General features: G+C 54.9%; 53 protein-coding genes, 1 tRNA gene and 4 pseudogenes. 25 read left to right on the top strand and 33 right to left on the bottom strand.

All coding sequences use genetic code 11. The annotated features are described in order from the left end of the window. Window positions 1-18: 18 nt before the first annotated feature. Window positions 19-177: a DUF3309 family protein gene (locus BM022_RS08135; RefSeq protein ID WP_091138374.1), complete on the top strand. Its 159-nt coding sequence runs from the start codon at window positions 19-21 to the stop codon at window positions 175-177. 298 nt (window positions 178-475) lie between these two features. Here BM022_RS08135 and BM022_RS08130 read toward each other — a convergent pair whose 3' ends face one another. Then, window positions 476-1,633 carry a sensor histidine kinase gene (locus BM022_RS08130; RefSeq protein WP_091138372.1) on the bottom strand — a complete coding sequence of 386 codons (1,158 nt, stop codon included), beginning with the start codon at window positions 1,631-1,633 and terminating at the stop codon, window positions 476-478. 663 nt (window positions 1,634-2,296) lie between these two features. Between BM022_RS08130 and BM022_RS08125 the strand changes: the two genes are divergently transcribed. The 3 genes from BM022_RS08125 (at window position 2,297) to BM022_RS08115 (ending at window position 4,253) form a co-directional block, all read left to right on the top strand. Continuing rightward, window positions 2,297-3,007 (top strand): MIP/aquaporin family protein, encoded by a 711-nt coding sequence (locus tag BM022_RS08125; protein ID WP_256209056.1) that lies wholly within the window; start codon window positions 2,297-2,299, stop codon window positions 3,005-3,007. 38 nt (window positions 3,008-3,045) lie between these two features. Then, on the top strand, window positions 3,046-3,324 hold the full coding sequence (locus tag BM022_RS08120) for a hypothetical protein (protein WP_143079553.1): 279 nt from the start codon (window positions 3,046-3,048) through the stop codon (window positions 3,322-3,324). 449 nt (window positions 3,325-3,773) lie between these two features. Next, window positions 3,774-4,253 carry a DUF2127 domain-containing protein gene (locus BM022_RS08115; protein ID WP_143079552.1) on the top strand — a complete coding sequence of 160 codons (480 nt, stop codon included), beginning with the start codon at window positions 3,774-3,776 and terminating at the stop codon, window positions 4,251-4,253. A 269-nt stretch (window positions 4,254-4,522) separates the two neighbouring features. On the opposite strand, the gene BM022_RS08110 is transcribed toward BM022_RS08115, so the two are convergent. The 4 genes and pseudogenes from BM022_RS08110 to BM022_RS15490 form a co-directional block, all read right to left on the bottom strand. Further along, entirely contained in the window at window positions 4,523-5,710 is a 1,188-nt protein-coding gene (locus tag BM022_RS08110; RefSeq protein ID WP_091138367.1) for an efflux RND transporter periplasmic adaptor subunit, read from the bottom strand. Beyond that, window positions 5,700-8,884: pseudogene (locus BM022_RS08105) on the bottom strand (efflux RND transporter permease subunit). Before BM022_RS08105 ends, BM022_RS08110 begins: the two are co-directional and overlap by 11 nt. A gap of 471 nt (window positions 8,885-9,355) precedes the next feature. Then, window positions 9,356-9,631 carry a Cif family virulence factor gene (locus BM022_RS08100; RefSeq protein WP_218146858.1) on the bottom strand — a complete coding sequence of 92 codons (276 nt, stop codon included), beginning with the start codon at window positions 9,629-9,631 and terminating at the stop codon, window positions 9,356-9,358. A 119-nt stretch (window positions 9,632-9,750) separates the two neighbouring features. Next, window positions 9,751-10,107 carry a hypothetical protein gene (locus BM022_RS15490; protein WP_218146857.1) on the bottom strand — a complete coding sequence of 119 codons (357 nt, stop codon included), beginning with the start codon at window positions 10,105-10,107 and terminating at the stop codon, window positions 9,751-9,753. Between the two features lie 326 nt (window positions 10,108-10,433). Between BM022_RS15490 and BM022_RS08090 the strand changes: the two genes are divergently transcribed. Continuing rightward, window positions 10,434-11,414, top strand: coding sequence for a serine protease (locus BM022_RS08090; protein ID WP_091138366.1), 981 nt, complete (start codon window positions 10,434-10,436; stop codon window positions 11,412-11,414). A 133-nt stretch (window positions 11,415-11,547) separates the two neighbouring features. Further along, window positions 11,548-12,150 (top strand): hypothetical protein, encoded by a 603-nt coding sequence (locus tag BM022_RS08085; protein ID WP_091138364.1) that lies wholly within the window; start codon window positions 11,548-11,550, stop codon window positions 12,148-12,150. A 206-nt stretch (window positions 12,151-12,356) separates the two neighbouring features. On the opposite strand, the pseudogene BM022_RS16385 reads toward BM022_RS08085, so the two are convergent. Next, window positions 12,357-12,814, bottom strand: a pseudogene (locus tag BM022_RS16385) (recombinase family protein). Between the two features lie 315 nt (window positions 12,815-13,129). Between BM022_RS16385 and BM022_RS15985 the strand changes: the two are divergent. Both BM022_RS15985 and BM022_RS08065 read left to right on the top strand, forming a co-directional pair. Further along, entirely contained in the window at window positions 13,130-13,342 is a 213-nt protein-coding gene (locus BM022_RS15985; protein ID WP_256209055.1) for a hypothetical protein, read from the top strand. A gap of 798 nt (window positions 13,343-14,140) precedes the next feature. Then, on the top strand, window positions 14,141-14,743 hold the full coding sequence (locus tag BM022_RS08065) for a hypothetical protein (RefSeq protein WP_256209054.1): 603 nt from the start codon (window positions 14,141-14,143) through the stop codon (window positions 14,741-14,743). A gap of 81 nt (window positions 14,744-14,824) precedes the next feature. Here the strand turns inward: BM022_RS08065 and BM022_RS08060 are convergent, their stop codons facing one another. The 3 genes and pseudogenes from BM022_RS08060 to BM022_RS08055 form a co-directional block, all read right to left on the bottom strand. Beyond that, on the bottom strand, window positions 14,825-16,441 hold the full coding sequence (locus BM022_RS08060; protein WP_218146859.1) for a dihydroxyacetone kinase subunit DhaK: 1,617 nt from the start codon (window positions 16,439-16,441) through the stop codon (window positions 14,825-14,827). A gap of 99 nt (window positions 16,442-16,540) precedes the next feature. After that, window positions 16,541-16,732 (bottom strand): annotated as a pseudogene (locus BM022_RS15755) (recombinase family protein); the annotation flags it as partial. A 162-nt stretch (window positions 16,733-16,894) separates the two neighbouring features. Beyond that, window positions 16,895-17,296, bottom strand: a complete 402-nt coding sequence (locus BM022_RS08055; RefSeq protein ID WP_091138355.1) for a WD40 repeat domain-containing protein — start codon at window positions 17,294-17,296, stop codon at window positions 16,895-16,897. A gap of 77 nt (window positions 17,297-17,373) precedes the next feature. Here BM022_RS08055 and BM022_RS08050 point away from each other — a divergent pair. Further along, a pseudogene (locus tag BM022_RS08050) lies at window positions 17,374-17,543 on the top strand (integrase core domain-containing protein); the annotation flags it as partial. 173 nt (window positions 17,544-17,716) lie between these two features. Then, window positions 17,717-17,998, top strand: a complete 282-nt coding sequence (locus tag BM022_RS08045) for a DUF768 domain-containing protein (RefSeq protein WP_091138354.1) — start codon at window positions 17,717-17,719, stop codon at window positions 17,996-17,998. Between the two features lie 550 nt (window positions 17,999-18,548). On the opposite strand, the gene BM022_RS16380 is transcribed toward BM022_RS08045, so the two are convergent. The 4 genes from BM022_RS16380 to BM022_RS08030 all read right to left on the bottom strand — a co-directional run bounded on the left by BM022_RS16380 (window position 18,549) and on the right by BM022_RS08030 (window position 19,694). Next, window positions 18,549-18,632 (bottom strand): hypothetical protein, encoded by an 84-nt coding sequence (locus tag BM022_RS16380; RefSeq protein WP_371264309.1) that lies wholly within the window; start codon window positions 18,630-18,632, stop codon window positions 18,549-18,551. 23 nt (window positions 18,633-18,655) lie between these two features. After that, window positions 18,656-18,832 (bottom strand): type II toxin-antitoxin system RelE/ParE family toxin, encoded by a 177-nt coding sequence (locus tag BM022_RS15750; RefSeq protein ID WP_218146856.1) that lies wholly within the window; start codon window positions 18,830-18,832, stop codon window positions 18,656-18,658. Further along, window positions 18,829-19,110 carry a type II toxin-antitoxin system ParD family antitoxin gene (locus BM022_RS08035; RefSeq protein ID WP_091138352.1) on the bottom strand — a complete coding sequence of 94 codons (282 nt, stop codon included), beginning with the start codon at window positions 19,108-19,110 and terminating at the stop codon, window positions 18,829-18,831. The genes BM022_RS15750 and BM022_RS08035 overlap by 4 nt, the downstream gene beginning before the upstream one ends. Window positions 19,111-19,618: 508 nt before the next feature. Then, window positions 19,619-19,694 (bottom strand) — tRNA-Arg (locus BM022_RS08030). Window positions 19,695-19,724: 30 nt separating this feature from the next. On the opposite strand from BM022_RS08030, the gene BM022_RS08025 reads away from it, so the two are divergent. The 3 genes from BM022_RS08025 (at window position 19,725) to BM022_RS08015 (ending at window position 22,106) form a co-directional block, all read left to right on the top strand. Then, the gene (locus tag BM022_RS08025) at window positions 19,725-20,975 is read left to right on the top strand and encodes an MFS transporter (RefSeq protein ID WP_091138350.1); all 1,251 of its coding nucleotides are present in this window, start codon (window positions 19,725-19,727) and stop codon (window positions 20,973-20,975) included. Between the two features lie 144 nt (window positions 20,976-21,119). After that, window positions 21,120-21,662: a peroxiredoxin gene (locus tag BM022_RS08020; protein ID WP_177191658.1), complete on the top strand. Its 543-nt coding sequence runs from the start codon at window positions 21,120-21,122 to the stop codon at window positions 21,660-21,662. Window positions 21,663-21,710: 48 nt separating this feature from the next. Then, window positions 21,711-22,106 carry a TraR/DksA family transcriptional regulator gene (locus BM022_RS08015; RefSeq protein WP_091138349.1) on the top strand — a complete coding sequence of 132 codons (396 nt, stop codon included), beginning with the start codon at window positions 21,711-21,713 and terminating at the stop codon, window positions 22,104-22,106. A gap of 45 nt (window positions 22,107-22,151) precedes the next feature. Here BM022_RS08015 and BM022_RS08010 read toward each other — a convergent pair whose 3' ends face one another. From BM022_RS08010 to BM022_RS07980, 7 genes are all read right to left on the bottom strand, one after another. Further along, window positions 22,152-22,763, bottom strand: a complete 612-nt coding sequence (locus BM022_RS08010; RefSeq protein ID WP_091138347.1) for a Smr/MutS family protein — start codon at window positions 22,761-22,763, stop codon at window positions 22,152-22,154. Beyond that, entirely contained in the window at window positions 22,720-23,745 is a 1,026-nt protein-coding gene (gene trxB, locus BM022_RS08005; RefSeq protein WP_091138345.1) for a thioredoxin-disulfide reductase, read from the bottom strand. Before trxB ends, BM022_RS08010 begins: the two co-directional genes overlap by 44 nt. Window positions 23,746-23,792: 47 nt before the next feature. Further along, on the bottom strand, window positions 23,793-26,705 hold the full coding sequence (gene alaS, locus BM022_RS08000; RefSeq protein ID WP_091138467.1) for an alanine--tRNA ligase: 2,913 nt from the start codon (window positions 26,703-26,705) through the stop codon (window positions 23,793-23,795). 69 nt (window positions 26,706-26,774) lie between these two features. Beyond that, the gene (locus BM022_RS07995) at window positions 26,775-27,161 is read right to left on the bottom strand and encodes a hypothetical protein (RefSeq protein WP_256209053.1); all 387 of its coding nucleotides are present in this window, start codon (window positions 27,159-27,161) and stop codon (window positions 26,775-26,777) included. Further along, window positions 27,158-27,664: a recombination regulator RecX gene (gene recX / locus BM022_RS07990; protein ID WP_091138344.1), complete on the bottom strand. Its 507-nt coding sequence runs from the start codon at window positions 27,662-27,664 to the stop codon at window positions 27,158-27,160. Before recX ends, BM022_RS07995 begins: the two co-directional genes overlap by 4 nt. Beyond that, a complete protein-coding gene (gene recA, locus BM022_RS07985) occupies window positions 27,664-28,683 on the bottom strand; it encodes a recombinase RecA (protein WP_091138342.1) in 1,020 nt (339 codons plus the stop codon). Before recA ends, recX begins: the two co-directional genes overlap by 1 nt. Before the next feature lie 96 nt (window positions 28,684-28,779). Then, complete coding sequence (locus BM022_RS07980) at window positions 28,780-30,144, bottom strand: tetratricopeptide repeat-containing S1 family peptidase (protein ID WP_091138341.1); 1,365 nt, start codon at window positions 30,142-30,144, stop codon at window positions 28,780-28,782. Between the two features lie 116 nt (window positions 30,145-30,260). Here BM022_RS07980 and BM022_RS07975 point away from each other — a divergent pair, with 116 nt between their 5' ends. Next, window positions 30,261-30,896 carry a YqhA family protein gene (locus BM022_RS07975; RefSeq protein WP_091138339.1) on the top strand — a complete coding sequence of 212 codons (636 nt, stop codon included), beginning with the start codon at window positions 30,261-30,263 and terminating at the stop codon, window positions 30,894-30,896. 11 nt (window positions 30,897-30,907) lie between these two features. On the opposite strand, the gene BM022_RS07970 is transcribed toward BM022_RS07975, so the two are convergent. From BM022_RS07970 to BM022_RS07940, 7 genes are all read right to left on the bottom strand, one after another. Continuing rightward, the gene (locus BM022_RS07970) at window positions 30,908-31,417 is read right to left on the bottom strand and encodes a CinA family protein (RefSeq protein ID WP_091138338.1); all 510 of its coding nucleotides are present in this window, start codon (window positions 31,415-31,417) and stop codon (window positions 30,908-30,910) included. Window positions 31,418-31,527: 110 nt separating this feature from the next. Then, window positions 31,528-32,196, bottom strand: a complete 669-nt coding sequence (locus tag BM022_RS07965) for a phosphatidylglycerophosphatase A family protein (RefSeq protein WP_091138336.1) — start codon at window positions 32,194-32,196, stop codon at window positions 31,528-31,530. Then, the gene (gene thiL / locus BM022_RS07960) at window positions 32,177-33,148 is read right to left on the bottom strand and encodes a thiamine-phosphate kinase (RefSeq protein ID WP_091138334.1); all 972 of its coding nucleotides are present in this window, start codon (window positions 33,146-33,148) and stop codon (window positions 32,177-32,179) included. The genes BM022_RS07965 and thiL overlap by 20 nt, the downstream gene beginning before the upstream one ends. Window positions 33,149-33,219: 71 nt before the next feature. Further along, window positions 33,220-33,693 carry a transcription antitermination factor NusB gene (gene nusB / locus BM022_RS07955; RefSeq protein WP_091138332.1) on the bottom strand — a complete coding sequence of 158 codons (474 nt, stop codon included), beginning with the start codon at window positions 33,691-33,693 and terminating at the stop codon, window positions 33,220-33,222. Window positions 33,694-33,702: 9 nt separating this feature from the next. Then, entirely contained in the window at window positions 33,703-34,185 is a 483-nt protein-coding gene (gene ribH, locus BM022_RS07950) for a 6,7-dimethyl-8-ribityllumazine synthase (RefSeq protein WP_091138331.1), read from the bottom strand. A 93-nt stretch (window positions 34,186-34,278) separates the two neighbouring features. Beyond that, window positions 34,279-35,397 (bottom strand): bifunctional 3,4-dihydroxy-2-butanone-4-phosphate synthase/GTP cyclohydrolase II, encoded by a 1,119-nt coding sequence (gene ribBA, locus BM022_RS07945; protein ID WP_091138329.1) that lies wholly within the window; start codon window positions 35,395-35,397, stop codon window positions 34,279-34,281. 8 nt (window positions 35,398-35,405) lie between these two features. Next, on the bottom strand, window positions 35,406-36,008 hold the full coding sequence (locus BM022_RS07940) for a riboflavin synthase (protein WP_091138328.1): 603 nt from the start codon (window positions 36,006-36,008) through the stop codon (window positions 35,406-35,408). Between the two features lie 370 nt (window positions 36,009-36,378). Between BM022_RS07940 and BM022_RS07935 the strand changes: the two genes are divergently transcribed. Together BM022_RS07935 and BM022_RS07930 are read left to right on the top strand one after the other, a co-directional pair. Next, window positions 36,379-37,653 (top strand): ATP-binding protein, encoded by a 1,275-nt coding sequence (locus BM022_RS07935; RefSeq protein ID WP_091138326.1) that lies wholly within the window; start codon window positions 36,379-36,381, stop codon window positions 37,651-37,653. Then, on the top strand, window positions 37,650-38,210 hold the full coding sequence (locus tag BM022_RS07930; protein WP_091138325.1) for a response regulator transcription factor: 561 nt from the start codon (window positions 37,650-37,652) through the stop codon (window positions 38,208-38,210). Before BM022_RS07935 ends, BM022_RS07930 begins: the two co-directional genes overlap by 4 nt. A gap of 19 nt (window positions 38,211-38,229) precedes the next feature. Here BM022_RS07930 and ribD read toward each other — a convergent pair whose 3' ends face one another. From ribD to dnaA, 6 genes are all read right to left on the bottom strand, one after another. Continuing rightward, complete coding sequence (gene ribD / locus BM022_RS07925) at window positions 38,230-39,318, bottom strand: bifunctional diaminohydroxyphosphoribosylaminopyrimidine deaminase/5-amino-6-(5-phosphoribosylamino)uracil reductase RibD (protein ID WP_091138323.1); 1,089 nt, start codon at window positions 39,316-39,318, stop codon at window positions 38,230-38,232. Window positions 39,319-39,445: 127 nt separating this feature from the next. Further along, the gene (nrdR, locus tag BM022_RS07920) at window positions 39,446-39,925 is read right to left on the bottom strand and encodes a transcriptional regulator NrdR (protein WP_091138321.1); all 480 of its coding nucleotides are present in this window, start codon (window positions 39,923-39,925) and stop codon (window positions 39,446-39,448) included. A gap of 107 nt (window positions 39,926-40,032) precedes the next feature. Next, window positions 40,033-41,283, bottom strand: coding sequence for a serine hydroxymethyltransferase (gene glyA, locus BM022_RS07915; protein ID WP_091138320.1), 1,251 nt, complete (start codon window positions 41,281-41,283; stop codon window positions 40,033-40,035). 180 nt (window positions 41,284-41,463) lie between these two features. After that, window positions 41,464-43,890, bottom strand: coding sequence for a DNA topoisomerase (ATP-hydrolyzing) subunit B (gyrB, locus tag BM022_RS07910; protein WP_091138318.1), 2,427 nt, complete (start codon window positions 43,888-43,890; stop codon window positions 41,464-41,466). A gap of 125 nt (window positions 43,891-44,015) precedes the next feature. Continuing rightward, window positions 44,016-45,125, bottom strand: a complete 1,110-nt coding sequence (gene dnaN, locus BM022_RS07905) for a DNA polymerase III subunit beta (protein WP_091138317.1) — start codon at window positions 45,123-45,125, stop codon at window positions 44,016-44,018. Window positions 45,126-45,325: 200 nt separating this feature from the next. Further along, window positions 45,326-46,729 carry a chromosomal replication initiator protein DnaA gene (gene dnaA / locus BM022_RS07900; RefSeq protein ID WP_091138315.1) on the bottom strand — a complete coding sequence of 468 codons (1,404 nt, stop codon included), beginning with the start codon at window positions 46,727-46,729 and terminating at the stop codon, window positions 45,326-45,328. Window positions 46,730-46,898: 169 nt separating this feature from the next. Here dnaA and rpmH point away from each other — a divergent pair, with 169 nt between their 5' ends. The 9 genes from rpmH (at window position 46,899) to BM022_RS07855 (ending at window position 55,406) form a co-directional block, all read left to right on the top strand. After that, window positions 46,899-47,033: a 50S ribosomal protein L34 gene (gene rpmH / locus BM022_RS07895; RefSeq protein WP_091138313.1), complete on the top strand. Its 135-nt coding sequence runs from the start codon at window positions 46,899-46,901 to the stop codon at window positions 47,031-47,033. Between the two features lie 14 nt (window positions 47,034-47,047). Continuing rightward, the gene (rnpA, locus tag BM022_RS07890) at window positions 47,048-47,407 is read left to right on the top strand and encodes a ribonuclease P protein component (protein ID WP_256209052.1); all 360 of its coding nucleotides are present in this window, start codon (window positions 47,048-47,050) and stop codon (window positions 47,405-47,407) included. After that, window positions 47,395-47,604: a membrane protein insertion efficiency factor YidD gene (gene yidD / locus BM022_RS07885; protein ID WP_218146855.1), complete on the top strand. Its 210-nt coding sequence runs from the start codon at window positions 47,395-47,397 to the stop codon at window positions 47,602-47,604. Before rnpA ends, yidD begins: the two co-directional genes overlap by 13 nt. 71 nt (window positions 47,605-47,675) lie before the next feature. Continuing rightward, window positions 47,676-49,373 (top strand): membrane protein insertase YidC, encoded by a 1,698-nt coding sequence (gene yidC, locus BM022_RS07880; protein ID WP_091138462.1) that lies wholly within the window; start codon window positions 47,676-47,678, stop codon window positions 49,371-49,373. A 79-nt stretch (window positions 49,374-49,452) separates the two neighbouring features. Continuing rightward, complete coding sequence (gene mnmE, locus BM022_RS07875; protein WP_091138309.1) at window positions 49,453-50,829, top strand: tRNA uridine-5-carboxymethylaminomethyl(34) synthesis GTPase MnmE; 1,377 nt, start codon at window positions 49,453-49,455, stop codon at window positions 50,827-50,829. A 277-nt stretch (window positions 50,830-51,106) separates the two neighbouring features. Beyond that, on the top strand, window positions 51,107-53,017 hold the full coding sequence (gene mnmG / locus BM022_RS07870) for a tRNA uridine-5-carboxymethylaminomethyl(34) synthesis enzyme MnmG (RefSeq protein WP_091138307.1): 1,911 nt from the start codon (window positions 51,107-51,109) through the stop codon (window positions 53,015-53,017). After that, on the top strand, window positions 53,014-53,655 hold the full coding sequence (rsmG, locus tag BM022_RS07865; protein ID WP_091138305.1) for a 16S rRNA (guanine(527)-N(7))-methyltransferase RsmG: 642 nt from the start codon (window positions 53,014-53,016) through the stop codon (window positions 53,653-53,655). The genes mnmG and rsmG overlap by 4 nt, the downstream gene beginning before the upstream one ends. An 80-nt stretch (window positions 53,656-53,735) precedes the next feature. Beyond that, complete coding sequence (locus BM022_RS07860) at window positions 53,736-54,548, top strand: ParA family protein (protein ID WP_091138304.1); 813 nt, start codon at window positions 53,736-53,738, stop codon at window positions 54,546-54,548. A gap of 18 nt (window positions 54,549-54,566) precedes the next feature. Continuing rightward, window positions 54,567-55,406, top strand: coding sequence for a ParB/RepB/Spo0J family partition protein (locus tag BM022_RS07855; protein WP_091138302.1), 840 nt, complete (start codon window positions 54,567-54,569; stop codon window positions 55,404-55,406). Window positions 55,407-55,557 lie beyond the last annotated feature (151 nt).

Raw genomic sequence — 55,557 nt, 5'->3', positions numbered from 1 at the left:
AAAACGAGGAGAAGCGAAATGACTATTGGAACCGTTCTTGTGATTCTGCTAGTGCTTGCGCTCGTGGGTGTGATTCCGACCTGGGGCTATAGCAGCGGCTGGGGTTATGGACCCAGCGGTGGCATCGGATTAGTGTTGCTTATCGTTTTGATCCTGATCTTGACGGGAACAGTATAGCTTGTAGATCTGACAGTTCACTTCAATGGTTCGTCAAGTTGGACACCGCTGACGCCATCGACTTAAAAGCAAGAGGCGTCGGCGGCGATAGAGGCGAGCGCTTTTATTTGCTCAAGCAAAGCGTCTTCCAGGAAACTGACCGGCAAGAGCTCTTGCTAACAGCTGATCAGCTTCGGAAGGCTCGCTGATTATCGTGAAACCGATGTCGCCGCAATGTCGGACGCAACGGGCAGCAGGGGCTAGAAAGTCTTTTGATTTGAATGGCGGTCATTACACCCCGAGCTTTGCTGTCCCCGGATCAATCTGGTTTTCCCCCTAGTGTCAAAGCACTTTGCAATGGCCTCGCGTCGAGCGGAATATCTATTACGAATGTCGTTCCCCGGCTTACTGCACTGTCGACTGCGACACTTCCGCCATGGCTTTCCGCCACACTGCGAACGTAAGGCAAGCCTATCCCCCAACCTTCTATGTTGCCTTCTTTTGAAGCGTCTGCTCTCCGAAACACCTGAAATATATTCTCCATCTGCTCGGGAGGAATAGGCTCTCCCTCGTTATGCACCGACAGCATCACGCGCTCGCCCAGCAAGGCGATCTTGACCGTTATAGGGGTATCAGGAGCACCATATTTCACTGCGTTGCCCATAACATTTTCCATTGCCCGTTGGGTGGCCGTTCGATCCCACCAGACTCGGGGTTTGTCGCCCGTGAGCTGAAAGCGCGGCCCATATCTGGCCGCGAACTGATCACACACTTCCTTCGCCACATCTTGTAGGTCGAATTCCTCCAGGCGCAGGCGCAGCCTTTCTCCGCTTTGGAACATGGCGGAATCGAGTAGCTCCTGAATCATTTCATCCATTCGCCTCAGGTTGTCGACAATTTGGTCCGCAAACTCCTTCATCTTTGCTAAATCTGAGGAGCGCTGGATAAGCTGAGCATATGCGTTTGCATTCGATAAAGGATTTCGCAGGTCATGCGTAAGGGCTGCGATGAATTTTTCGCGCAGCGCCGCCTGCGCAAGTGCGAAAGCAGTGACAGACTCACCTACCGATCCGTCCATAGAGGCATTGATCACAAAAATTTCGTCATCGTGAAGCTGGACACCATTCCACTTCAGAACATCGAAAATCGACCATCTCAATAGTTGATACTCTGAAATAACCGAACGAGCATTGTAGTTCGTCAGGCGCGCCCGCTCGCCGCCATGTTCGCTAGCTACAGTGTTACCTTCATTTCCCGTGGCTCTGGGGTAGGCGGGTGAGATAGCCTCTGCAAGGTTGTCGTATAGGGAGGGGAAGGTATTGATCAGGATAGGTTGAGGCAATTGCTCGGCTTCCGTGACCGTTTCACGTACTCTTTTTATCCATTCCGTCAGGACCTCGTCCCGAAGGGCGAGCATGCGTCTCCCATTTGGAGAAAGTTTATCGGGGTCGAGATTTTGATCGGTTGCCAGAGTCACAATATTCCCCCCGTTAATGATCCAAAATAAAGTTAGTCAATTGTAGCTCATGCTATACCGGGACTTCGCTCCTCGCCGTACAGAAAACGGTCTGGAGCGGGATCCTCAGGTAAGCCTCGACAGATTCAATATTGATATAAGCGGCAGTCAACGCCGACCGGGTAGGAAGCTAGTGTTTGGATATTTCATGGCCCCGCGGGGGGCGCTTCGCCCCGTGCAGGCAGGTCAGATTTCCTCAATGTAGCCGGTTCCCCGGCGTGCGCATGAGGAAGGGCACCTTGATAAAAGCAAGCAGAAAGGATCAGTATTTCCTATTCTTAAGGTGAGGCGCAACATTTAGCCGGACAAGTTCAAATGATGGAATATCGCTGGAGCACTGGTTCAAGGTTAATGCGGATGAACGTCCCAAACATTTCCAAGTCTTGCCGAGCCGCTTGGGCTCGGCGGAACCGCTTGCCCATCGCCGTGGGCGCCCTGGGCACACTGGACTCGACCGCAAGAGGATTCGCATGTGACCGGATGAGCAACGACGTGCTGTCTTGAAAGAACTTGTTTCCCCTAACAGCCGGGTTTGTGATTGCCAGGAAAACTTCATGGAAAACGGTATTTCATAAACGGGTCAAAGGGGTATTCGCGCTTAACGTACTTAACTTAAGGGTGATTATGATGGCTCCTGTTCTCGGTGAATTGATTGGAACCTTCCTGTTAGTCTTGTTGGGCAATGGTGTCGTAGCCAATGTGGTATTGAGTAAATCGAAGGGCAACAATAGCGGGTGGCTGACAATTGCAGCAGGTTGGGGCGTTGCGTTATTCGTTGCCGTTTACGCCGTCGCCGCGAGCAGTGGCGCGCATCTGAACCCCGCCGTAAGCATTGGGCTAGCTGCTGCCGGTAAATTTTCTTGGGCCGATGTACCGGTCTATGCTATCGGGCAATTTTTGGGCGCCATGCTGGGCGCACTCCTCGTATGGATCACATACCGTCAGCATTTCGATCAAACAGCGGATCCGGATGCGCAACTGGCCGCTTTTTGCACAGGCCCAGCGATAAGAAGCCCGGTTGACAATCTTGTTGCCGAAGCTGTTGGCACATTCGTACTCGTATTCGGGGTCATGAGCATTGCTTCGCCACAGGCTAGCCTTGGCGCGCTGGACGCCCTGCCCGTGGCCTTGTTGCTTTTTGCCATTGGCTTGTCGCTGGGCGGTCCCACCGGTTTTGCCGTGAACCCCGCGCGCGACCTGGGACCCCGCATTATGCATGCCATATTGCCAATATCAAATAAAAGGGATAGTGACTGGGGTTATGCGTACGTTCCCGTGATCGGCCCCACAATTGGCGGGCTTGTGGCTGCTTTTGTTTTTAGCCTTTTGAAGTAGGCAAACAAGAAAGTAGGGAGAAACTGGCAAGCATCGACATGAGCGACACAGGAGACCAAGAAACAGAGACGCCGGCCCGTGAGGAAGGTCCTGTAAGAGCTTTACCTACTACTACACAGGAGCGCCCCATGGAGATCTGGCCGAAGAATTATAATGCGCCAAGAGTGTTGATTCTGGATGATAACGTAAGCACAGAAAAAACGGTGCGTCTCTCGATAGAGGACGAAGATGACAACGTGTCAGAGACGGTCCTGATAGATAGAAATGAGGCAATACAGATTATTGACCATTTAGAGCAGGTATTTTCTATTACATAGTATTTGAAGTCGTTCAACCTATGAAGCGTTGAGTCCTCCCTAGACTTCGAAGCTAATAGCGTATGGCCTGTGGTGAAAATTGGGCATCCTTACGCTGCAACATTCATCGGGAGTAATTCATGAAAAAAGCAAAAACATTTACTTCATAGCGATAAAAAACCCGGCCAAGAGGGCACCGGGCCGGGTCGGGGTCGCAGGATTAGCAGCGCTCCCGCAATGAGATAGTAGCAGACTAATGGATTTATCCATATTTTAATTATGGGTAATGAGCGACAAGAATCACGCGTTCGGTGGGTTTGAAAAGAGATTGGCTTGCTAATAGACGCCCGGGTAGGGCGGCAGCCTAAGACGTTCTCCACTCAGATAAATCAAGGGCGAGATTAAGGGTTAGGTGCGGAACCTAACGGGGAAATTATTTTGCTCCTATGGAGATAGGATAATATTCCTGTATGCCATTCGGTATTTCCCAGGCTGCCGCTTCAAAAACATTGCGAACAGTCGCGCTCATTGAGGCTTCTAAAGGCAGGCTGGTATTACTGGTCGGGTTTGGCTTGCTTTCCTTGGCTCATCACGACGCTCAACGTATTGCCGAGCAGTGGGTAGCGCATTCCCACCTCAACCCCGGTTCCCGGTATCCTCGCATCTTCCTTGATCTGGCTGGGCAGATAACTAGTCCCCGGATACCCTTAATCGCGGCTGGGGTGGGGATATATGTCCTTGTTCGGTTTGTAGAAGCTTATGGTCTCTGGTATTACAAGAAGTGGGCCCAATGGGTTTCAGCGGTAAGCGGAGGGATTTATATACCCTTTGAGCTTCTCGAATTGCGTGAACACGTCACTTGGCTCGGCCTGACCGCATTGACATTAAACCTCCTCGTAGTTGTCCTCATGCTTTACTTTGCGCTCCACGGAAAGGGTATGGCGAAATAGAAGCGTGCGCAAACCAGCCTCCCCGTTTCGCCACCTTCGCGTCATGCTGTAGCACATACAGATTAAGGTCATGGCGTATCTGCGATAGACCGAGGTCATCCCGCGTTTCACCTGTTCGGCGTTAGCGTCAATTCCGTCGCAAGTCACCCGGGCGACGATACAGCCGTATTGATCCTTCACCCGGGGCTGAAATGTGGCAACTGCATGTAAAACTCAACCATCTCCCCGTGTGGGTTGCCGAGTCCCCACCCCCTCAGTAGTGGCCTTTGCTACTCGGACGAACCCTCCACGCCACCAGCCTTTTTCGGGGTACCAGCGATGCGCACGAGATCACCCTCGGCAATACCATCCGGCGGAGTTTCAATGACGCGATCGTCTGGGGCAAGCCCCGAACTCAATTCGATGAGCTTGCCGAGATCGCGCATGATCGTGACTACCTTCAGTATAACCCTGCTGTCCGGCCCCACCGTAGCAACACGGAGACCGGCCTTGTCGAACATCAGTGCGCTTGCAGGAACGCTTAACACCTCAAAGTTGTGAGGCAGATCGAAACTTATGTTAGCGAATGCGCCTGGCAGAAGTTCTCCGTTCGCGTTATCGACCAGAATCTGCATCAGTGTTGCGCCTGACGCGATATTGACCGCCTGCGCCGACGCAGCAACGGCTGCAGCATAAACTTTGCCTGGGCGTTCCGGCACCGTAATTCTCGCCTTGGCCCCAGGTGGGATACTTGGCACGTAGGTCTGCGGCACGTTTACATAGACGCGCAACGTGTCGGTCTTTGATACTTCGAAGAGTTCCTGGCCCACGCCGCTGCCGGCATTGATCAGCGCACCGATGTCAGTTCTCCGCGCAGTGACGAGACCATCGAATGGCGCAACGATGCGGGTAAAATTTTTCAATGCCTGCAAACGGTCGAGATTTGCCTGGGCAGAGTTCGCCAGCGCCTGCTTGGCCAGGAAGTCGCCCGTCTTCTCATCGGCTACCTGTTTCGACACATAATTCTGCTTTACCAGTAGCTGCCAGCGTGCTGCGGTTATTTCAGCAAGCGACGCGTTCGCCCGCGCGCTGGCAAGATCGGCCTTCCCCTGCAACAATTGCTGGTCAAGGTCCGGAGCCTCGATCTCGGCGAGCAATTGGCCAGCTTTGACAGGAGTGCCAATATCGACTTTCCAGCTCTTCAAATAACCGCTGACACGAGCATAAAGCGACGCGCGTGAATAGGCCTCAAGTCGGCCGGGTAGATCAAGGGTCGGGGTATCGCCCTGCTTGCCGGGTTTGATAATAACAACGGACGGAATTGCCTGCTCCTCGGTCCAATTCCGCAACTGCTCGCTGTCTGAGGCTCGCAGGGAAAGACCGGCAACGACGATGATTAAAACGATAACCGCGGCAACAATACCGGCGAGGCGTAATTGGCGTAGCGCCCCATTAGGAACTGAAGTGTCAGGGGGCATGTATTCCTCCGGCAACGGGGCCTGGAGCGGACTTCTTGCCGTTTCTGTCGTGTACGATACTGAAAACAACTGGGACGAAGATCAGTGTTGCGACAGTTGCGAAGACTAGGCCGCCGATAACCGCGCGGCCGAGCGGCGCGTTCTGCTCGCCGCCCTCACCCAGGCCCAGCGCCATTGGCACCATGCCGATGATCATCGCCAAGGCTGTCATCAAAACCGGCCGCGAACGTACGAATCCGGCGTCGAGTGCGGCGGCGGTCGCGTCGCCGATCGCGTCAAGACGTTCGCGCGCGAAGCTGATCATAAGTACGCTATTCGCGGTTGCCACACCCATGCACATGATCGCGCCGGTTAGCGCCGGCACAGAGATCGGCGTGTGTGTCACGAACAGCATCCAGACGATGCCGGCAAGCGCTGCCGGCAATGCGGTAATAATGACGAACGGATCGGCCCACGATTGAAAGTTCACTACAATCAGTAGGTAGATAAGCACAGTTGCCCCAAGCAGGCCGAACAATAAACCCGAAAATGCGCTCTCCATAGTGCGTACCTGGCCCAGCAATGAGACGGTCGACCCTTGCGGCACGTTACTCGCTGTATCGGCGAGAATGCGACGCAGTTCGACCGCTACCGCGCCGAGATCACGTCCTTGCGTCGTTGCATGGATTTGCACCAGTGGCTGGATGTCGTATTGGCTGACCAACGCATTGCCGCGGGTACGCGTGAAGTTGGCGACGGCGCCGAGCACCTGAGAATTGCCATCACTGCCCCCGACCGGCAAGTCGGCAAGTGCGGCGAGCGTATCGAGGCGGTATTGCGGCGTCTGTATTACGATTGGATATTGCACGCCGTTTTGCGGATTTAACCAGAAGGTGGGAGCGACCTGGCTGCTACCGGCAAGGTTGGCAACCAGGCTCGAGGTAATGTCGCGCATGGTAATGCCGACCTGTTGCGCGCGTGTACGATCGACGTCGACATCAAAGACCGGTTGCCTGCGCGATTGCTGGATACGCACGTCGGCGACGCCAGTGATCGCCCGTATTTTTGGCAGCAGCAAGTTGGCGTAATCAAAACTCGCGTCCAGATTGTTGCCGCGGATCTGCAGCTCGATAGGCGCTGGCGAACCGAAATTCAAGATCTGGCTGACGATATCGGCCGGCGGGAACGAAAACGTAACTCCGGGAAACTGGCGCGGAAGCTCTTCACGCAACTTGCGCACATAGCCATCCGTGGGCTGGTGCCCTCGCTTCAGCGCGATTTGAATGTCGCCATCCTGCGCACCCATTACTCCCGTGTTGTTGTAGGTCAGATTGATGCTGCTGGGCGGTAGACCGATGTTGTCGACTATTACTTCAACTTCGTGCGGTGGAATGATTTTACGAATTGCTTTCTGGATCTCGGCGAACTGGTTCGCTGTTTCTTCCACCCGTGTACCGACCTGGGTACGCGCGTGCATCAGGATCTGGCCGCTATCGACCGCTGGGAAAAAATTGCGGCCAAGAAATGGTAGCAGTAAAAATGAGGCGAGCACGAAAGCGAGAAAGCAGATGACGAATATGCGGCGGTGTGCCAGTGCGAGGGTCAGGTATTCGCGGTAGCGGCCACGGCCATACTCGAAACGTGCTTCAAAGCGCCGCTGAAAACGCACCAAGGAATTGCGCGGCGGCTGTTCCTGCTCGTCGTGAGGAGCATGCGAATGCAGCAGGTATTTCGCCATGGTCGGCACCAGGGTACGAGAGAGGAGGAACGACCATGCTATCGATAACATAACCGCCACTGCCATGGGTACAAAAAGGAAGCGCGCAACACCTTCTAGAAAGAACATCGGTACGAAAACTATGCAGATGCACAGCAGCGAGACGAACGCCGGGGTCGCGATTTGCGTGGCGCCGTCCATGATGGCGGTCTCGATATCCTTGCCCTCTTCTAAATGAAGGTTGATGCTCTCGATGGTCACTGTGGCATCATCGACAAGAATACCAACGGCTAGCGCAAGCCCACCAAGTGTCATGATATTGAGGGTTTCGCCGAGCGCAGCCAGGCAGATGATCGCACCGAGGATCGATAGCGGAATCGACACCGCGACAATAACGGTAGAGCGCCAGCTGCCGAGAAATAACAATATCATGACACTTGTCAGTACCGCGGCGATGGCGCCTTCCAATGCTACGCCCTTGATTGCTGCGCGTACGAACAAGGACTGGTCGTTGATAGGCACAACCTGGAGATTGGCCGGTAAAGCCGGTTTGATCTCGACCAGCTTCGACCGGATACCAGCGACGATCGCAAGTGTGGAAGTCACGCCATTCTTCAGTACCGTCATCACTACGGAGCGCGTACCGTCAACATGCACGATGTTGGTCTGGGGCGCATTCCCATCGCGTACCTGTGCTACGTCGCGGATATAAATCGTTGAGCCATTGATAACCTTGATCGGCAAATCACCGAGGTCCTGCACTACGGACGCGGCACTGTTCAACTGCAGCGTATATTCAAATGCGTCTATCTTCTGGGTGCCAATTGGGGTGATAAGGTTCTGTGCGGCAAGTGCGTTGCCAACATCTTGCGCCGTTAATCCGCGTGCCTGCAGTGCCGGCGGATCAAGGTCGATCAATATCTGGCGCGTTTTGCCGCCATACGGAAAAGGAATCGCTGCACCCGCCACAGTAATCAACCGGATACGGACCGAGTTGAGTGCGAGATCAGCCAGGGCTTGCTCGGACATACCCTTGCGGGATAGTGCGAGCTGAAGAATCGGAACTGTCGAGGCGTTATAGGTGAGAATCAGCGGGGGCGTCGTGCCTAATGGCATTTGCCTTAGAACTGTCTGCGAAATTGCAGTGACACTTGCGCGTTCGCAACCGCTATGTCTACGCCCGGCTGAAAGAAGACCTTGATGATACCGGAGCCTGTGTACGAATTTGCTTCGATATGCTCGATGTCATTGACGGTCGTGGTCAGGGAGCGTTGGAACAGGGTCGTAATTCGTCCTGACATTTGATCCGGCGGCAGACCAGTATATTGCCAGACCACCGCAATCACCGGGATGCGGATATCCGGAAAGATATCGGTTGGCGTGCGAAGCGCTACAAGCGGGCCGATGAGCAGGAGCAGAAGTGCTAGTACAACAAATGTATACGGGCGCCGAAGGGCAACGCGAACGATCTCGATCATGAGAAAAAGCGAGAAAATTAGTGCGATGCGTTAAAAATATGTAAGCAGTCCCCCAGAGTAATGGATGTCATCCCATGAATCCATAGTTTGCCGAGATACATGTTCCCGAACGCTGTGACTAATGATCGCCGGGATGGATTCGACTCCAGAAGCCAATTCGCTGCAGAGTTAAAAGTCAGGTGCCGAAGAAACCGCCATCCACGTCGCGGAAAGCGATAACTCCATTACGCGCACCCATCGCCTTGATCGCAGCCCCCGCCTCCCTGACGACATTGCTGGTTCGTCCAGTTACCTGCTATCCAACGTTTGGGATTGGCCAGCCGCAATACCGGCCGCTTGTGGCGATAAATGAATAATTCGACATCGAGCTCGTCGACGCTCCTCCACGCCCTCGATGCCCTTCAGTAACGGGTCGTCCGTTGATCGCGCCACTTACGCTCGGACACGCTGCCCAGGAGCAGGTGCCAAATATCATTTGCTTGATACGGGAGCGAGCATGTTGGCATCTCGCGCCAGCAGCCACTTTCCCCTCTGTTTCTTGAGAATGGATAGCGTATAGCCTGCGCGAGTCATGGATTGCGCGTCGCTGGGCGAGGTAACGATGACAGTAAGCTTTGTCCACATAAAGGCCCAGTCCCCAAGAACCTTGATCTCCCGTATTTCGCTTCTGCCGTCGAATTGCGGGGCGCCTTTGTTCCCCTGTCCCGATTGAGCACGCGCAGCAGCAGCGAAGTCGGCTTTGCGCATCACCTCCTGCCCCCGACATGAGAAAGATAACGTCATCTGCCATTAATGACAGGACCGTTTCGACATCCCCCGCCTTGCTTGCGGCCATCCAGGTGGAAACCAGCTGGCGGATTTCCTGTTCATCGCTCTGCATAAACGTCCGTTGTAGCGAGATTTAATATTCGAGCATCACTGATAGGAAGATCGCGGTGGATTTCAGGGCGTCGCGCCAGGGGCCCCTGGCCACTCGTGAGAACAGTCGGGTTTTGCCGGCCAGGCGCTGGCGGAGCCTGAAACTTTTCAGTAACGCGCAGGCGTCCAACAACGAGCTCGTCGATCTCCAATTTGCGGACTCGGGCGCGACCGATTGCCAGACGACCCACGACTACCGCAGCGATTGCAATTGCACCGAGGGCGATCGCGCCCACCGCCAAAGCGCCAATTGCCTGGGATAGGACTCTGATCGTCGAAATTTTCCGAGCCCGGGTAGTGTTCATTCCATTTCGGCTTAACGAAATCATGGATTCTGACCTCCTAAATATTGAGGAAGCGACCGTCCGTTTGATTCGCTTGCATAAGTGGTGATCGGTTCCTACAGACCCATGATCAAGATAAGGGCAGGAGAACCAGCGCTGCCGGGTGAGGAAGAAGTTTGAGGCATTGTGCGATGCACAGCAACCCGCAGAAATCTGCAGTAGTAGCCAATCGATATTTATTTAGAGATCGATTTGATATCGAGCGAAATAAATCAAAGAAAGCAGCGAGCCGAAAAAGCGGAGAGGTTGTCCAAGACGCATCATACTGAGAAGAGAAGGAATACAACTTGCACTCCGCATCGCATTTCGACCTGAAAATAAGCCAAGATATAAGCCAGAGATTAACGTTCATCGGTGCGGCCATGCTCTTTTGCCTCACTCTTCTACTTTCCCCACGAGTAGTAGTCGGTGCAGATAACGCTGAAAATCATACCGATCCATATGAAAGAGCGCTCCGAAATTGGCAGAGTAAAGCGCCGCTTAATACAAAAATATTAAAGGGAAGGAGTGCGGCCTTTGGAGACCGCCCGTGGCAGGTTGGGCTATTAAACGCGTCAATTCCAGATCCCATTTACGCCCACTTCTGTAGTGGAACGCTTATTACTGATCAGTGGGTGGTTACAGCCGCACATTGTGTGGCTGGCCGGCAAGGAACAGAATTAATTGTGTTGGTAGGTACTAATAGCCTGAATTTGGGAGGCCGAAAGAAACAAGTAATTTCAGTCGTCGTGCATGGGGCCTATGATCCGCATACCCGTGATAACGATCTTGCACTGCTGTTTCTCGATAGCCCTACCGCTATTTTTCCTCCCCAATTCCCTTCTATTGAAGTGGAGCAGCGACTAGTTGATGATCAGGAAAAAGTAAAAATTGGCGGATGGGGTAACACCTACGACTTTGGTGTCAAATCACTTGACCTAATGGAAACGGAAGCCCCGTTAGTACCCCTCCAACTCTGCTCGGAGCCTGATTCTCACGGTCAATCGCTTACAGCCACCATGCTATGTGCCGGATATGAAGACGGAAGAACAGACGCATGTGATGGGGACAGCGGAGGACCCGCGACGGTTCGTCAGTATGGCCAAGAGTTTTTAATCGGCGTTAAAAGCTGGGGAGATTGCGGAGCCCCAAAAAAATACGGGGTCTTCACCCGCATTACCCCGTATGTAGGATGGATAAGGGCGAATACACATTCGGGGTTAATTCGTACCCAGACCGAATACCTTTGGCCGGAGTCGTTGGTAGCACCTGCTCGCAGATTTCCTTAGCTTGCAGATTTGGAGAGGAATATGAAGGCTTCTTTCGCAAGACTCTCGGCTAAATGCAATCCACGTACTAAAATTCTCTAATAAGAGAATATCAGTCCATCTGGTGCGGCGTGCAAACCTTGTGGAGGTGCACATGAACAAGCATATTGATACAACGGCACAGACAAACGATCCCCGGTCTTATCTGAGCTTCCAGGATATTCTGGAAACGGTGAGCCATGAACCGGGACAAGGCCGCCTGCTTGATCAAATCGAAAAAATTCTGAGGGTCCAGCAGCGGGAACGCCTAGATGTCGTTCTGTCGCAAGTTGCGGAAGACCAACTCCTGCCAGTGCAGGTCCTGCTCGAGCGCGATCTGCCACAGAGGGGAAAAAGCAATCCGGCCTATAACCGCTTTGTGATTCCATCCTGGAGAAAACACGACGACATCTATTGGCAATCCCTAGTCGACTATATCGTCCTCGCGCTTCGTACATTCAAGGAAATCGACTTCTGCGCCTTGCGTGGGAAGCTGGTGCTGCATTATTTTGATATCCCAGGGGGCGCGCCCCGGGTTCAGGATGTCATCCGAAGACTGGTCTGGCTGATCGATAATGATCACTTATCCGTCGACTTTACGCGATCCCGGTGGATGGAAAACTGGCGTCATACCGTGGCGAGCATGAGCCGCGAGGAAGTATTGACGGCCGCGGGAATCCTCGAGATCGTCCCTAAATTGTTGCTAAGTCGAGAGTAGATGGGCGAGGGCTAAGGTCTTCACACAGGGAACGTCAACGGGAGACCCGCGAAACTTGGGAGAAAGTAGAGATAAATTCTTTCGTCCAGAAGTGTTTTAACGGGAGCAAGTTCAAGGGTTTTACGGTTATTGCAAAGTTGTGTTCATGCTGCTATCAACAGATGTTTTGTTCGACCCGCCAGCCTGCACGGTCAGCATCGCTGTCATCAAATCACGTGTTTAAGCCCTGGCTTTCTCCCCTTGTAGGCGGTTCCCTTCGCCTTTGCTAGTGCTGTACCCTCACGCTGCCTTTCCTTGGGGAGCGATCGCTCAAACTGTGCAATGCGCTGAGCATGGTGAACATCAGGTAGAACGCGCGTCGTCATTACCGACGATAAAGCTCGCTTCTCTTTAATAAATTCAACCGATACGCTAGGGTCGTTCATTTCGCTGACAAGCCTGAGCATGTCCTCAGCTTCGCGCGCCAGCCTGCCCATGGAATGGACGAGAAGCGCATCCGCCGCGCGAGCGTAATTAGGGCCGCCTGGAGTTGGGGCCTGTTTGTATCCTTGCCTGATGCTTTGTCGGTGCATGCCTTGTCTAGGTGAATCGCTTCGAGCTGGCTCTCGACGTTCTGGTCAAACGAGCTCACTCGAACGTATCCAGCTCTCTTTGCTAAAACCACGTCTGAAATATCGTAAACAGTGATGGCTGTACCTAAGTCCAATCGTTTGCTCAGCAATAACACCTAAAATCCACGCTGCAGATATTGATGGAGAGGTTCATTTTGAGCTCTCTGTTCCACCTTATCCCGTCATTCGTTTCTTGGGCGCTACCCTCTGCTGCCCGGATATTGCGATAGAAATCGCTATTAACAGGATTGTGTTACGGGAAAAGATTGGAGAAAAGGGACCTCGTTACTATCTGGTCATTTCACTGGGTATTTTTTATTAACTGATAGGAAGAATAAATAAAAATGGGAAACAGGATGTGGAAAATAATGTCAGCTCTACTTGCTTCTGCCGCTCTAGCCGGTTGTGCCACGATCATGGGCCAAAGCTCGCCGGAAGCCTTGAATGTCCGCAGCGCTCCTGATCAAGCAAGTGTCGTGATTGCTGATGAGTCAGGCACCAAAATATTTGAAGGCAAGACACCTACTTCTTTACCCTTGGAAAAAAGAAAGGATTTTTCAGCGGCAAAAAATACTCTGTAAAGATTAGAAAGGATGGTCATGACGAACAAAATATAACTGTTGATACGAAGATGAATGGCTGGTACATCGGAAATCTCCTGTTTGGTGGGATCATAGGTTTGCTGATTGTCGATCCAGCGACCGGTGCCATGTGGACACTTATACCAAGGAAGTTAACGTAACATTAGAACCAACAAAACAAGGTGCGGTTACTGAAGCTAAGGAATTACGCGTTGTCCTTCTGAAAGATGTGCCTTCATCACTGCATGGCAAGCTGGTAAAAATCTCTCAATAAACTGCACCATAACGGAGGGCGTTGCTACTCGCACGCCCGCCCCGGCGGAACAACCACCTGTTATTCCAGTATATTTTACTGCTCGACTGACCTTCCCCCAAAAAAAATTCGCATCGCTGAGATAGAAAGCTGTGCAATAATCTGATAAGCGATCTCGGCGGTTACCCCTTTATTTCCATGACATTCAATCTCCCCTCAGTTCCAGAAAAAGCTAAAGTTGTGTTGCGCTTAGTGAAATCCTTGGGTCCCCTGCTCCTTTCGAAATCCACTAGCCTATCTGAAGCCTATGCACAGCATAACCTTCGATTAGCCAAAGTTGAGGTATTTAAGGAGCTCGTGATTGAAGAGGGCCGAATGACGTTGGGATCGTCAAAAAGCTCCGTGAGAAATATGGCGACGCGTCGCCAGAGGAGCGGATTCGTTTAAGGCAGGATATAGAAGCGGCCGAGAGAGATTACCGTCAATTGAGAATTTATGAAAAGGCAATAGATCATGTGCCCGAGGTACCAGAAGGCCGGACCCCAATGGCAGAATCTTTAGAAGATTCCACTGACTCGTCGATAGCATGGCTCGACCGATTTAATGACTTAGCACGTAAGCAGAACGAGCCCTGGCGGGCAGAACTTCTGGCACGAGCACTTGCGCTGGAGTCGTCGACAGTCGGAAGTGTTAGTCAGCGCGGACTTTGGTTCATAGGAACCATGGATGAAACCATATTTCACGCATTTGCAGCGATCTTAGACGCCTCGCCAAAGTTTAATTATCGTCATGTTTTACCTGATTTGGATAAGTATGCGGACCGAACAGTATCAACTTGCGCGTTGGAGTCGGAACTTACCCTAGGTCAGCTCACATTTATTCTTCACGAAGTTGGATTACTCGGAAACCTACTGACAAGTTCACTTGGGTTTCGTAAAGGAGATGTAATCCAAGTAGCCTATGGTTCGCGATGTGTAACCGGAGCGGCTAAGATCGCCATACAGGTGAAGGGAATAATTCTGACTTCGCTAGGTCACACGGTTGCCAAACTTTATGAGCCAAAAGTGATTGATCTCGGCTTTGAAATTCTCAACAATTGGGCTGACACTATGCGTAGCGGTGCTCTCGAAGTTTTAGAAGAAGTTTAACGCGCAAAATCTCCCGAGTAGGAACATGTAAGTGCCCTGCTTAAAAATCAGTGCGATCCAACAGGTGCTTACAATCTAAAATTAGGCCAAGTGTTCAAACAGTCGCGCGACCGCCTCAGCACCCGGATCAGCGTGACCGACCAAGTGCTTGGCATTGACATAGGAAGCGCGGCCCGCATTCGCCTTGCTCATGTGGGCAGTGCGATCGGCACCCGCACGCGCGGCTTTCGCCGCCTCGGGCAGGCTCTCTTCCAGCACATCAAGGGCCGGCGCAAGGGCATCGACCATGGTGCGGTCACCCGGACGTGCCCCGCCGATCTCCTGCATTCTCCGCAACCCGGCCTGCAACGCTTCGCGCATTGGCAATCCGCTTGAGGCGGCGTCGCCCGCTGCGGCGAAGAAGATCGCGAGGAGCACACCGCACGAGCCTCCCATGGTTTGGGAAAGCTCCAAGCCAATGGCTCGATAGAGCTGGGCATGGTCGGCAAGTGGCAATCGGTCCACGGCGCTGATCAGGGCGCGTGCCGCGCCGGCTAGCGTGCTGCCGGTGTCGCCATCGCCTGACTTCGCGTCGAGCGCGTTGAGGTCGTTCTCGGCGGCGATCAGAACCTCGCAGCAACTGGTCAGGAACTCCCTGGTCGGCTTGTGCATCGAGGGTGTCGGAACGACAGGCATTAGGCCGTCCGGAAGCGCCTGAATCGCGACCTGGCCTAGCCGGGAGACCCGCGGCCATGCTGCCAACGGCGTGTGCTGCTTGAGCAGGGCGATCTCGGCATCGTCGGCAGGATAGGCTGAAATCGAGAAGCCATGCATGTCGAGAGATGTCATCATGGCCGCCGGCCCGATGACGTGGGTTATCCGCTCGCCAATCGCTGACCGCCGGATTTCGTTGAGGATGATCGACATCTCGATGACCGACGTGCCGCCGAGATTATTGACCATAGCGACATGCGGTTTTTCTTCCATTGCAGCTGACAGGCGCTCGACCATGGCAGCGACAGCTTCGCTCGCGTCCTTGAACTCGACCTGCTCAACCCCGGCTTCACCGTGGATGCCAAGCCCAAGCTCGGCCATGCCGGGCGGGATGCGATCCTCCTTTGGCGAACCTGGGATGGTGCAGGTGTTTAGCGACATGCCGATGCTTTTTGTCTTTGACACGACCTTGCGCGCGGCCGCGGCGACGTGCGCCAAGTCGGCACCATTCTCGGCCAACGCGCCGGCTATCTTGTGTACGAAAAGCGTGCCGGCGACGCCGCGGGCTTGGGGCAAGTGGGGCAACGCCACATCATCGTGGACGATGACTATCTCGACATTCAAGCCAAACTGGCGAGCGCGTTCGCCCGCCAGCCCGAAATTCAATCGGTCACCGGTATAATTCTTGACGATGAGCAGGCAGCCGGACGATCCCGTCACCGCAAGGATGCCTGCCAGTACCGCGTCGACTGTCGGCGAGGCGAAGATGTCGCCGCACACCGCAGCCGTCAGCATCCCTTCCCCGACGAAACCCGCATGTGCCGGTTCGTGGCCCGATCCGCCTCCCGAGATCAACGCGACCTTGGACTTGTCCCAGTCATTGCGTACGACCACCCGTATATGCGGATAGCCGTCGAGCCGCGCCAGCTTACCGCCAGACGCCGCGACCAGACCATCGACGGCTTCGGTGACGATGTTTTCTTTGGCGTTGATGAACTGGACCATGTTTTCTCCTATCTGACTGAATTCTTGCTGGATCAAAAAGCTGCGCACGCAACATCCGTTGCTCAACCCGGATATCAATGCGCTCGTGTCACTTGAACTGTCCATGGAATGAACGAAAAGCGTACCCCCCGCGCGAACGTGATTGAGTGCAGCCCGGAGTTGGGGCCTGTTTGTGTCCTTGGCTGATGCCTTATCGGTAAATACCTTGTCTAGCTTGATACCGTCGAGCTGTCGCTCCGGGTTTTGATCGAGTAAGCTGACGCGAACGTAGCCGATACTCTGGCAGGTCATTGTCTTCTCTACTATGAATGTCAGAGTAAAGTCTGTGACCTTCATTGGTGAGTGTCAATCAATATAGTTACTAACTCTAAATTGACACAACATGACAGGAAAAGTGTCAGGTATAAAATGTCCTGTTAGGGTATACCGCAAATAGACTAATGAAATTGCATATTAGGAATATATGGTTCTTTTACTCTTGGGCAGCAGCTGCTTTATCCGGAGAAATTGGCAACCCGGGACACTGCTCGCGTAATGAATGTTGGTCGAAACCCACTCACGCCACTCCTTGTGGCTCATATTGCGAGTGAGTTTTTTGCATAGTTTATCGGGCCATGCCTTGGGACTAGGCCACCACCGCACGGTCCTGTCGGAACTACCGGAGAGGATGCGTTTGCCGCCCGGACTGAAAGCCACACTAAGCACCCAATCTTCATGCCCTCGTAGGGGTGCGCCGATAGACTGACCACTGGTGGCATCCCACAGCCGCAGCGTCTTATCGCTACTCCCCGAGACGATACGTGTGCCGTCAGGACTGAACGCCACACTCCACACCCCATCCTCGTGCCCGCGCATGGGCTTGCCGATGGGCTCCCCAGTGCTGGCATCCCATAGCCGCAGCGTCCTGTCATCACTACCCGAGCAGTTACTATGGTAGCGAATTCATCTCCAAGGCCATGGACAAATGGGCCTATGAGTGCGTCATCAGCTTGACTTCAGTCGTCCGGGCAAACCCACCGACAACGCCAAGTTGGAAAGCTTCAACGGACGGTTGCGGCAGGAATGCCTCAACGTCCCCTGGTTCTTGTCTTTAGAGGATGCCGGTCTCATGTCTCCTTTATTATCGATAAAATACGTTATCGATAATCACACGATCGAAAAATCCCGGAAAATTACTACTAGCTTTTACCCTTGATAACCTATTTTATCATGGGTAAAATGCTCCCATGAGGGGCGACCGGCGCCGAACTCAACGCAGAAGATGGGTGGGCAGTCATGAGCAATCGCTTCCTGAGGTGGGTCGACACATGGATCGAGGAAAACATCCCTCCCGGCGCCAATTCCGACATAGAGAGTCATGAAGTAAAGGCAAAGCGGCTGTCGGAGAAACTGTTCGCCGAGGCAGCTGCGGCCAACTTCACAAACTTCGAGACCGAGGAGGAGCGGGAGCGCGTTACGCCCCTGGTACTGGCCGCGGTCTCGAACAGCAAAGACTTTGACATCGATGCCTATCATCTCAAGTCGCAACTTGCACGGGAGAATGAAGATGGCGACTGAGCCCCCGCATGGTTGGTCTTCAGGGCGGCATGGCGTTGGTTGCTTGTCAGCTGCTCCTGACATATCCATAATCAAAAGAGGGCTGTCATTTGTTCTCAAGGATCTTCCTGGAGACAAGCCTGTAGTCCGTCATCCTATGCAGCAGGGATCGAACAAGGTGCTAGAAAATCTTCTAAATTGCCTGCGATTTAATAGGGCAAGGCCCACGGCCGCGTCAGGCTTTTCGTTTTTATAATTGAAGTCCGGGAGCCTATGGGCAACCGCTGTGGAAAACCTCGTGGACGAGGATGGTTCCGTCCATCAGGTTATCCATCAGAGTTGTCCATGGTTCAAGTGCAGTGAGCCGGACGATTGGAGCCGGACGATTGGCGAAAGCCAATCCAGTTACCGCTTATCTATTTGATAAGTTATGTTCCGGATGACAAGGCGGGTACCGAGCCATTTTTCCCATTGATGGTCGTGTGCAGGGAGATCCTGAGGGCAGCCCAATTTCCAATTCGCGCCCCAATGCAGCGCTTTAAGCCCCAAGATCTTCAGCAGCCGTCATTGCCTATAAAAGGTCTTGCCATTGGCGCGCGCCGTGGAGCACCCGGGCAATTTCAACGCCTTTATCGACTTGCTGGTAGAGAATCATATAGCTACCCGCTGGCAGCATTCTCAATCCGGTCGAATAGAGGATTTGGCCACTCCCATGGAAGGCATCTCGCCAAGCTGTTGGCAAAGAGCATGCATGTCCTCGATCCATCGTCGCGCAGCCTGGACATTGTCTTCCGCGATATAAAGCGCGATATCCTCCAGGTCTGTCTCGGCCTGAGGCCTGAGGTAAAACGTCATGCAGGGCGGTGGCCGGAGAGCTTCGCATCCAGCCGGGCTCGAACGCGGGAGAAGGCTTCATTGCCCTCTGTTGCCAGACCGCTGGCAATGCCCGCGTCCCATTGCCGTCCCAGTTCAGCGATGATTTGATCGCGCTGCGCCCTGCGAAACTTCCAATCACGCAAGGCTTCGCGCACCACCTCGCTCGCCGAGGCATACTCCCCGCTTTCCACCGCTTGGCGCATCATGGCCGCCATTTCCGCAGTCAGCGCTACACTGACTTTCTCGACATTTGCCATAACCCTTCTCCTAAAAAAAGTAATAGTGGTAAAGCTTACTACCAATACAGGGTTAAGGAAATGTTTGTTTATCGATGAAAGCATGCCGTTGCGGATTCGCGGACTCGTAAAAGGGGTAAGCTTCAGTCGCATCCTAATAAAGCAATTGGACGAAGGTACACCTGAGTATGGGCGTGGGTGTTATAACTGCGCCACGTTGACGCGTTTATTTTATAGAGGCAAACGGTACGTCATATCGCAAGACGCATAGTGACTACCAATACTTCGTGGCCTCTGGGGCGGTGACCTGCGTGGAGTCTGATGCGGTAAACACGTTAGGTATATAGGTATAGCGGCCATCACCTCCTTTGTCTTTCGGCAAAGGAGGCGCGAGGGTTGCACTTGGCTAGCATTTACCAATCGGGAGTGATGACAGCGGTGTTCTGTATAACCGGTTACAAAACGGTTACATCTCTGATGTATTTGTAGCGCTCAGATGAGCATCTCAGCCTGAAACCAGCATGAACATTGGCGCCCTGAACACGAATCGAACGTGTGACCTACCCCTTAGGAGGGGGTCGCTCTATCCACTGAGCTACCAGGGCGGTGACAGCATTTTACGCTAATATGCCGGGATGAATAAACCGGCTGAAGAACCGCAGGAAAATCCTCCTGCCACCAAACTGCCGCGCACGGTAATCGTGCTCGGTCTGGTCAGTTTTTTCAATGATTTTGCTTCCGATATCGTTATCCCGCTCATCCCTATTTTGCTGGCGACGGTGCTTGCAGCGGGGCCGGTTGCCCTGGGCTTGATCGAGGGGGTTGCGGACGCGGTAGCAAGCCTGATCAAGCTATCGTCGGGGCGCCACTCCGACATCATGAGCGGTCGGCGCAAGGGGCTGGCGGTCGCGGGCTATACGCTTTCCAACATTGCACGGCCCCTGCTGGGGTTGGCTGGTTCGTGGCCGGCAATCCTGGTACTGCGCAGTATCGACCGCGTGGGCAAGGGCTTGCGCAGCGCGCCGCGCGATGCGCTGGTTGCGGATGCGACCCCGTCAGGTATGCACGGCTACGCTTTCGGCTATCATCGCGCACTGGATAATGCCGGCGCGGTGGCGGGAAGCCTGGCAGCGGCAGCTGTGCTGGCATGGTCGGGGATGGGCCTGGCTGAGGTCATCCTGTGGTCAGCAGTGCCGGGTTTTATTGCAGTGCTGCTGCTGGGCGTGGGGGTAAAGGAAGAAAACAAGAACACCCCTGATAATGCGCCAGCGTCTGCTCCCGCTACTGCGCGTGTTGCGCTGCCGCCATTGCGCTGGTCGGTCTTATCCGTGCCTATGCGACGCTACCTGCTGGTGCTGATGCTGTTCACGTTCGCGCGGACGTCGGAAACCTTTATCCTGCTGCTGGGGCACCAATTGGGCGTCGCCACGGTCGAATTGTTGTTGCTTTGGGCCGCGCTGAATCTGTGCAAGGCCGCGACTTCCACCTGGGGCGGACGCTTGGCCGATAGCTTCGGGCGAGGCGCATTGATGCTGCTGGGCTGGACGACCTTTTCGGTTTCGTTCCTGATGCTTGGTATGGTGGAGCATAGCGTCGGGCTGTGGACGGTGAGCATCTTCTACGGCCTTTGCGCGGGCATGAGCGAGGGCGCGGAGCGGGCCAACATAAGTGACTACGCGAGCCCGCGCGAGCGCGGGACAGCCTTCGGCTGGTATCATCTGATGGTGGGCATCGCAGCGATTCCAGCCGGGTTGCTGTTCGGGTCCATCTGGCAATTTCAGGGTGCGCCGAAGGCGTTTTTCTTCGCTGGAAGCCTGGCTGCGCTATCAGCGCTGTTGCTACGGACCTGGGCTTGGCCAGTGCGCAAGCCGCAACCAGCCCCATGACGGCGGGCAATTTGAATTCCATTGCCGAACAGGCCAGGGCACCAAGCTGACGAGGTGGAAGGAAAGTTTCTGGGAGCCATTTGGGGTTACCCTTGGCTCGACCCGTTCTATTGCATACCTGTTGCACACTTAAGAGGATATATCATGAAAACACGAGCGATTCTTGCGCTGCTAATGGCGGCGGTGCTGTTCTTCGCGAATCATGGCGCGCATGCGGCAGGGCCCAAGGTTGGGGAGGCCGCGCCAGACTTCAGCCTTCCCGATCAGACTGGGCAGACGCATAAACTCTCGGATTATCGCGGCAAGTGGCTGGTGCTTTACTTCTACGTCAAGGACGATACCCCGGGTTGCACTGAGCAGGCATGTAAATATCGTGACGATATCCATCAGCTTTCCGAACTCGGCGCGCAGGTGGTGGGCGTGAGCGTGGACAATACTGCCAGTCACGCGGACTTCGCAAAGAAATACAGCCTTCCGTTCCCGCTTCTTTCGGATGGCAAAGGCGAGACCGCTGCGCGTTACGACTCGCTGCGGGAGGGTGGCAGCCTGGCGAAGCGGAATACGTTTGTGATTGATCCCCAAGGACGGATCGCGAAGATTTACTTGTCCGCGAGCACTTCGCGCAATTCAGCGCAAGTGATCGAGGACCTGAAGAAGCTTAAGAGTGGGCAAAGACCGGATTCGTGAGCTATGTTATGAAAGTGGACATCAATATCACTGGCGGAAAAACCTACCATGGCAGACCTTACCGAAGATCAACTGGCGCAAGTGAAAGCAGTCCTGCAGCAACGCTATCTGGAGCTCAGGGAGGAAATACGCGACGAGCTTGAGCGCTCGGGTAATGAGCATTACGCCGATCTGGCAGGCAGCGTGGCCGATCCCGGTGATGACTCGGTTGCCGACATGCTCGTGGACGTGGATGCTGCCCTCGTGGACCGCCAGGTGCACGAGATACGCGCGGTGGAGGCCGCTCTGAAACGCCTGGCGGACTTGGATTTCGGCGACTGCGTCGATTGCGGCGGCGAGATCGGCTTTGAGCGACTGATGGCCTACCCTACGGCACGGCGCTGCGTGCGGTGTCAAAACCTGCACGAGAAGACTTATTCACATGAGTCGAATCCTACGCTCTGACCCAGCGCTTGCAGGATTCTAACCGCAATACTCGGTAATGATGGGTTACTTTCCCGTTGCGGATAAAAGCACCAGGACGGCGCCGCTCCCACCGTCTTCCGGTCTGGCTTGGCAGAAGGCAAGCACATCCGCCCGCTGCGCGAGCCAGCCGCCAACCCGAGCCTTAAGGACGGGCTCGTGGTCGCGTGAACTGAGACCCTTGCCGTGTATCACACGCACGCAACGAAATCCGCGTTTACTGCTGGCATCGAGAAATACCACCAGCGCCTGTCGTGCTTCCTCCCGAGTGTACCCGTGCAGATCGAGCTGCGCCTCGATTTTCCAGTAGCCGCGCCGCAATCTCCGTAAAGTCTGGCGCGACACGCCTGGGCGCAAAAATGCCCACTCATCGCCCGCGCCAATCTCCAACGCAATATGATCGGAAAGCGCGTCCCCGGCTGGGGATTGCTCATGAGCGGAAGTTTGCCGGGGTATGGGCGGAGGATGCTGTGCGCGCAGAAGGGCTTTATCGGAAGCTGTCAGCGGCGACACGCCTTGCATCGCCTGGCGGAACAAGGCCGACGCATCGCCGGCGCTTGCATCCGCGGGTTCATCCGGGAAGGGGGTCGCAGGGCTAAGCGTCGACCCGATTGGAGACTTCTTGCCCCGCCGTTTCATGGCCGATTTTCACATCAGGTTGCTCTGATGCGCACGATACCCCATCCAGATATTTTTCCACATCCAAGGCCGCCATGCAGCCCGTTCCGGCGCTGGTGACCGCCTGCCGATAGATGTGATCCTGTACGTCCCCTGCTGCAAATACCCCCGGAATGCTGGTAGCCGTGGCGTTCCCCTCGTTTCCGCCATGGGTAACGATGTAGCCATTTCTCATTTCCAGTTGTCCCTGAAAAATATCCGTGTTCGGTTTGTGGCCGATCGCGATGAATACGCCTTGCAAGGGGAGCGTTTTGGTGGACTCGTCTTGAACGCTTTTTATACGCATGCCGTTAACGCCGGAATCGTTGCCCAGCACTTCATCGAGCACGTGGTTGAGCTCCAGCTTTATGTTGCCGTCTCTCACCTTTTCCATCAATTTGTCGATCAGGATTTTCTCCGAGCGGAATTTTTCCCGTCGGTGCACTACCGTCACGTTGCGCGCGATATGGGAGAGATACAGCGCCTCTTCCACCGCTGTGTTACCGCCCCCGATGACTGCAACATCCTGCCCCTTGTAAAAAAAACCGTCGCAAGTGGCACAACCGGATACACCCCTGCCCAAGTAAGCATCCTCGGAGGGTATGCCGAGGTACTGCGCTGAAGCGCCAGTGGCGATGATAAGCGCGTCGCAGGTGTAAGTAGCCGAGTCGCCTACTAGCGTAATAGGCTTCTCCGTCAGGCGCGCCGTATGAATGTGGTCGAAAAGGACTTCGGTATTGAAGCGTTCCGCATGCTGGCGGAAACGTTCCATCAGTTCGGGACCTTGTACGCCCATTGCGTCCGCAGGCCAGTTGTCGACTTCTGTCGTGGTCATGAGCTGTCCACCCTGTGCCATTCCGGTGATGAGCACCGGGTGAAGATTGGCGCGAGCGGCATAGACCGCAGCGGTATATCCGGCAGGGCCGGAACCGAGGATGATAAGGCGGGAGTGTCTGCTAGTCATTCTTTCGAGGTAAGTAAGGTTATTTAATGATCGGTATACTCGGTGTACTATAGCCGTTGCTCAACCCAGCCTGCTACACTTTCAAGTGCCATGGGCAGATCGTCGGGCTGGGTTCCGCCGGCCTGAGCCATGTCCGGGCGACCGCCGCCCTTGCCGCCTACCTGCCGGGCCACAAAGTTGACCAGCTCGCCCGCCTTCACCTTCGCCGTGAGATCGGCGGTGACCCCGGCGATCAGCTTGACCTTGCCGTCTTCAACTGCGGCCAGCACGACAACTCCGGATTTGAGTTTATTTTTGAAGTTGTCCATGGAATCGCGCAAGGCGGAGGAGTCCGCATCCTGCAGGCATACCGCAAGCACTTTCACGCCTTTAACTTCGCAAACCTGTTCGCTCAGATCGCTGCCCTGGGAGCTGGCTAGTTTCGTTTTCATGCGTCGGAGCTCCCTTTCCAGCTGCTTCACGTTTTCGAGTATCTGCATGATACGAGCGGCCGCCTCCTGCGGCTGAGCCTTGACAGCGTCGGCCACGTTCTGCAATTGCGCTTCCCGCTCCTGGATATAGGCCAGCGCGCTCTCGCCGGTAACAGCTTCAATCCGGCGCACGCCTGCGGCCACGCCTGATTCGGCTACGATCTTGAAGAGGCCGATATCACCGGTGCGCTTGACGTGTGTTCCCCCGCACAGCTCACGCGAGGTTCCGATTTCCAGCACGCGTACTTCATCACCATACTTTTCCCCGAACAGCATCATCGCACCGGTTTTTTTTGCCTCCTCTATGGGCAGCAGCCGGGCTTCCGTCGCCGCATTGGCGACGATCTCAGCATTTACCAGCTGCTCCACCGCCCGAATCTCCTCATCCGTCACCGGCTGGTTGTGCGCGAAATCGAAGCGAGTCTTGGAGGAATCCACCAACGACCCTTTTTGCTGAACATGCGTGCCCAACACCTGGCGCAGCGCTTTGTGCATGAGGTGAGTGACAGAATGGTTGCGCTCGGTGCGTGCCCGCGCCACGCGATCGACTTCCGCTACTACGGTGTCGCCGGTAACGAGGCGGCCGCTGCGCAACACTCCTTTGTGACCGAATACCTCGGCCTGAATCTTCTGCGTATCCGCCACTGTAAAAGTCCCAGTAGCTGCAAGCAATTCCCCACTGTCGCCTACCTGGCCCCCGGATTCGGCGTAGAACGGCGTATGATCCAGCACAACGACCGCTTCATCGCCCGCCTCGATGAAATCCACGCGGCTTCCTTCCCGATAGAGCGCGAGAACCCGCCCTTCGTGCCGCAGGCTTTCATAGCCGTGGAATTCCGTCGGGGGACCGTTGTATGCAATCCCTTCCTGCATGGTGAACTTGCTAGTCAGCCTCGCCTGATTCCTTTGCTTTGTCATCGCGGCCTCAAAACCAGCAATGTCAACAGCTACTTCATGCTCTCTGCATATATCCTGAGTGAGATCAAGTGGAAAGCCATAAGTATCGTGAAGCTTGAACGCAACATCACCTGACAGAATTCTATAGGGCTTCAGCTCTGCTTCATGAACAACGAATTCTTTATGGGGAAAGTCGCTTCCTTTAAGAAGAGCCATGCATCGAGAGGGAATGTCGCCAACAGAAACTACATAAATCTGCATATATGAAAACGGGTCGTTCTTGAACGCATGTATAGATTTGTAGAGGCGCTCGTACGAGGCTTTATCTTCTTCCCCTAAAACAGCCTCAACCGGAATTTCCTCTCCCTCATCGCCGATTAAGATACCGTCAAAAGCGTAGTTCGTTCCCACGACATCTATATGCTTCAAAACTAGGCCCGTCTTCCTTGAAAGCCAGTGCAACACAAAATTTTCTTCGGAAGTCGCGTAGTCGAGTATTCGCATCCCGGAATCAATTGTGACAAAGAATCGTTCTTCTTCCTGCTTCAGTACCGCCGCAACGCGCGTCTTGGCATCCACCAGTTCAGGATAGGCCTGGCCCATCGCTTTCGACAGATCCTCGACCAGCAGATGAAAGAACGGCTGTTTCTGCCCCAGCTTGTAGCCGTGGCGGATGGCGCGACGAATGATGCGCCTGAGCACGTAGCCACGCCCTTCATTGCCGGGAATCACCCCGTCGGTGATGAGGAAGGAACAGGCGCGTATATGGTCGGCGATTACCTTGAGTGAGTTGCTGGATAAATCGGTTGCGCCGGTCGCTTGCGCCGCCGCCCTGATCAGATCCTGAAACAAATCGATCTCGTAATTGCTGTGGACCTGTTGCATGACTGCCGAAATCCGCTCCAGCCCCATGCCTGTGTCGACCGATGGCCTGGGCAGCGGGTGCAGCGTACCCGCGCTGTCCCGGTTGTATTGCATGAATACCAGGTTCCAGATTTCGACATAGCGGTCGCCATCCGCGTCAGGCGTCCCCGGCGGGCCGCCGGGAATTTCGACGCCGTGATCATAAAAAATCTCGGAACACGGACCGCACGGCCCGGTATCCCCCATTTGCCAGAAGTTGTCCATGGTGGCGATGCGCGTCAGCCGGGCAGGGTCGATCCCAACCTCGTGGATCCAGATATCCGCCGCTTCGTCATCCTCGGCGTATACGGTTACCCATAGCTTTTCCGGGCGGATGGCAAGCGTCACGGTCAAAAACTCCCACGCGAACTTGATGGCATGGGCCTTGAAGTAATCGCCGAAGCTGAAATTGCCCAGCATTTCGAAGAAGGTATGGTGGCGCGCCGTGTAGCCTACATTCTCCAAGTCGTTGTGCTTGCCACCGGCCCGCACGCAGCGCTGTGAGCTAGCCGCCCGTAGATATGGCCGCTTGTCCTGGCCGAGAAATACATCCTTGAACTGCACCATACCGGCATTGGTGAACAGCAGCGTGGGATCGTTGCCAGGCACGAGCGGGCTCGACGCCACGACCGTATGGCCGTGCGACTCGAAAAATTCGAGAAATTTTTTCCGTATCTCGCTGCTTTTCATCTCGGCTTCATCAGAACAATGGTGAACGGGATTCCACTCGCCTTCCAACGACATGTCAGGCTTGTGGCTTCAGTGCCGCTCCACCTCTACAAAGGTCGTACCCAGCGATTCTCCATTGATAATTGCGAAGTTTCTCACCTTAACCTTGACACGAATTTCTTCATTCATCTTCGGCAGCTCGCGCTCCGTCAGTATGGTTGCTTCGCCGCTATCGTCTTTCAACACGTAAGACTTCAGGTTTAACAATGGCATACGGGTAACGTCTTTTGCCACCCCGCGAAGCATGACCTCCTTGCCGTCGAAATTCGCCGGAGAGGCGTTAAGTTGACTTATAGGTGAGACGCTGGTTGCACTGCATCCGCCCAGAAGAACGCCGACTGCCCACGCCACCAAAAGATTGCGGCCGAGACACTTGGACGACCGCTGGGCCTGCCTCTGCATTTCCCGCTGCTTCATGTTACTTCCTCGTCCGCATGATGCAGGACATGATGTATCACGTCGGCTGCGAACCCCCTATTCATGAGAAAACGCATTTGCCTGCCAAGTTCCTTTGCATCCGCGGGCATGGCTTTAAACCTTTTCCGCCACACTTCCCGCGCCCGGTCATGCTCGGTTTCCTTCATGTTAGGCAACGCCGCCGCGATTAGATTCTCGGGAATGCCCTTCTCGCGTAACTCATGCACGATACGCCGGCTGCCGAACTTGCTTTTGCGAACGTGCACCAGCTGCTCCACCATGCGCACAGCTGACAGGAAGCCGCATTGTTCCAGCTTATCGAGCACAGCGGCAAGTTCCGCGGAAGATTTGGCATGGGGCGCGAGCTTTCTTTCCAGCTCCAGCCGGGAATGTTCGCGCCGGGCAAGGTAACCCAAAGCGCGCGTCTTGAGGTTGGGGCGTGGCCTGCGCTTCCTGGCCACCCCATCGATGGCGGAACCGGTGGTTCTCTCCCCCTCCACCATTACGCCACGGCGGCGGCTTCAGCGGGATTGGCAACGCCCGCGGCTGCGCGTATTTTCGATTCGATCTCCGCTGCTATATCGCGGTGCTCTCTTAAAAACTCGCGCGCATTATCCTTGCCCTGACCGATTTTGTCGCCCTTATAAGCATACCAGGCGCCAGACTTTTCGATCAGCTTGTGCTGAACGCCCAGCTCGACGATTTCCCCTTCGCGCGAAATGCCCTCGCCGTAGAGGATATCGAATTCAGCCTGTTTGAATGGCGGCGCGACCTTGTTCTTGACGACCTTAACGCGCGTTTCGCTGCCGATGACCTCTTCGCCTTTTTTAATGGAACCGGTGCGACGTATATCAAGACGAACCGATGCATAGAACTTCAATGCGTTGCCACCAGTCGTGGTCTCCGGATTGCCGAACATGACGCCGATTTTCATGCGAATCTGATTGATGAAAACCACCATGGTATTGCTGCGTTTGATATTCGCGGTGAGCTTGCGTAGGGCTTGCGACATCAGTCGCGCTTGCAGACCCATCTGGGGCTCGCCCATTTCTCCTTCGATCTCCGCGCGCGGTGTCAGGGCCGCGACCGAATCGATCACGACCACGTCGACGGAGCCGGAACGAACCAGCATATCGGCGATTTCGAGCGCCTGCTCCCCGTTGTCGGGCTGGGAAATCAGCAATTCCTGGACGTTGACGCCAATTTTTTGCGCGTATTGCGGGTCGAGCGCGTGTTCCGCGTCGATAAAGGCGGCTGTCCCGCCGCTCTTTTGCATTTGCGCGATGACCTGCAGGGTAAGGGTGGTTTTGCCGGAAGATTCCGGCCCGTATATTTCCACTATCCTCCCGCGAGGAAGTCCGCCCACTCCCAATGCGATATCGAGCCCAAGGGAACCGGTGGAAACAACCTCAACATCTTTGGCGACCTCACTTGCGCCCAGGCGCATGATCGAGCCTTTGCCAAACTGTTTCTCGATCTGGGAGAGAGCCGCCGCAAGTGCTTTGCTTCTGTTTTCGTCCATGAGAATTTCCTTTATGAATGGGATCGATTATCGCATAGGTAGTTCAACCGTAAAAGCGCGAGAAGAATGACAATGTGTTTCGAACGGCCAAACTGTTCAAGGAAGAATATAGGTGTTGAAATACTGCTCCGCCCGCTTCGAATCCAGCTTGCGCAGCGCCTGATAGACTTCCCTTATCCTGCTGCGTTCGCCTAGAACGGCGTAATCCACGCCAAGTTTATACCACGCGTCCGCGTTCTCCGGCTGGATGCGCACCGTTTCGTTGTAAGCCTCTATCGCCTCTCCGTATAGTTTTAGATCGTCATAGGTCATGCCCAGGTTGTACCAGGCGGCCGCATTCTCCTCATCCAGGCGCAGCGCTTCCCGATAGGCATGGATAGCATGCGGGTATTGTTTGCGCTCACCGTATACAAGACCGAGGTCGTACCAGGTTTGGGCGTCCTCGGGCTGCATGCTTAAAGCATCCCTGTAGGCTTGAATCGCATTGTCGTAGTCTTTCAGATTGGCGTAAGCGACACCAAGGTAATGCCAGGCGTCACCATACTCGGCCTGATTCCGTATGGCTTCGCGATACGCTTGAATTGCTTGTTCATATTGCTTCAGATTTGCGAAAGCCATGCCCAAGGTGAACCAGGCAGCGGCGTTTCCGGAATGACGGCTGACCTCCTGCTGCGAGAGTTTCAACAATCCGCGCCAGTCGGCGCTCTTTTCCAGCGCCAGGGCGCGGTCAAGCCAGGCGGATTTATCTTTTTTTGTCATTTCCGGGCCCGGCTGCACTTTAATCGGTAATTCCCCTATCCAATCGGCCGGTAGCACAAACGTGACATTACTGCCTTTGCCAGGGGGGTGCGAGAGTATACCGAACAGCGCGCCATGGGCGTCGAACAATCCGCCACCGCTAAAGGCTGAAGGTACCGGCGCGGAGATGCGCATGTAGTGGGATCGCAGATAAGGCCGCAGGCTGGAAATCACCCCTTTGCTTAGGCTCGGTTGCGGAGGATTCTGGTCGGCAGACATTCCTACCGCATAAACACGCTGGCCGGTCTTTGCGTTTAATGCTGAACTCAGGGTAGCAGAGGGCGCTCCCAGACCGGGCACTTTCAACAGGCAAAAGTCGAGATCTGGTTGCGCGGATTGCAGCACCGCTTCGAAACGTTTGCCTGAATGTAGCACGTAGCCATTCTTGCCTTTATCCGCAATGTGACACGTTGTAATCACTTGACCGGGTCCAATCACGACACCGCTGCCTTCGCCAACGGAATTGCTGAGGGCGTCAAGCATGTTCACCCCAACCACGGAGGGCGAGACTCGCGCCAAAATTCGCGCTTCGATCGTTTCGGGGCCCGCACCTCGCACCGCGCAGGGCAAGAGCAAGGCAATGACCAGCGCCCCGCGGATTACGGCTGCGAGTTTCTCGTGCGTCCCAAGCGGCAAATTCAAGATCACAACCGTATCATTCATCAGATTGAACCGATATCGAGGCGCAGCAGCGATGGCACGAGATATAGCGCCAACCGTGCGCGCACCAAACGGATGCGGCAGTGTAAAATAGCGGGTTTACCGCGAATCCCAAATATATGGCTATACACGAAGACCACGCTGATGCTCGTCGCGAGCATCCAGCGAAAATTCAACCGCTCGCCTATTTCATTTTTACCACGCGCTGGCTGCAATTGCCGTTATACCTCGGGCTGATTCTTGCCCAATGCGTATACGTATACCACTTCTGGGTCGAATTACTCGATCTGATCGGTGCGGTGATGGGCAATCAGGCCGCATTGCAGCATATTCTGGATGCGGTTGCCGTTGAAGGCGCCCCTCGGCCCTCCAAAATCAACGAAACAACCATCATGCTGGTCGTGCTGGGTTTGATCGACGTGGTGATGATTTCGAACCTGCTGATCATGGTGATCATTGGCGGCTACGAAACCTTTGTTTCACGCATGAATCTGGAAGGACACCCGGATCAGCCGGAGTGGCTGTCCCATGTCAACGCCTCGGTGCTCAAAGTCAAGCTCGCCACCGCGATCATCGGCATTTCGTCCATCCACCTGCTCAAGACCTTCATCAATGCCGCCGCGTACGACGAAAAGACGATCCTGGCGCAGACCGGAATTCATGTGGTTTTCCTGTTTTCCGCCATTGCGATTGCAGCAAGCGACCGCATCATGTCGAACGGTGGCGCACACAACCACGCCGGCGATTCACACTGAACAAGCGGTTGTCATCCGACTTGCGGCGGGACGCCATGTAACAGATCGATGACGCCTTGCAGCGCTTCCGCCACGGATTGACGCCTTATCTCCTCGCGGCTGCCGGTGAAATAGCGCGTTTCGGCGCAGGCCAGTCCGTCTTTCATCATCCAGGCGAAACAAACCATGCCTACCGGTTTTTCCGCGGTGCCGCCATCCGGCCCGGCGATCCCGGTAATGGAGACGGCAACCTGCGCATGACTATGCGTAATGACGCCGGCAGCCATTTCCGAGGCGGTTTGCTCGGACACCGCTCCATACTGTTCAAGGGTTGAAGTGCTCACCGCCAGCATTTCGTGCTTGGAGGCAGTAGCATAGGTAATGAAGCCCCGGTCGTACCAGCTGGAGCTTCCGGCAATCGATGTGATGGTTTGCCCCAGCCACCCGCCAGTGCAGGATTCTGCGGTGGCAAGCAGCAGCCCCTGCTGGGCCAATGCGACGCTGACCTTTATGGCAAGGTCCTGAAGCATAAGATCATCCATTCGGTGAGCTCCTCTGGAAAATCTGTTCTCTCGAAACCACAGTCAAGGAATGCGGTAAGCCCATTCACAAGACCACCATGGGGCCGTGCAGGAGCCCGGCTATATGTTCCTTACATCATAGATCCCACACCGAGCGCTTTCCAGGCGGCCAGACAAAGCAGCGTCAGGAACGCGGCGAGCAAATCATCGAACATTACACCGAAACCACCGCGCAACGTTCGATCGTAATATCGGATGGGCGGTGGTTTGATTATATCGAACAAACGAAACAGCAGAAATGCAAATGCCTGCCACATGACAATCGGTGGCGTAAAGAGGAGCACCAGCGTGAAAGCGGTAATTTCATCCCAAACCATGCCGCCATGATCGTGATTGCCGAGCGCGCGGCCGGTGACACCGCAAGCCCAGATACCGATCAGAAACATCATCGCGACCAGGACGAGAAGAGCGAGCGGATCGAAGAAGTAAGCCAGGATCCAAAACAAGGGGAAAGCCGCAAGGGTACCCATGGTGCCGGGACCATAGCGGCTCAAGCCTGCGCCTCCGCCAAATGCGATGAAATACGCCAGACGGCTGCGGATGAATGCTTTCGAGGGCTTGGTGGAGTCTATCCCCGGCGCCCCTGGCAATTTCGCCTGAGACGGGACCCGGGCAGCGTCTGGTTCGTTTTCCCATTCCTCCAATTGCCCTGTCGTCGGGTCCTCGCGTTCGGACCCAAGGCCATCGGGCTGACGAACGCGCGACTTGCCGACAGTTCCATCAGGTGAGGAAATGGTCATATCCCCTCGTATCCAGCGTTACGGTCTCACCTGCGGCATCATGCACGACCAGACCGTTTCCCTTGCCAATTTTGCCGATACGGGTCAGTGGCAACGCCAGCTCGCGGGAAAGGGCTTCGATTTTCGGCCTATCGGACCTTGAGGCAGTAAAGCAAAGTTCATAGTCATCTCCGCCGGCCAGCAGGCATTTCAGCGCCAGTGGATGAGGAAGCCGTTTTTTTAGCGGCGCTGAGCACTTTATCTCGTGCATGCTTATGATACCGGAAGCTTTTGAACATTCCAGAATATGCCCCAGGTCCGCCAGCAATCCGTCCGAAATGTCGATTGCGCTGTGCGCGAGGCCGACCAACCGTTGTCCCAACCCGACCCTGGGAGTGGGCGTATTCAGCGCGGGCAGACAGGCTTCGATCTCACCGGCTTCCAGCACTATATGGTTCTGCTGGTGGGCCAGCGCCAGGGCCGCATCGCCGAGATGGCCAGATATCCAGATATCGTCGCCCGACCGCGCACCGCGTCGGCGCAGCGCGTTGCCTTTCGCCACTTCGCCAATGATGGTCACGCAGATGTTCAGGGGCCCCCTGGTAGTATCCCCACCGATAAGCTCCACCTGATAGGCATTGGCGAGTTTGAAAAACCCTTCGGAGAATGCTTCCAGCCATTTTTCATTCTCGCGCGCCATCGACGCAGGCAGTGCAAGCGAAAGTGTCGCCCATCGCGGCCTCGCGCCCATCGCCGCCATGTCGGAGAGATTTACGGCGAGGGATTTGTGCCCCAGCCCGCCCGGCTCGGCATCGGCAAAAAAATGCTGCCCGGACACCAGCATATCGGTGGAAACGGCGAGTTCCATCCCAGCCGATGGCTCAACCAACGCCGCGTCGTCGCCTATGCCCAATACAGCGCCGGGTGCCGGACGATTGAAATAACGTTGAATGATGTCGAATTCTGAAAGCATTCTTTGAAACTGGGCACAAGCCGCAGAAGCGCGATAGAGACCCGGCGGGCGGCTCGTCCGGCCCCGCCTACTTAAGCTCTTGCGTGAACCTCCGTCGTTCGCAGCTTCGCCGCCAGTTTATCCAGGACTCCGTTCACGTACTTGTGCCCATCGGTCCCGCCGTAGGTCTTTGCCAGCTCCACAGCTTCGTTGATCACTGCTCGATAAGGTATTTCCAGATGGCTGGCAAGCTCATGCGTGCCCAATAACAGAATGGCAATCTCCACCGGGCTCAGCTCCTTGAACGGCCGATCGAGATAAGGCTGAATTTGCTGTTCCAGCTCTGCGACATTTGTCAGCACGCCGTACAGCAGACTTGAGAAATATGCCTCGTCCGTTTTGGCGAACTCATTCGTTTCTTTCAGCTGCGCTTCGATGGCCTCGGCGGGTCCACCCGCGACGCAGTATTGGTAAAGCCCCTGCAAGGCCAGTTCGCGGGCGTGGCGACGGCGGGTTTTGCGGCCCGGATTGCCCGCCCGTTTGGTTACCGGTTTAGTCTGTGTCATCGGATCAGATTACTGAGTCACGTCCTCAAGTTCTCGTAGCAGGTTGGCCATCTCGATCGCCACCTGTGCGGCTTCGGTACCTTTCTGGCTCATGCGGGCCATTGCCTGGTCGTCCGTTTCGGTAGTAAGAATCCCGTTGGCGACGGGGATGCCGGTATCGAGCTGCACAGCGGCCAAACCGCTGGCGGATTGATTCGATACGATTTCAAAATGATACGTCTCGCCCCGTATGACCGCCCCCAATGCTATCAGGGCGTCAAACTGGTCGGTTAAAGCCATTTTTTGCAGGGTGAGCGGTATCTCCAGCGCACCTGGCACGGTCACCAGTAACATGCCCGACTCCTGCACCCCGCGTTTTATCAATTCCGCAGTGCAAGCGCCGAGCAACCCTTCACCCACGTCCATGTTAAAACGGCTCATGACAATACCGATCCGTAAATCCTCCCCATTGAGGTCACGTTCAAGCTCAAGAATGTTGTCGTAGCGCCCCATATTGTTCCTTTATAGAATCAGTCTGCAAAAATTATAACTTGTGGCCGTTACGAGGCTATTAGCGGCAAAAAATCGCGCATAAATTATTTCCAGCTAGCTGGCCGGCTCGCGGCTTTTGTCCTCGGGTTCCAGATATCCTGCCACTTCCAGCCCAAACCCGGCCATGCTGGGCATTTTTCGCGGTATCGCCAGCAACCGCATCTTGCCAACATTAAGATCTTTAAGTATTTGCGCGCCAATGCCATAGTCGCGCAAGTCAGTGCGCGCAGCGACGCGAGGACTTGTTTTCGCCGGCGTGACGCGGTCGAGCAATTCCGCCCCCCTTTCCATAGGATGGAGCAGGACGATTACGCCGGTCTCCGCACGGCCAATCACCTGAAGCGCATCATTGACGTTCCACGAATGGGTATCGTCGTTCACATCCAGCAGATCAATTACGGAAAGCGGCTCGTGTACGCGCACCAGGGTTTCAGTGTCGGGATCAATGATGCCTTTTACCAGCGCCAGGTGGGTGGCATTCACGGTCTTGTCCAAATAGGCAATGAGGCGGAACTCGCCGTGTGCGGTTTGTACGGGACGTTCCACCATGCGCTCAACCAGACTCTCGGTACGGCTACGGTAGTGAATGAGATCGGTAATCGCCCCGATCTTGAGTTGATGCTTTACCGCGAATTCAACCAGATCCGGCAGACGAGCCATGCTGCCATCTTCTTTGAGTATTTCGCAAATGACTGCTGCGGGGGTAAGTCCGGCGAGGTTTGCCAGATCGCAACCCGCTTCAGTATGCCCGGCGCGAACCAGCACGCCGCCGGTTTGTGCCATGAGGGGAAAAATGTGCCCAGGCTGAATGAGGTCTTCCGGCTTCGCGTGCTTGTTCACTGCGGCCTGAACGGTGCGGGCACGGTCCTGGGCTGAAATACCGGTGGTGACGCCGGTGGCCGCCTCGATGGAGACGGTGAAATTGGTGCCCATGGGGGAACGGTTGGCGGTGACCATCAACGGCAGATTGAGCTGGCGGCAGCGCTCCTCGGTCAGGGTCAGGCAGATCAATCCACGGCCGTGCATCGCCATGAAATTGATGGCCTCCGGGGTAACGAAATCCGCCGCCAGAACGAGATCGCCCTCGTTTTCCCGGTTTTCCTCATCCACAAGGATAACCATTTTGCCGGCCCTCATTTCGGCAATTATTTCCTGGATGGAACTTATAATCATGTCCAACGTTAATCCAAATTCACCTGCTTGCCGATCAGCCGCTCCACGTAGCGTGCGAGCATATCCACTTCGATATTGACCTTGGCGCCTGCCTGAAGCCCATTAAGAGTCGTCGCCGATATTGTATGCGGGATGAGATTGATCTCTACCTGGTCGGCCGTAAGTGTGTTAACCGTTAAGCTTACCCCATTCACGGTGATGGAACCCTTTTTAGCAATATATTTTAATAACGGCATCGGCAGGCGAAGCACCAGCAGATGACTTTCGCCGGCTGGCGTAAACGTGATTACTTCGCCCACACCGTCGACGTGTCCGCTGACCAGGTGACCGCCGAGCCGATCGGATAGACGCAGGGCCTTTTCGAGATTGACCTGATTGCCCTGCTTATCCATATCCACCGTGCAGTTCAAGGTTTCGCGCGACACGTCTACGGAAAACTGGCCCTCGGCAATGGCGGTTACGGTAAGGCATACTCCATTCACCGCGATGCTGTCTCCGGTTTTCACGTCGCCCAAATCCAATTGACTGGAAGCAATGCGCAAGCTTACGCCGTCGTCCAGTGGAGCTATATGCGTGATTTTCCCAATGGCCTGGATAATTCCGGTGAACATCTAATCCTTCCTGCTTTCAAACAGAAGACCCGGGAAACGGTGCAACCGCGCCCTACTGGGGGATGGGGTGTGCGGCAATTTGCCGCATGGCCGTGAAGGAGAATATACGATAATGTTCATTACTTCGAGCGGGTGATGGCCTATTAAATAACAGTGGGCGCGCCCATATGGACTATGTTCCGGGCTACTTGTCCCGATGCGATTAACGCGCAGGATGAGCGCTCGATTTTGCTAGACAAGACCGATATGCTGCGGGACCATGCTCCTGCCGGAGGCTGCGCCATTCGCCTCTAACCTGTGGACGCGCCGCAGGCTTTTACCAAAACGCGTCCAGTCGCATAATACAACGTGCGCAAGCACAAGCACGCAAATGTTCAGTGACCTCAGTCAATCGCCGCTACGCAAGAATTTGCAGCGGTTGTTTCTGCTCAGAAATATCGTGATTGCCGCGCAGTGCCTTACCTTCGGCCTGGCATATTGGATACTTGAGATGAACCTGCCCTGGACCGAAATGGTTGCGGTAGCGGTTCTGCTCGCAGTCCTGAATCTCGCCACCTGGCTCCGCCTGCGCCGCAAGTGGCCGGTTTCAAGCGTTGAGTTTTTCGGGCAGCTCGTGATGGACGTATTCGCGTTGAGTGCCCTGCTGTATTTCAGCGGCGGCTCGACCAATCCATTCATCTCCCTTTATTTGTTACCGCTGACGATCGCAGCCGCCGCGCTCCCCTGGGCTTATACATGGGTAATGGCGGCGATCACAATAAGCTGCTATACGCTGCTGCTATTTTATTATGTACCGCTTCCGCATGACCATGACGAGCACGGCAGCGAATTTATTATGCACGTGTCCGGAATGTGGCTGGCATTCGTATTAAGCACTGTATTAATCGCCTGGTTCGTTGTTAAGATGGGCATCTCGATCCGCGAGCGGGACAAGGATCTGGCGTTGGCGCGGGAGCAGGCGTTACGCAATGAGCAGATTATCGCACTGGGAACGTTGGCCGCAGGCGCCGCGCATGAACTCGGTACGCCACTGGCAACGATGGCGGTGGTAACGGGGGAGCTGCAGCACGAACATACCGAAAACAGCGAATTCCAGAATAACATTAGAATACTGCGTGATCAGATCAGCCATTGCAAGCGCACACTGACGCAACTGCTGGCGGATGCGGGGCAAGCGCGGGCGGAGGACGTCAGCGGTCAGGCCGTGGATAGTTTTCTGCGCCAGGTGCTGGACAAATGGCAACTGATGCGGCCCTCTGTGAAGTTCACCTACCAGGCCAGCGGCGTGGAGCCTCCGCCCCAGATTCTGAATACGCAATTGCTGAGCCAGTCGATTCTCAACCTGTTGAATAACGCCGCCGACGCGTCCCTGCAACATATAGAGGTAGAGGTTAAGTGGAATCATCACGAGTTACATCTCCAAATTCTCGACCATGGTGAAGGCCTGAGCGGGGAAGCCGTCCAGCGTGCGGGACAAGCTTTCTTCACCACCAAGCCGGGAGGGCAGGGTTTCGGAATCGGCCTGTTCCTGGCAAATGCAAATATTGAACGTTTCGGCGGCAGCGTACGCCTGATGAATCGAGAAGGTAGGGATGGCGGCGCGTGCACCGAAGTAATATTACCCCTGATACAACAATCGATATGACAGCGCAACCTGGAATGGAAGTGGATGACCGCCCCACCCTGCTGGTGGTGGATGATGACGTGACGTTTTGTACGGTACTTGCGAATGCAATGACTAAGAGGGGGTTTAACGTTTCGTGCGCACAAACGGTCGAACAGGCATTGGAAGCCGCAGAAGCCTGCACGCCCGAGTTTGCCGTAATCGATCTAAGGCTGCCTGGTGTTTCGGGATTGGCTCTGGTTGAAAAACTGCGGGCTCTCGATCCGGGCACACGCATTGTCATGTTGACAGGTTATGCCAGTATTGCGACGGCAGTGGAAGCGATCAAGCTCGGTGCCACGCATTACCTGGCGAAACCGGTTGACGTTGACGAAATCATGATAGCGTTTGAACGTACTTCCGGGGATGCGGACGTCAAAATCAGCGCACATCCGCTATCGGTGGGCCGGCTCGAGTGGGAGTACATCCAGCGGGTGTTAAACGAGAATAAAGGCAACGTTTCGGTAACGGCGAGAGTGCTGAACATGCATCGGCGCACCTTGCAGCGCAAGCTCACCAAATACCCTGCGAAGACCTAAGATTTCTTCTCTAGTCAGGTTATCGGGTCAATCGTGCCGTGATCCGGATATCGGGTCCCACCATGCGCGTGTCTTCAATCAAGAGCGCGCGCTTCGCTTCCAGATCGGCTAGTTCAGGCAGCTTCAGCATGCCGCAGGCTGCGTCGCCAATCAGATAGGGCGCGAGATAAATCACAAGTTCATCGACCAGCCCGGCGGCTACAAGCGCGCCATTCAATCGCGACCCGGCTTCTACCAGAACTTCATTTATTTCGAACTCGGCCAGTTTGCGCATCATTGCAGCCAGATCGACCTGACCGTTTTCGCCAGGCAACACGATCACTCGCGCCCCCACTTCGCGCAATGCACCGATTGTCCCCTCGCTCGCGGCCGCGGTAAAGATCAGCTCGCCGTCACCTCGCAGCAACTTTGCATCCACCGGAATTTCGAGGCGGCTATCTACCACCACTCTTAGTGGCTGCCTTGCGGTCTCCAAGTGGCGAACCGTGAGCCGGGGATTGTCCGCCAGTACACTGCCGACCCCGGTCAATATCGCGCAGGAACGTGCCCGCAACCTGTGCCCGTCGCAACGCGCCGCTTCGCTTGTGATCCATTGACTGGTGCCATTATTGAGAGCGGTCTTGCCGTCGAGACTCGCCGCAATTTTCGCTCTCACCCACGGGCGCTCGCGCGACATGCGGGCAATGAACCCGATATTGAGGGCCCGGGCTTCGTTGGCCATGAGACCGGTTTGCACTTCTATCCCGGCCGCCTGGAGCTTGGCGCAACCTCCGCCTGAGACGAGGGGGTTTGGGTCTTCCATTGCCGCCACGAGCCTGGCAATGCCTGCTTTTATCAGCGCATCCGTGCACGGCGGGGTTCGTCCATGATGGCTGCATGGCTCGAGCGTAACGTAAGCGGTCGCGCCGCGAGCCGCATCTCCGGCCGCGGCGAGCGCGTTTATCTCCGCGTGAGGGGCCCCGGCCCGTTCGTGCCAGCCTTCGCCAAGTACCCGGCCGTCGCGGACCAGAACGCAGCCCACGCGCGGGTTGGGGCTGGTGCTGTAGAGACCCTTGTGGGCCAGCCGCAAGGCTTGGGCCATATACGCATAATCGCTCGCGCTGAACATGGGCAACCCCCAAATTAGGGCATCATCGCAGCCCCTGCCTAATTTCCCCGCCCTGCTAGTTCTTCATTATGGAGCTAATCGCCCTAATCCGTCCTCCTGGCGGAAGAAATTATGGCCAAGATGAGGCCTAGGACTTTTTTGGTTCCTTACTTCGCTGCGGGCGTTGCAGCTCTTTGATGACGCTATGAAAATCATGGGCGTCCTGGAAGCTTCGATAAACCGACGCAAAGCGAATATAAGCGACTTTATCCAGCCTGTAGAGTTCCTCCATCACCATTTCACCAATTTTGCGTGAAGGAATTTCCCGTTCACCGAGGCTCAGGAGTTTTTGCACGATGCGATCTATTGCCGCATCCACGTCGCCGGTGGGCACGGGACGCTTATGCAGCGCACGCATGAAGCTTGTGAGTAATTTCTCGCGGTCGAACTCAGCGCGGTTGCCGTCCTGTTTTACCACCTGCGGCATCCGCAGCTCGACCGTCTCGTAGGTGGTGAACCGTTTGTCGCATGTCAGGCAGCGGCGGCGGCGGCGTATCCTGTCGCCTTCCTCGCTCGCGCGCGAATCTATTACGCTCGTGTCATCGGCATTGCAAAAGGGACATTTCATCCGTCAGACGCCCGAAAATGGGGAGCGTGAACCGGTTACGCGGGGATTTAGCCTTGCGCAGCCTTCTTGTTCTGAGGAACACCCATCGCGCTGTTGCCCGATACGCATCAACGCTGATAGACGGGAAACCTGGCGCACAGAGTCCTTGCCTGCTGGGCAACATGCGAAAGAACCGCAGTATCGGTTGGCGCGTCGAGGACATCGGCAATCATATTCGCCAGCTGTTCCGCTTCGAGTTCCTTGAAGCCGCGGGTGGTCATGGCGGGCGAGCCTATGCGAATACCGCTGGTGACGAAGGGCTTCTGGGGATCGTTCGGTATGGCATTTTTGTTGACGGTGATATGCGCCAGCTCCAGCGATTCGGCGGCCTGCTTGCCGGTGATATCCTTGGCGCGCAAGTCGACCAGAAACATGTGGCAGTCCGTGCGTCCGGAGACGATACGTAAGCCGCGCTCCTGCAACACCTTGGCCATTACGCGGGCGTTGTCAATCACCTGCTCCTGATAATCCCGGAACGCTGTGCTCGCCGCCTCCTTGAAGGCCACAGCCTTGGCTGCGATCACATGCATCAGCGGACCCCCTTGCGTTTGCGGAAATATTGCAGAATTAAGGGCTTTTTCATGCTCCGGCTTGGCCAAGATGACGCCGCCGCGCGGACCGCGTAGCGTCTTGTGAGTCGTACTGGTGACGAAATCGGCGATACCGACCGGATTGGGATAAAATCCTGCCGCCACAAGGCCTGCGTAATGTGCCATGTCTACGAATAAGTAAGCGCCCACTTCATCCGCGATCTTGCGAAAGCGTTTCCAGTCTATCACTAGTGAATAGGCAGAGGCGCCGGCAACAATCATTTTAGGCTTGTGCTCGCGCGCCAGATGCGCGACTTCGTCGTAATCCAGCTCTTCGTTCTCTGGCTTTAACCCATACGACACCGCATTGAAGATTTTGCCGCTGAGGTTGACTGAAGCGCCGTGGGTTAAATGCCCCCCATGTGCGAGCGACATGCCCAGAAAGGTGTCCCCGGGCTGGAGCGCTGTCAAATATACGGCGGCGTTGGCTTGGGACCCGGAATGCGGCTGAACGTTCACGTACTCCGCGTCGAACAGTGCTTTTAACCGCTCTATCGCCAACTGCTCCACAACATCCACATATTCGCAACCGCCATAGTAGCGCTTGCCTGGATAGCCCTCGGCATATTTATTCGTCAGAACCGAACCCTGCGCCTGCATTACCGCCGGACTGGCATAGTTCTCAGACGCTATCAGCTCGATATATTCTTCCTGACGTTGCACTTCGCCCTTCACTGCCTGCCACAAATCCGGGTCGACGTTTTCGAGCGTATGTTTTGAGGCCCACATATTAGTTCAATCCTCTGATATTTTTGGAAACTTTATTACCTGTATAGCGATAGAATTACGGCCGGATCGATCTGAGCCTGGCTATGGAAATGCAAGCATGGCCGCGTGCTCAATGCCTGCTTCCTTGTTCCTCTTCGGCAGAAACTGGCGCCAGATCAAATCAAACACCCAGATTCCCGACTACACATCCAGATTCCTGACCCCCAGCGCATTGTTCTCGATGAACGCTCGGCGAGGCTCGACCACATCGCCCATTAGGGTGGTGAAAATTTCGTCCGCGGCGATGCTGTCCTCGATCTGAGCCCTGAGCAGGCGCCGGCTCTTTGGGTCCATGGTGGTTTCCCATAATTGAGCTGGATTCATTTCGCCCAGGCCCTTGTAGCGTTGCGTGCCGATACCTTTTTTTACCTCCTGCAGCAGCCAGTCTAGCGCCGGCTTGAAATCGCTGACGAGCTGTTTCTGGTCGCCACGCTTGATGTATGCAGAGGGTCCCATTAAGCCGTCCAGGACCTGCGCGGTTTGTCTTATTTGCTGATAGTCCCCGCTTTCCAGGAAATCCTGGTCTAAATAGCTTGCACGGGCATTACCATGATGCATGCGCGAAATCTTGAGCCGATACCCCTCCGTGGCGGCATCATACTCCGGTATGACACCCACCGGCTTTACCTCTGCGGCAAGCCGGGCTGCACTTTCGACAGCACGCGCTTCGCTGCTTAAATCGACATTTGGATCGCGCAGCAGCGCATGCATCACCTGGCTGTCAATTAGAGAGCTCATGCGCTCGATCACGGCTTCCGCCAATAGATACTCGTTGGCAAGTTTTTCAAGGGTCTCTCCCTTGAGGGGGGGCCTGTCTTCATGTGTATACAGTTCCGCATCGGTCAACGCCAAGCCGAGAAGGTATTGCTTTAGCTCGTGATCATCCTTTACGTAGCGTTCCTGTTTGCCATGCTTGATCTTATACAAGGGGGGCTGGGCAATGTAGATATGTCCGCGTTCCAGCAATTCGGGCATTTGCCGGTAAAAAAAGGTGAGCAGCAGCGTGCGTATGTGGGAGCCATCGACGTCCGCGTCGGTCATGATAATAATGCGGTGGTAGCGCAGCTTGTCCGGATTGTATTCGTCCTTCCCGATGCCGGTGCCAAGCGCTGTGATCAGCGAGACAATCTCCTGGGATGAGATCAGTTTATCGAAACGGGCTTTTTCCACATTCAGTATTTTTCCCTTCAAGGGCATGATCGCCTGGAATTTGCGATCCCTGCCCTGTTTGGCCGAGCCCCCGGCTGAATCACCCTCCACCAGATAAAGCTCGCACAGGGCGGGGTCTTTCTCCTGGCAGTCCGCCAGTTTTCCAGGCAATCCCATTCCATCCAGCACGCCCTTGCGGCGCGTCAACTCCCGCGCTTTCCGCGCCGCTTCTCGCGCCCTTGCCGCGTCGATGATCTTTCCGCAGATGGTTTTGGCATCCAGCGGATTCTCCAGCAGAAACTCCGCCAGTTTCATCGCTACGATTTCCTCCACGGCCGGACGTACTTCCGAGGAAACGAGCTTTTCCTTGGTCTGGGATGAAAATTTTGGTTCGAATAACTTCACTGACAAAACGCAAGAGAGGCCTTCGCGCATGTCATCACCCGAGGTTTCAATCCGGGCTTTTTTTGCCAGGTCATTCTTTTCAATATAGTTGTTGAGGGTTCGCGTCATGGCCGCGCGCAAACCAGTCAAGTGCGTCCCACCATCCTTCTGCGGTATGTTGTTTGTGAAGCACAAAACCTGTTCGGAATAACTGTCGTTCCACTGCATCGACACTTCCACCACGATGTGGTCTTTCTCCCCGGATGCATAAAAGATTTTTGGATGCAGAACCGACTTTGCGCGGTTGATATATTCGACAAAACTTTTTACTCCGCCAACGAAAGCAAACGTCTCTTCTTTGGCGTTGCGCTGATCAATCAGATGAATTTTTACGCCGTTGTTGAGAAACGAGAGTTCGCGCAAACGCTTCGCGAATATGTCATAGTGATATTCGATATCGCCGAATATCTCCTTGCTGGCAAGAAAATGTACTTCGGTGCCCCGCCGCTCTGTTTTGCTGGTGACCGCCAGAGGTGCAACGGGAACCCCCATGCGGAACTCGATCTGATGAACTAGTCCATCCCGGCGGATGGTAAGACGCAACCATTCCGAGAGGGCATTGACCACGGATACGCCGACTCCGTGCAGTCCGCCCGACACCTTGTAGGAATTGTCGTCGAACTTGCCGCCGGCATGAAGTTCCGTCATGACGATTTCAGCCGCAGAGCGCTTCAGTTCGTCGTCCTGCTTGATCCCCGTGGGAATGCCGCGCCCATTATCCTGCACCGTTACGGAATTATCCGGATGAATAATGACGGTAATTTCATTGCAATAACCCGCCAGCGCTTCGTCAATCGCATTGTCCACTACCTCGAACACCATGTGATGCAATCCGGTGCCGTCACTGGTATCGCCAATGTACATACCGGGCCGTTTGCGTACCGCGTCGAGACCTTTCAGGATCTTGATGCTGTCGGATCCGTAATCCGCGGAACTTTCACTTTTCTGCTGCCTGGAACGGTCTTTGTCTATCATTATTGATGTCTTTAAGTTTCACGTGAAACGCAATTGTTTGGATTTGCTTCTTCCCCGCCCACAAACTTTTCAAACCTTTTTTCGGCGGCCTACGTAGCCTAAAACAGTGATAGCCTGGATCAGTGCTAAATCCTCATCGGCATAACGACGTATTTGAAATTTTCTTCGCCGGGAATGACAATGAGCGCGCTGCTGTTGGCATCCCCAAAAGAACATTGTACCGTTTCACTGCTCAGGTGGTTCAACACATCCAGCAGATAGGTGATGTTGAAGCCGATATCAAGCGCTTCGCCATCGTACTGAATCTCCAGCTCTTCCTCCGCTTCTTCCTGCTCGCTGTTTGTACAGACGATGCGGAGGTTACCCGTCGTCAGTATCAGCCGCACGCCACGAAACTTTTCATTGGATAAAATCGACGCCCTCTGGAGCGTCTGCAAAAGCAACAAGCGGTTGATGTCGAACTGTTTCTGGTAGCCTGAGGGAATCACTCGGTTGTAGTCGGGAAACTTTCCGTCGATCACTTTGGACACGAGGACCACATTTGAAAAGGCAAAACGAACCTGATTCTGCAGAATCTCCACGACCACCGGTTCCTCGCTGTCGGCAAGCAGCCTGGCGAGCTCCAATACCACCTTGCGCGGCAATATGACTTCGTTTTTCTCCTGATGCGTTTCCAGCATCATGAAAGCGAATGCCAGTCGATGCCCGTCGGTCGCGACGACCCTCAGACAGTTGTCTTCCATCAGCAACAGCAACCCATTGAGATAATACCGAATGTCCTGTTGCGCCATTGCGTATTGCACCATCGACAATAGGTGCTTAAGTTCGCGCTGCTGCAAGGTTATTCTTGCCTGGGGCTCCTTGCTTTCCGGAAAACGGGGGAAATCTTCCGCAGGCAGGGTTTGTAAATTAAACCGGCTTTTACCCGCTTTCGCCTGGAGCCTGTTTTCGCCAGCTTCAAGGGTCACTTGAGCCTGTTCAGGGAGCGCGCGCAATATATCCTGCAGTTTTTTTGCCCCCACCGTAACCGAATATGCGTCCCCCGCCGCGCTGCCATCTTTTGCCGATGTGGTGATCTGGATTTCCAGATCAGTGGCAATGAATGAAATATTTTCGCTCTTTAATTCTATAAACACATTGGACAGTATGGGCAAGGTGTGGCGACGCTCGACAATGCCGGTCACAGTTTGCAGCGGCTTTAGCAAGGTATCCCTATCGGCTTGTATAAGTTTCATTATTTAAATCCGAAATAATCGTTAATAGAAGCCGGCAAAGTCCGGTACAAATAATATTTTCTTTTTTGTTTCAAAAAATTAATTATTTTTTGGTCTCTGTATAGATGAGGTATTGCCTGTGGACATTTTGGGGACGAAATTGCACGACGACGAAAACACCGAGTTATCCCCAAATCATCCCTGTCATTACACCATGGCTATCAACCGCGCAGAATGTGCAGCAAGGTGTTGAAGTCCCGATTGATAGCTGGATCGGAAGCGCGTAGTTCAGCAATCTTGCGGTAGCCGTGCAGTACCGTGGTGTGATCTCTACTGCCAAATGCTTCGCCGATGTCGGGCAGACTGAGCGGTGTGAGCTCTTTGGAGATGGCCATGGCCATTTGCCGGGGTCGGGCGACAATGCGAGAGCGCTTCTTAGAGTACATTTCCGCGACCTTGATTTTATAGTAGTCCGCCACGGTCTTCTGGATATTTTCTATGGAAATCTGACGGTTCTGTACGGCGAGCAAATCTTTCAGGGCTTCCCTCGCCAAATCCAGCGATAGTGAATGCCCGGTAAAGCGTGAATATGCGAGTACCCGTTTGAGCGCGCCTTCCAGTTCGCGTACGTTGGACCGGATATGTTTGGCGATGAAGAATGCCACGTGTTCATCAAGAACAATGTTTTCCAGAAGCGCCTTCTTTAGCAGAATGGCGACACGCATTTCCAGTTCCGGAGGCTCGACCGCTACGGTCAACCCCCAGCCAAAACGTGAAATCAACCGTTCTTCCATACCCGAGATTTCCTTCGGGTACGAATCGCAGGTAATGATCACCTGCTTATGTGCTTCGATGAGCGCGTTGAAGGCGTAGAAAAACTCTTCCTGGGTGCGGTTCTTGCCGCCAAAAAACTGTATGTCATCGATCAACAGAAGATCAAGGGAATGATAGTACCGTTTAAACTCGTCGAATGCTTTATGTTGGTAAGCCCTCACTACGTCTGAAACGTACTGTTCTGCGTGGATATATCGGACTTTGGCAGCGCTATTGTGCTCCAGCACACTATTCCCGATCGCTTGAATCAAGTGGGTTTTTCCCAGACCAACGCCGCCATAAATAAAGAAGGGGTTGTAGGCAACACCAGGGCGTTCCGCCACTTGAATTGCGCCGGCTCGCGCCAGTTGATTCGCTTTGCCCGTAACGAAGCTATTGAAGGTAAAGGCTGGATTCAACCGGCTGGGGTTTTTCTCATGTTTTTCTTTCGGATCTTTTGTTTTTTGCGCTGCCACCGCGGACGTATCAAAAGTGGCAGGGGCTTCGCTTTGCACCGTCAGTGCACCTTTTGCCACAGGCTCGGCTGACTTCGTAGAAACCTGATCGGCAAGCTTCAATCGAAAATGAACGCTGCAGGAAAAATACTCCTCCGCCATTTGTTCAATACGCGATACAAAGTTGTCCTTTACCCATTGCATGACGAAACGGTTGGGTGCGACAAGAACAGGCTCGAAAGCGTTATGCGATGATTCCAGGGAAAGAGGTTTTATCCATGTATTGAACTGCTGGGCGCTCAACTCCTTCTCAAAATGTTCAAGGCAGGAAAGCCAGAAAGTATCTACTGCAGGCATGATCGTGGTGGCTGATTAGGAGAATGGGACGGAGATTCGGCCGCGCGGGGAACATATTCTAGACCGTTCCCGATGACTTATCCACAGGGGCGGGAAAAAATATCGGTTGACATCAACCTTTGCAAAAGTTGTAATGACGAGTTTTATTTACGAGGCATAGGGGAAGACGATGAAACGTACTTATCAACCATCTGTGACGCGAAGAAAGCGGACCCATGGTTTTCGGGTTCGCATGAAAACTTCCGGCGGAGCGGCGGTTATTCGGGCTCGCCGGGCCAAGGGGCGGATTCGCCTTGGGGTCTAACGCAACCCGAATTATTGGGGAGTTTCACTATTCGCTTTCCAAAAACCCACCGTTTGCACAAAGCAGAAGAGTTCTCCTCGGTCATTAGATTCAGATGTTCTGCAAGTAGCGAGTTTCTTCAGATCTTCGCTAAACCCAATAACCTTTCGCACTACAGGCTGGGATTGGTGGTCGCGGGCAAAGTTGAGCGACTGGCAGTAAATCGCAACCGGGTGAAACGCGTGCTGCGGGAAGCGTTTCGCGCGCGGCAACGGGACTTGACCGGGCTCGACATCGTGGTTCGTTTGCGTAGCCACGTGAGCCACGGCAATTCGTTGCGCATGGCGGGAGAAGCAGAACGGCTCATGGTTCAATTGCAGCGATGTCGCGGATAATTATCGGTCTGATCAAGTTTTATCAGTATTGCCTGAGCCCGTTTTTTGGGCCATCTTGCCGCTTCAGTCCGTCCTGTTCACACTATGCATGCGAGGCGTTCGCCAGACATGGCGTGATGCGCGGGGTGTTACTGAGCGTGTGGAGGATAATGCGTTGCAATCCGTGGAACCGGGGTGGACATGACCCTGTACCATAGGAGCAGCTGTCAGGCCTCAAACAACTTCGTTACGTTCAGGCGTATCGTCAAAAATAAATTCGCGATACATGATGGATACACAAAAATTCGTACTTTTTTTAATCTTTTCCACCTCAATGTTGTTTCTTTGGGATGCGTGGCAGAAAGAACAACGCCCTCCGACTTCCCCCCCCGCGATCCACGGGTCGGCTAACCAGCCAACAGCAGGCTCGCAGGTCGAAACGCCCGTTCCAGGGGACAAGCTGGTTGCAACTCAGCCAGGTCAGAGCGAAGTCGCGGCAGATAGCGCGACGCCCGTCAGTCGGTCGGGCAAGCTGGAGCCCGGGGAGAAAATCCTTGTCAAAACTGACATGGTGATAGCGGAAATCAATACCGCGGGGGGGGATCTTCGCCGCCTCGAGTTGCTGCATCATCCAGACAAGGAGGACAAAAGCAAGCCATTTGCCCTGCTGCAAAGTCAGGGCGACCACATCTATGTGGCTCAATCTGGGTTGATAGGAGAAGGTCTACCCAGCCACAAGACGCGCTATGCGACGGAGCAGGCATCGTATGAGCTGGCGCCGGCCCAGGACAAAATCGAGATACGGCTCGCGGCGCCTGAAAGTGACGGGGTGCGCGTAACCAAGGTTTATACATTTCACCGCGGAAGCTATCTGATCGACGTCAGCTTTGAAGTTTCCAATGAGCGCGCCGCGGCCATCCAGCCGTTCTCGTATTTTCAAATGCTACGCGACGCCCAGCCCCCAGTGGGTTCGGTTTTCATGATCCCCACCTATACCGGCGCCGCGCTTTTCACGGAGCAGGAAAAATTCAAGAAAATCGAATTTTCCGCACTTGACAAAGGTAACGCATCGTATCCGAAGAATGCCGACAATGGCTGGATTGCGATGCTGCAGCATTATTTCCTCACCGCTTGGCTGCCCAAGGATAAATCGGCGCGTGAATACTATGCGAAGCGTTTGGGTGAAAATGAATATACCGCCGGGGTGATCGTGCCGGTGGGTGTGGTTGAGCCGGGGAGCACTGCCAGGATAACCGTCCCGTTGTATGCAGGTCCGGAAGAGCAGAGCAAGCTGGCCTCCATCGCGCCGGGGCTTGATCTAACGGTGGATTATGGCTGGCTGACGGTAATTGGAGCACCATTGTTCTGGTTATTGTCGTTTTACCATTCCTGGACCGGAAACTGGGGAGTTGCCATCATTCTGTTGACGATGTCCGTCAAGCTGGCCTTTTTCCCATTGTCCGCAGCGGGATACAGGTCGATGGCGAAGTTGCGCTTGGTTACACCCAAGCTTCAGCGTTTGCGGGAGCAGCACGGCAATGACCGTCAACGCATGCATCAGGCCATGATGGATTTTTACAAGACCGAAAAAATCAACCCGATGGGCGGCTGTCTGCCCATTGTGGTTCAGATCCCGGTATTCATTTCCTTATATTGGGTGTTGCTGGCAAGCGTGGAGTTGCGTCACGCGCCGTTCGCGGCATGGATAGAAGATCTATCGTCGCCCGATCCTTATTTTGTGCTACCGGTGCTGATGGGCATATCCATGTTTGTGCAGTCGAAGCTTAGTCCGCCCGCGGCTGACCCCATCCAGGCCAAGGTGATGCAGATTATGCCTTTTGCCTTCAGCGTGTTCTTTTTCTTCTTTCCTGCTGGCCTGGTGCTGTATTCCCTGGTGAATAACGTGCTTTCGATTGCTCAGCAGTGGCAAATCACCCGCATGATAGAGGGCGCCGCGGTTGCTGCGGGTAAAAAGAAAACCGGCTGAAATGCTGGACCCACTTCGCTTCATGGCGATAAACCCGCGGGGGAGCGCCTGACGTGCTCCCGAAGGATTGCCATCTTGGATGACTCACTCAATTACCGGGACGGGAAATTCTGACATTATTGCCGCGATCGCCACTCCACCGGGGAAGGGCGGCATCGGGGTGGTTCGCGTTTCAGGCAGAAGTCTCGAATTGCTCGCGCGGAAAGTCGCGGGCTCCCTACCCCAGTCGCGTCAAGCAAGGCTAAGTAAATTTGTCGACGAAGCCGGTCTCGTCATTGACCAGGGAATTGTGCTTTATTTTCCTGCACCTCATTCCTATACCGGGGAAGATGTGCTGGAACTGCAAGGGCACGGCGGCCCCGCGGTAATGAATCTGCTATTGTCCAGCTGCCTCTCGGCTGGTGCCCGTCTGGCGCAGCCGGGTGAATTCACGTTACGCGCGTTCCTCAACAACAAACTCGATCTTGCCCAAGCCGAGAGTGTGGTTGACATAATCAATGCCAGCACCGGTGACGCCGCACGTTGTGCGATGCGATCGCTCCAAGGTGAATTTTCTCGTGCTATTCGCGACCTGGTGGAAGCGCTTATTACCCTGCGGATACTTGTCGAGGCATCTCTGGATTTCCCCGAAGAGGAAATAGAGTTTGTGGGAGGTGGGGACGTCACGGACAAACTGGAAGCTATACGGACGCAGCTTGAGGGAGTGCTCATGTCAGCGACCCAGGGGAGCCTGCTGCGGGAAGGCATACGGGTGGTCCTTGTTGGCCAGCCCAATGTCGGGAAATCAAGCCTCTTGAACCAGCTGACTGGAGAGGAAACGGCCATTGTCACGGAAATACCCGGTACCACGCGCGACGCTATTCGCGAGACTATCGAAATTGAGGGAATTCCGATACATGTGGTCGATACGGCGGGGTTAAGAGACACTCAGGATGCTGTCGAAAAGATTGGCATGGCCCGCACACGCGACGCGGTGGGCAAGGCAAACCTTATACTGCTCGTAGTGGACAGCCGGTGCGGTATTGCCGCGGAAGATAGGCAAATACTCCAGGAACTCCCCGTTACACTCCCGTTCATACATGTTTATAACAAGATAGACCTCCTTACGGCGCCGGGCAGTGTCGAAGCGCCGGAAGGAGGTTCGGCAGTTTATGTCTCCGCGAAGACCGGCTCGGGGGTGGATGTGCTGCGGAGAAAACTCCTTGAAATGGCCGGGTGGCGGACGTACGCGTCGGGGGAAGGCATGTTCATGGCGCGTCAGCGTCACCTGCACGCTTTGACGCAAGCGCGCGCACATCTTAAAGATGCTGCCGTCCTCGCAGCAAACGCCGCTCCGCTCGAACTGCTGGCGGAGGAGCTGAGGATGGCGCAGAAAACGCTTTCTTCCATTACGGGGGAGTTTAACGCCGACGATCTGCTGGGGGAGATATTTTCCCGATTCTGCATCGGCAAGTAAGGGCGGCATGCCCCGTCCCGTTGAGCTGCGCCGGCCGGCAACTCTTAATAAATCGCTGTATGGGTCAGAACGCGGATCCGGTGTTTATTGATGCCAATGTAAATTGTTTCACGTGAAACATTCGATAGCGGCATCTGCCGATCGAGTAAGTTATATAGCGAATACCTGTTTCGTACACAAGCCCGGCTGCGCGTTGCGCCTCGCCGCTCTTACCCCCACCGCCGTTTTGCCGTAGAATCCCGCCTTTCAACCATACGGCCGTACCGTCCAGTTCAGGGTGACTTATTCTGATCATTTTGATGTAATCATAATTGGTGGCGGCCACGCTGGCACCGAGGCAGCCCTTGCGGCTGCGCGAATGGGGCAAAAAACCCTATTGCTCACCCAGAATATCGAAACGCTCGGGCAGATGTCATGCAATCCCTCGATCGGAGGCATTGGCAAAGGTCATCTCGTCAAAGAGGTGGATGCCCTCGGGGGCGCGATGGCCGCCGCCGCCGATGAGGCGGGTATCCAGTTCCGTATATTGAATTCCCGCAAAGGGCCCGCGGTCCGCGCGACGCGCGCGCAGGCCGATCGTGTGCTTTACCGCCAGGCAATCCGCCGTCGTCTGGAGAACCAGCCAAACCTCTGGCTCTTCCAGCAATCGGTGGATGATCTCGTGCTTGAAGGCGGTCGTGTCTCAGGGGTCGTTACGCAGTTGGGAATAATATTCCGAGCAAGCGCAGTGGTCCTCACCGCCGGCACGTTCTTGGCGGGGCTGGCACATGTCGGGTCGGCGAATTTCCAGGCGGGCCGGGCCGGCGACCCGCCTTCCCTTAGCCTGGCCGCGCGATTGCGCGAAATGAAATTGCCGGTGGGGAGGTTGAAGACAGGCACGCCCCCGCGCATTGATGGCCGCAGCATCGATTACTCCGTGGTAACCGAACAGCCGGGTGATACGCCGCTCCCGGTGTTTTCCTTCATGGGCAGTGCTGCACAACATCCGCGTCAACTGCCTTGCTGGATTACTCACACCAACAACCGCACGCACGACGTTATCCGCAAGGGTTTGGATCGTTCACCGCTGTTTAGCGGGGTAATTGAAGGCATTGGCCCACGTTATTGCCCCTCGATCGAGGATAAGGTGGTGCGTTTTTCTGCCAAGGATTCGCACCAAATCTTCCTGGAACCGGAAGGCCTCGATACACATGAAGTGTATCCTAATGGAATCTCTACCAGCCTGCCGTTCGATATGCAGGTTGAGCTGGTGCGTTCCATCAGGGGGCTTGAGAACGCGCACATCACGCGGCCGGGCTATGCCATTGAATACGACTATTTCGATCCGCGCGGCCTCAAAAGCTCGCTGGAGACCAAGACGATCGAGGGGTTGTTTTTCGCGGGGCAGATTAACGGCACAACCGGATATGAAGAGGCTGCTGCTCAGGGTCTGCTGGCGGGCATAAATGCGGCGCTCAAGACCCAGGAGCGGGACGCATGGTGCCCGCGCCGGGACCAAGCTTATCTTGGCGTCTTGGTAGACGATCTCATCACGCTTGGTGTGACTGAGCCTTATCGCATGTTCACCAGTCGCGCGGAGTATCGGTTACAGCTTCGCGAAGACAATGCCGATTTGAGGCTGACCGAAGCGGGACGCAGACTCGGCGTGGTCAGTGACTTGCGTTGGGCCGCATTCGAAGCCAAACGGGAGGCCATCGCCCGGGAGCAGGATAGATTGAAAGGCGTCTGGCTCAACCCGAAAACCCATGCGCGTCTCGCTCCGACGGTGGATATAGCGCAGGTGCTAGGCACGACTATCGAGCGCGAATATTCGTTGCATGAGCTGCTACGCCGTCCTGGCGTCTCCTATGCCGGTTTAATGACGCTTTCGGGAGCAGGCGAGCCGGTTGCCGATCCAATGGTTGCAGAACAAATTGAAATCCAGGCGAAGTACCATGGTTATATTGAACGGCAGAAGGACGAAGTGACGCGCAACGCTCAATATGAAAATCTCCGTTTGCCGGGAGACCTGGATTATCGGACGGTAAGCGGTCTTTCAACGGAAGCTCAGCAAAAACTGAATCAGCATAAGCCGGAAACCGCAGGCCAGGCAGCAAGGATTTCAGGCATCACCCCCGCGGCAATCTCTTTATTGCTGGTGCACGTAAAGCGTGGTTTTTCCCGCCAGACTACTGAAAAGCAGGCATGAACCTGACAGCACGGCTTGCTGGCGGAATAGCAGAACTGGGGGTTGCAATCCCGCCGGAAACCCAAACCCGGCTTTTGCAATATCTTGCGCTGGTTCAAAAATGGAACCGGGTGCATAACCTCACCGCCGTGCGTGAGCCGGAAACCATGCTGGTTCGACACGTGCTCGACAGCCTGTCGATCCTGCCGCATGTCAGGGGACCGAGGGTGGCGGACGTTGGCAGTGGCGCGGGTTTACCCGGCATCCCTCTGGCGCTGGCACGGCCGGATTGGCACGTGGTGCTGATCGAAAGCATTCATAAAAAAGCCGTATTTCTGCAACAGGCGCGGATAGAATTGAAACTGGAAAATGTCGAGGTGGCGGCGGTACGGGTCGAGCAGTGTCACCCCCCCACCGGCTTCGATTCCGTTGTTTCTCGTGCTTTTTCCGACTTGGCGGACTTTGTCAGACTGGCTGGGCATTTGTGCGCGGATGGAGAAAGGGGCGGCAGGCTCTTGGCGATGAAGGGCTTGTATCCGCACGAGGAACTGGCTCAGTTGCCGGGCCAGTTCTCGGTGGAGAAAATATTATCAGTTGCGGTTCCTGGCCTCGAGTCAGAGCGGCATCTGGTCGTGATTAAGCGGGTTGAAGCAGAGTAAATGGCAGAGTGAATGGGTCAGCGGGGCAGTACTGCCCATCGCCCGTTCCGGCCCGCGTTGCCGTCTCTGGAGCGGATGCGATGACGAGAATTTTGGCAGTAACCAATCAAAAAGGCGGGGTGGGAAAAACCACCACCAGCGTTAATCTGGCCGCCAGCCTCGCAGCGGCCCGGCGGCGTGTCCTGTTGGTTGATCTGGACCCTCAGGGGAACGCGACCATGGGTAGCGGCGTAGACAAGCGCACGCTGCCCCATACCGTTTACCAAGTGTTGCTCGGGAGCCGGAGCGTGACCGAAGTGAGCGTGCATTCTACCAGTGGCAAATACGATCTGGTCCCCGCCAACCGGGAGTTGGCTGGCGCTGAAATAGAGATGGTCGATCTGCCCCAGCGCGAGACGCGACTGAAAGAAGCTTTACGGGAAGTTGAACAAAATTATGATTTTATTCTCATCGATTGCCCGCCCGCCCTCAATCTATTGACGCTCAATGGGCTGTGCGCGGCATATGCGGTGATGATTCCTATGCAGTGCGAGTATTACGCGCTGGAGGGACTAAGCGACCTCGTCAATACCATCAAAAAGGTGCGTGCCAATTTGAATCCCGCTTTGGAGATCGAGGGATTGCTGCGCACGATGTTTGATCCACGCAACATTTTGGCTCAACAGGTATCGGATCAATTGCAGCAGCATTTTGGCGACAAGGTATACCGCACCGTTATCCCGCGCAACGTCCGCTTGGCGGAAGCTCCAAGTTTCGGCATTCCCGCGCTGTGTCATGACAAGTTATCCAAAGGCACTCAAGCCTATCTGGCGTTGGCGGGAGAAATGTTAAACAGATATTTTCCCAGTGAAGTCCCATTTCAGCGGGATCTGGACCGAACACTGGAAGCATAGGCGTAAGCAGGGAAGACAATGAAATCTAAGGGATTGGGCAGGGGGTTGGATGCATTGCTGGCGGCGAATGAAAACGTCAGGACAGCGGAGGCGCTGCGGAACCTGAAAATATCGCAGCTGCAACCGGGCAAGTACCAGCCACGCACGCGTATGGATAAAGAATCGTTGGCGGAGCTTGCGGAATCTATAAAAACCCAGGGAGTCATGCAGCCTGTCCTGGTCCGGCCTGTTTCACCTGGACGTTACGAAATCATCGCTGGGGAGAGACGCTGGCGGGCAGCGCAGCTTGCCGCACTTTCCGAAGTACCGGCGCTTGTTCGCGAAGTGCCTGACGAGGCTGTGCTGGCCATGTCTCTCATCGAGAATATTCAGCGTGAAGACCTGAACCCTTTAGAAGAAGCTCTTGGTATTCAACGTCTTATAAAAGAGTTTGGGATGACGCATGAAGCCGCGAGCCAAGCATTGGGCAGCTCGCGCAGCGCGGTTTCAAATCTTCTGCGGTTGCTTAATCTGCCGCCGCCCGTCCAGGAATTGCTGATGGAGGGAAAAATAGATATGGGGCATGGTCGCGCGTTGCTCTCGCTTCCCCCCGCAAAGCAAATAGAAATCGCCAATTTCGTGGCGCATAAGCAGCTGTCCGTGCGTGAAACCGAAAAGCTGGTATACCAGATCGAGCGGCCGGCGCCGAAGGTGAAACGGCCGCCCAAAAACGACCGTGACCTACTGAGTCTGCAGGAAGATGTTTCCGCTAAGCTCGGTGCGCAAGTTGTTATAAAACCGGGGAAAAAAGGTGCCGGGACGGTAGTCATCCACTACAGCAGCCTGGATCAGCTTGACGGGATATTGTCTCACTGGTAATTCGAATTGAAGCAGTGTTCTTCTCCGGCGCAGTCGAGGCGCTCGCTCCCCTCCCCCAAACTTCTTGACTTGGCTGATCTTCGCGGATAGTCTTTACAGGGTTGTGGGTATGTAAAGTATACGTAACATTGGTATTGGTATCGGTATTTCA

The organism is Nitrosospira sp. Nsp14, from assembly GCF_900113575.1.
GTDB lineage: Bacteria > Pseudomonadota > Gammaproteobacteria > Burkholderiales > Nitrosomonadaceae > Nitrosospira.
Note: the sequence above shows the minus strand (reverse complement) of the source record. Positions and strands in the feature narration are given on the sequence as shown.

What these genes read in the sequence shown, in the direction of transcription:
- BM022_RS08135 (WP_091138374.1), top strand. Translation starts at nt 19, where the DNA reads ATGACTATTGGAACCGTTCTTGTGATTCTGCTAGTGCTTGCGCTCGTG.
- BM022_RS08125 (WP_256209056.1), top strand. Translation starts at nt 2,297, where the DNA reads ATGATGGCTCCTGTTCTCGGTGAATTGATTGGAACCTTCCTGTTAGTC.
- BM022_RS08120 (WP_143079553.1), top strand. Translation starts at nt 3,046, where the DNA reads ATGAGCGACACAGGAGACCAAGAAACAGAGACGCCGGCCCGTGAGGAA.
- BM022_RS08115 (WP_143079552.1), top strand. Translation starts at nt 3,774, where the DNA reads ATGCCATTCGGTATTTCCCAGGCTGCCGCTTCAAAAACATTGCGAACA.
- BM022_RS08110 (WP_091138367.1), bottom strand. Translation starts at nt 5,710, where the DNA reads ATGCCCCCTGACACTTCAGTTCCTAATGGGGCGCTACGCCAATTACGC.
- BM022_RS08100 (WP_218146858.1), bottom strand. Translation starts at nt 9,631, where the DNA reads ATGCGCAAAGCCGACTTCGCTGCTGCTGCGCGTGCTCAATCGGGACAG.
- BM022_RS15490 (WP_218146857.1), bottom strand. Translation starts at nt 10,107, where the DNA reads ATGAACACTACCCGGGCTCGGAAAATTTCGACGATCAGAGTCCTATCC.
- BM022_RS08085 (WP_091138364.1), top strand. Translation starts at nt 11,548, where the DNA reads ATGAACAAGCATATTGATACAACGGCACAGACAAACGATCCCCGGTCT.
- BM022_RS15985 (WP_256209055.1), top strand. Translation starts at nt 13,130, where the DNA reads ATGTCAGCTCTACTTGCTTCTGCCGCTCTAGCCGGTTGTGCCACGATC.
- BM022_RS08065 (WP_256209054.1), top strand. Translation starts at nt 14,141, where the DNA reads ATGGCAGAATCTTTAGAAGATTCCACTGACTCGTCGATAGCATGGCTC.
- BM022_RS08060 (WP_218146859.1), bottom strand. Translation starts at nt 16,441, where the DNA reads ATGGTCCAGTTCATCAACGCCAAAGAAAACATCGTCACCGAAGCCGTC.
- BM022_RS08055 (WP_091138355.1), bottom strand. Translation starts at nt 17,296, where the DNA reads ATGCGCGGGCACGAGGATGGGGTGTGGAGTGTGGCGTTCAGTCCTGAC.
- BM022_RS08045 (WP_091138354.1), top strand. Translation starts at nt 17,717, where the DNA reads ATGAGCAATCGCTTCCTGAGGTGGGTCGACACATGGATCGAGGAAAAC.
- BM022_RS16380 (WP_371264309.1), bottom strand. Translation starts at nt 18,632, where the DNA reads ATGATTCTCTACCAGCAAGTCGATAAAGGCGTTGAAATTGCCCGGGTG.
- BM022_RS15750 (WP_218146856.1), bottom strand. Translation starts at nt 18,832, where the DNA reads ATGACGTTTTACCTCAGGCCTCAGGCCGAGACAGACCTGGAGGATATC.
- BM022_RS08035 (WP_091138352.1), bottom strand. Translation starts at nt 19,110, where the DNA reads ATGGCAAATGTCGAGAAAGTCAGTGTAGCGCTGACTGCGGAAATGGCG.
- BM022_RS08025 (WP_091138350.1), top strand. Translation starts at nt 19,725, where the DNA reads ATGAATAAACCGGCTGAAGAACCGCAGGAAAATCCTCCTGCCACCAAA.
- BM022_RS08020 (WP_177191658.1), top strand. Translation starts at nt 21,120, where the DNA reads ATGAAAACACGAGCGATTCTTGCGCTGCTAATGGCGGCGGTGCTGTTC.
- BM022_RS08015 (WP_091138349.1), top strand. Translation starts at nt 21,711, where the DNA reads ATGGCAGACCTTACCGAAGATCAACTGGCGCAAGTGAAAGCAGTCCTG.
- BM022_RS08010 (WP_091138347.1), bottom strand. Translation starts at nt 22,763, where the DNA reads ATGAAACGGCGGGGCAAGAAGTCTCCAATCGGGTCGACGCTTAGCCCT.
- trxB (WP_091138345.1), bottom strand. Translation starts at nt 23,745, where the DNA reads ATGACTAGCAGACACTCCCGCCTTATCATCCTCGGTTCCGGCCCTGCC.
- alaS (WP_091138467.1), bottom strand. Translation starts at nt 26,705, where the DNA reads ATGAAAAGCAGCGAGATACGGAAAAAATTTCTCGAATTTTTCGAGTCG.
- BM022_RS07995 (WP_256209053.1), bottom strand. Translation starts at nt 27,161, where the DNA reads ATGAAGCAGCGGGAAATGCAGAGGCAGGCCCAGCGGTCGTCCAAGTGT.
- recX (WP_091138344.1), bottom strand. Translation starts at nt 27,664, where the DNA reads ATGGTGGAGGGGGAGAGAACCACCGGTTCCGCCATCGATGGGGTGGCC.
- recA (WP_091138342.1), bottom strand. Translation starts at nt 28,683, where the DNA reads ATGGACGAAAACAGAAGCAAAGCACTTGCGGCGGCTCTCTCCCAGATC.
- BM022_RS07980 (WP_091138341.1), bottom strand. Translation starts at nt 30,144, where the DNA reads ATGAATGATACGGTTGTGATCTTGAATTTGCCGCTTGGGACGCACGAG.
- BM022_RS07975 (WP_091138339.1), top strand. Translation starts at nt 30,261, where the DNA reads ATGGCTATACACGAAGACCACGCTGATGCTCGTCGCGAGCATCCAGCG.
- BM022_RS07970 (WP_091138338.1), bottom strand. Translation starts at nt 31,417, where the DNA reads ATGGATGATCTTATGCTTCAGGACCTTGCCATAAAGGTCAGCGTCGCA.
- BM022_RS07965 (WP_091138336.1), bottom strand. Translation starts at nt 32,196, where the DNA reads ATGACCATTTCCTCACCTGATGGAACTGTCGGCAAGTCGCGCGTTCGT.
- thiL (WP_091138334.1), bottom strand. Translation starts at nt 33,148, where the DNA reads ATGCTTTCAGAATTCGACATCATTCAACGTTATTTCAATCGTCCGGCA.
- nusB (WP_091138332.1), bottom strand. Translation starts at nt 33,693, where the DNA reads ATGACACAGACTAAACCGGTAACCAAACGGGCGGGCAATCCGGGCCGC.
- ribH (WP_091138331.1), bottom strand. Translation starts at nt 34,185, where the DNA reads ATGGGGCGCTACGACAACATTCTTGAGCTTGAACGTGACCTCAATGGG.
- ribBA (WP_091138329.1), bottom strand. Translation starts at nt 35,397, where the DNA reads ATGATTATAAGTTCCATCCAGGAAATAATTGCCGAAATGAGGGCCGGC.
- BM022_RS07940 (WP_091138328.1), bottom strand. Translation starts at nt 36,008, where the DNA reads ATGTTCACCGGAATTATCCAGGCCATTGGGAAAATCACGCATATAGCT.
- BM022_RS07935 (WP_091138326.1), top strand. Translation starts at nt 36,379, where the DNA reads ATGTTCAGTGACCTCAGTCAATCGCCGCTACGCAAGAATTTGCAGCGG.
- BM022_RS07930 (WP_091138325.1), top strand. Translation starts at nt 37,650, where the DNA reads ATGACAGCGCAACCTGGAATGGAAGTGGATGACCGCCCCACCCTGCTG.
- ribD (WP_091138323.1), bottom strand. Translation starts at nt 39,318, where the DNA reads ATGTTCAGCGCGAGCGATTATGCGTATATGGCCCAAGCCTTGCGGCTG.
- nrdR (WP_091138321.1), bottom strand. Translation starts at nt 39,925, where the DNA reads ATGAAATGTCCCTTTTGCAATGCCGATGACACGAGCGTAATAGATTCG.
- glyA (WP_091138320.1), bottom strand. Translation starts at nt 41,283, where the DNA reads ATGTGGGCCTCAAAACATACGCTCGAAAACGTCGACCCGGATTTGTGG.
- gyrB (WP_091138318.1), bottom strand. Translation starts at nt 43,890, where the DNA reads ATGATAGACAAAGACCGTTCCAGGCAGCAGAAAAGTGAAAGTTCCGCG.
- dnaN (WP_091138317.1), bottom strand. Translation starts at nt 45,125, where the DNA reads ATGAAACTTATACAAGCCGATAGGGATACCTTGCTAAAGCCGCTGCAA.
- dnaA (WP_091138315.1), bottom strand. Translation starts at nt 46,729, where the DNA reads ATGCCTGCAGTAGATACTTTCTGGCTTTCCTGCCTTGAACATTTTGAG.
- rpmH (WP_091138313.1), top strand. Translation starts at nt 46,899, where the DNA reads ATGAAACGTACTTATCAACCATCTGTGACGCGAAGAAAGCGGACCCAT.
- yidD (WP_218146855.1), top strand. Translation starts at nt 47,395, where the DNA reads ATGTCGCGGATAATTATCGGTCTGATCAAGTTTTATCAGTATTGCCTG.
- yidC (WP_091138462.1), top strand. Translation starts at nt 47,676, where the DNA reads ATGGATACACAAAAATTCGTACTTTTTTTAATCTTTTCCACCTCAATG.
- mnmE (WP_091138309.1), top strand. Translation starts at nt 49,453, where the DNA reads ATGACTCACTCAATTACCGGGACGGGAAATTCTGACATTATTGCCGCG.
- rsmG (WP_091138305.1), top strand. Translation starts at nt 53,014, where the DNA reads ATGAACCTGACAGCACGGCTTGCTGGCGGAATAGCAGAACTGGGGGTT.
- BM022_RS07860 (WP_091138304.1), top strand. Translation starts at nt 53,736, where the DNA reads ATGACGAGAATTTTGGCAGTAACCAATCAAAAAGGCGGGGTGGGAAAA.
- BM022_RS07855 (WP_091138302.1), top strand. Translation starts at nt 54,567, where the DNA reads ATGAAATCTAAGGGATTGGGCAGGGGGTTGGATGCATTGCTGGCGGCG.